Origin of the sequence: Litorimonas cladophorae (assembly GCF_014652455.1) — a bacterium.
Taxonomy (GTDB): Bacteria; Pseudomonadota; Alphaproteobacteria; order Caulobacterales; family Maricaulaceae; genus Litorimonas; species Litorimonas cladophorae.
This window is the reverse complement of record NZ_BMYV01000001.1, coordinates 1153431-1211101: the sequence shown is the minus strand read 5'-3', so window position 1 is coordinate 1211101 and position 57671 is coordinate 1153431. Positions and strand designations below refer to the sequence as shown.

56 protein-coding genes and 2 tRNA genes (1 of these 58 only partly in view) are annotated in these 57671 nt (G+C 51.0%); 34 read left to right on the top strand and 24 right to left on the bottom strand.

Annotated elements, in window-relative coordinates; genetic code table 11:
• Window positions 1-50 precede the first annotated feature (50 nt).
• The 6 genes from IE073_RS05755 (at window position 51) to IE073_RS05730 (ending at window position 6095) form a co-directional block, all read left to right on the top strand.
• Complete coding sequence (locus tag IE073_RS05755) at window positions 51-728, top strand: 4-carboxy-4-hydroxy-2-oxoadipate aldolase/oxaloacetate decarboxylase (RefSeq protein WP_189582522.1); 678 nt, start codon at window positions 51-53, stop codon at window positions 726-728.
• On the top strand, window positions 728-1660 hold the full coding sequence (locus tag IE073_RS05750; RefSeq protein ID WP_189582519.1) for an amidohydrolase family protein: 933 nt from the start codon (window positions 728-730) through the stop codon (window positions 1658-1660). Before IE073_RS05755 ends, IE073_RS05750 begins: the two co-directional genes overlap by 1 nt.
• Window positions 1657-2706, top strand: a complete 1050-nt coding sequence (locus IE073_RS05745) for a 4-oxalomesaconate tautomerase (protein WP_233349838.1) — start codon at window positions 1657-1659, stop codon at window positions 2704-2706. Before IE073_RS05750 ends, IE073_RS05745 begins: the two co-directional genes overlap by 4 nt.
• A complete protein-coding gene (locus IE073_RS05740) occupies window positions 2703-3482 on the top strand; it encodes a DUF1932 domain-containing protein (protein ID WP_189582516.1) in 780 nt (259 codons plus the stop codon). The genes IE073_RS05745 and IE073_RS05740 overlap by 4 nt, the downstream gene beginning before the upstream one ends.
• A gap of 179 nt (window positions 3483-3661) precedes the next feature.
• Complete coding sequence (locus IE073_RS05735) at window positions 3662-4858, top strand: MFS transporter (protein ID WP_233349837.1); 1197 nt, start codon at window positions 3662-3664, stop codon at window positions 4856-4858.
• A gap of 13 nt (window positions 4859-4871) precedes the next feature.
• On the top strand, window positions 4872-6095 hold the full coding sequence (locus IE073_RS05730) for an NAD(P)/FAD-dependent oxidoreductase (RefSeq protein ID WP_189582513.1): 1224 nt from the start codon (window positions 4872-4874) through the stop codon (window positions 6093-6095).
• A 32-nt stretch (window positions 6096-6127) separates the two neighbouring features.
• On the opposite strand, the gene IE073_RS05725 is transcribed toward IE073_RS05730, so the two are convergent.
• Together IE073_RS05725 and IE073_RS05720 are read right to left on the bottom strand one after the other, a co-directional pair.
• Entirely contained in the window at window positions 6128-6886 is a 759-nt protein-coding gene (locus IE073_RS05725; protein ID WP_189582510.1) for a siderophore-interacting protein, read from the bottom strand.
• 465 nt (window positions 6887-7351) lie between these two features.
• A tRNA-Asn gene (locus IE073_RS05720) sits at window positions 7352-7427 on the bottom strand.
• A gap of 272 nt (window positions 7428-7699) precedes the next feature.
• Between IE073_RS05720 and IE073_RS05715 the strand changes: the two genes are divergently transcribed.
• On the top strand, window positions 7700-8044 hold the full coding sequence (locus IE073_RS05715; RefSeq protein WP_189582507.1) for an Mpo1-like protein: 345 nt from the start codon (window positions 7700-7702) through the stop codon (window positions 8042-8044).
• Here IE073_RS05715 and pyrC read toward each other — a convergent pair.
• Genes pyrC through IE073_RS05700 form a run of 3 tightly spaced genes read right to left on the bottom strand, consistent with a single transcriptional unit; the run spans window position 8032 to window position 10531 of the window.
• Window positions 8032-9297: a dihydroorotase gene (pyrC, locus tag IE073_RS05710; protein ID WP_189582504.1), complete on the bottom strand. Its 1266-nt coding sequence runs from the start codon at window positions 9295-9297 to the stop codon at window positions 8032-8034. The genes IE073_RS05715 and pyrC overlap by 13 nt on opposite strands.
• Window positions 9294-10274, bottom strand: coding sequence for an aspartate carbamoyltransferase catalytic subunit (locus tag IE073_RS05705; protein WP_189582501.1), 981 nt, complete (start codon window positions 10272-10274; stop codon window positions 9294-9296). Before IE073_RS05705 ends, pyrC begins: the two co-directional genes overlap by 4 nt.
• 29 nt (window positions 10275-10303) lie before the next feature.
• Window positions 10304-10531, bottom strand: coding sequence for a hypothetical protein (locus IE073_RS05700; protein WP_189582498.1), 228 nt, complete (start codon window positions 10529-10531; stop codon window positions 10304-10306).
• A 448-nt stretch (window positions 10532-10979) separates the two neighbouring features.
• Between IE073_RS05700 and IE073_RS05695 the strand changes: the two genes are divergently transcribed.
• Together IE073_RS05695 and IE073_RS05690 are read left to right on the top strand one after the other, a co-directional pair.
• Entirely contained in the window at window positions 10980-12518 is a 1539-nt protein-coding gene (locus tag IE073_RS05695; protein WP_189582495.1) for an SEL1-like repeat protein, read from the top strand.
• Between the two features lie 21 nt (window positions 12519-12539).
• On the top strand, window positions 12540-13013 hold the full coding sequence (locus tag IE073_RS05690; RefSeq protein ID WP_189582492.1) for a hypothetical protein: 474 nt from the start codon (window positions 12540-12542) through the stop codon (window positions 13011-13013).
• Window positions 13014-13162: 149 nt separating this feature from the next.
• Here IE073_RS05690 and ruvX read toward each other — a convergent pair whose 3' ends face one another.
• The 5 genes from ruvX to IE073_RS05665 form a co-directional block, all read right to left on the bottom strand.
• Window positions 13163-13615: a Holliday junction resolvase RuvX gene (gene ruvX / locus IE073_RS05685; RefSeq protein ID WP_189582489.1), complete on the bottom strand. Its 453-nt coding sequence runs from the start codon at window positions 13613-13615 to the stop codon at window positions 13163-13165.
• Window positions 13616-13624: 9 nt separating this feature from the next.
• Window positions 13625-14206 (bottom strand): hypothetical protein, encoded by a 582-nt coding sequence (locus tag IE073_RS05680; protein WP_189582486.1) that lies wholly within the window; start codon window positions 14204-14206, stop codon window positions 13625-13627.
• A 58-nt stretch (window positions 14207-14264) separates the two neighbouring features.
• A complete protein-coding gene (locus IE073_RS05675) occupies window positions 14265-14864 on the bottom strand; it encodes a 1-acyl-sn-glycerol-3-phosphate acyltransferase (RefSeq protein WP_189582483.1) in 600 nt (199 codons plus the stop codon).
• Between the two features lie 90 nt (window positions 14865-14954).
• Window positions 14955-15545 carry a 1-acyl-sn-glycerol-3-phosphate acyltransferase gene (locus IE073_RS05670; protein ID WP_189582480.1) on the bottom strand — a complete coding sequence of 197 codons (591 nt, stop codon included), beginning with the start codon at window positions 15543-15545 and terminating at the stop codon, window positions 14955-14957.
• A gap of 41 nt (window positions 15546-15586) precedes the next feature.
• On the bottom strand, window positions 15587-16171 hold the full coding sequence (locus IE073_RS05665; RefSeq protein WP_189582477.1) for a 1-acyl-sn-glycerol-3-phosphate acyltransferase: 585 nt from the start codon (window positions 16169-16171) through the stop codon (window positions 15587-15589).
• A gap of 182 nt (window positions 16172-16353) precedes the next feature.
• On the opposite strand from IE073_RS05665, the gene gatC reads away from it, so the two are divergent.
• From gatC to IE073_RS05635, 6 genes are all read left to right on the top strand, one after another.
• Complete coding sequence (gatC, locus tag IE073_RS05660) at window positions 16354-16656, top strand: Asp-tRNA(Asn)/Glu-tRNA(Gln) amidotransferase subunit GatC (RefSeq protein ID WP_189582474.1); 303 nt, start codon at window positions 16354-16356, stop codon at window positions 16654-16656.
• A 10-nt stretch (window positions 16657-16666) separates the two neighbouring features.
• The gene (gatA, locus tag IE073_RS05655; protein WP_189582471.1) at window positions 16667-18133 is read left to right on the top strand and encodes an Asp-tRNA(Asn)/Glu-tRNA(Gln) amidotransferase subunit GatA; all 1467 of its coding nucleotides are present in this window, start codon (window positions 16667-16669) and stop codon (window positions 18131-18133) included.
• Between the two features lie 3 nt (window positions 18134-18136).
• Window positions 18137-19630, top strand: coding sequence for an Asp-tRNA(Asn)/Glu-tRNA(Gln) amidotransferase subunit GatB (gene gatB / locus IE073_RS05650; RefSeq protein WP_189582468.1), 1494 nt, complete (start codon window positions 18137-18139; stop codon window positions 19628-19630).
• 2 nt (window positions 19631-19632) lie between these two features.
• On the top strand, window positions 19633-19863 hold the full coding sequence (locus IE073_RS05645; protein ID WP_189582465.1) for a hypothetical protein: 231 nt from the start codon (window positions 19633-19635) through the stop codon (window positions 19861-19863).
• A 180-nt stretch (window positions 19864-20043) separates the two neighbouring features.
• Window positions 20044-20733 (top strand): nitroreductase, encoded by a 690-nt coding sequence (locus tag IE073_RS05640; protein ID WP_189582462.1) that lies wholly within the window; start codon window positions 20044-20046, stop codon window positions 20731-20733.
• A 319-nt stretch (window positions 20734-21052) separates the two neighbouring features.
• Window positions 21053-21343: a hypothetical protein gene (locus IE073_RS05635; protein WP_189582459.1), complete on the top strand. Its 291-nt coding sequence runs from the start codon at window positions 21053-21055 to the stop codon at window positions 21341-21343.
• 59 nt (window positions 21344-21402) lie between these two features.
• Here IE073_RS05635 and IE073_RS05630 read toward each other — a convergent pair whose 3' ends face one another.
• Window positions 21403-22287 carry a polysaccharide biosynthesis/export family protein gene (locus IE073_RS05630; protein WP_189582456.1) on the bottom strand — a complete coding sequence of 295 codons (885 nt, stop codon included), beginning with the start codon at window positions 22285-22287 and terminating at the stop codon, window positions 21403-21405.
• A gap of 119 nt (window positions 22288-22406) precedes the next feature.
• On the opposite strand from IE073_RS05630, the gene IE073_RS05625 reads away from it, so the two are divergent.
• Both IE073_RS05625 and IE073_RS05620 read left to right on the top strand, forming a co-directional pair.
• Entirely contained in the window at window positions 22407-24470 is a 2064-nt protein-coding gene (locus IE073_RS05625; protein WP_189582453.1) for a GumC family protein, read from the top strand.
• Between the two features lie 63 nt (window positions 24471-24533).
• The gene (locus IE073_RS05620; RefSeq protein ID WP_189582451.1) at window positions 24534-25853 is read left to right on the top strand and encodes an O-antigen ligase family protein; all 1320 of its coding nucleotides are present in this window, start codon (window positions 24534-24536) and stop codon (window positions 25851-25853) included.
• Here IE073_RS05620 and IE073_RS05615 read toward each other — a convergent pair.
• From IE073_RS05615 to IE073_RS05590, 6 genes are read right to left on the bottom strand one after another with little or no spacing between them, the layout of a single operon-like run.
• Window positions 25840-26985 (bottom strand): acyltransferase family protein, encoded by a 1146-nt coding sequence (locus IE073_RS05615; RefSeq protein WP_189582448.1) that lies wholly within the window; start codon window positions 26983-26985, stop codon window positions 25840-25842. The genes IE073_RS05620 and IE073_RS05615 overlap by 14 nt on opposite strands.
• Before the next feature lie 4 nt (window positions 26986-26989).
• Window positions 26990-27913 carry a glycosyltransferase family 2 protein gene (locus IE073_RS05610; protein ID WP_189582445.1) on the bottom strand — a complete coding sequence of 308 codons (924 nt, stop codon included), beginning with the start codon at window positions 27911-27913 and terminating at the stop codon, window positions 26990-26992.
• Window positions 27910-28653: a polysaccharide deacetylase family protein gene (locus IE073_RS05605; RefSeq protein WP_189582442.1), complete on the bottom strand. Its 744-nt coding sequence runs from the start codon at window positions 28651-28653 to the stop codon at window positions 27910-27912. The genes IE073_RS05610 and IE073_RS05605 overlap by 4 nt, the downstream gene beginning before the upstream one ends.
• Window positions 28650-29579 carry a glycosyltransferase family 2 protein gene (locus IE073_RS05600; protein ID WP_189582439.1) on the bottom strand — a complete coding sequence of 310 codons (930 nt, stop codon included), beginning with the start codon at window positions 29577-29579 and terminating at the stop codon, window positions 28650-28652. The genes IE073_RS05605 and IE073_RS05600 overlap by 4 nt, the downstream gene beginning before the upstream one ends.
• Window positions 29576-31045 (bottom strand): lipopolysaccharide biosynthesis protein, encoded by a 1470-nt coding sequence (locus tag IE073_RS05595; RefSeq protein WP_189582436.1) that lies wholly within the window; start codon window positions 31043-31045, stop codon window positions 29576-29578. Before IE073_RS05595 ends, IE073_RS05600 begins: the two co-directional genes overlap by 4 nt.
• Window positions 31046-31050: 5 nt before the next feature.
• Window positions 31051-32670 carry an exopolysaccharide biosynthesis polyprenyl glycosylphosphotransferase gene (locus tag IE073_RS05590; protein ID WP_189582433.1) on the bottom strand — a complete coding sequence of 540 codons (1620 nt, stop codon included), beginning with the start codon at window positions 32668-32670 and terminating at the stop codon, window positions 31051-31053.
• Window positions 32671-32895: 225 nt separating this feature from the next.
• Here IE073_RS05590 and IE073_RS05585 point away from each other — a divergent pair.
• From IE073_RS05585 to IE073_RS05575, 3 genes are all read left to right on the top strand, one after another.
• Window positions 32896-32986: transfer RNA gene (locus IE073_RS05585), tRNA-Ser, on the top strand.
• A gap of 81 nt (window positions 32987-33067) precedes the next feature.
• Window positions 33068-33970: a DMT family transporter gene (locus IE073_RS05580; RefSeq protein WP_189582430.1), complete on the top strand. Its 903-nt coding sequence runs from the start codon at window positions 33068-33070 to the stop codon at window positions 33968-33970.
• Window positions 33971-34050: 80 nt separating this feature from the next.
• Window positions 34051-34674: a bifunctional 4-hydroxy-2-oxoglutarate aldolase/2-dehydro-3-deoxy-phosphogluconate aldolase gene (locus IE073_RS05575; protein ID WP_189582427.1), complete on the top strand. Its 624-nt coding sequence runs from the start codon at window positions 34051-34053 to the stop codon at window positions 34672-34674.
• Between the two features lie 22 nt (window positions 34675-34696).
• Here IE073_RS05575 and IE073_RS05570 read toward each other — a convergent pair whose 3' ends face one another.
• From IE073_RS05570 to IE073_RS05555, 4 genes are all read right to left on the bottom strand, one after another.
• Complete coding sequence (locus IE073_RS05570; protein WP_189582423.1) at window positions 34697-35710, bottom strand: LLM class flavin-dependent oxidoreductase; 1014 nt, start codon at window positions 35708-35710, stop codon at window positions 34697-34699.
• 4 nt (window positions 35711-35714) lie between these two features.
• On the bottom strand, window positions 35715-36719 hold the full coding sequence (locus IE073_RS05565) for an SDR family oxidoreductase (RefSeq protein ID WP_189582420.1): 1005 nt from the start codon (window positions 36717-36719) through the stop codon (window positions 35715-35717).
• Window positions 36720-36804: 85 nt separating this feature from the next.
• Window positions 36805-37584, bottom strand: a complete 780-nt coding sequence (locus IE073_RS05560; protein WP_189582417.1) for a sulfite exporter TauE/SafE family protein — start codon at window positions 37582-37584, stop codon at window positions 36805-36807.
• Window positions 37572-38786, bottom strand: a complete 1215-nt coding sequence (locus IE073_RS05555) for a molybdopterin molybdotransferase MoeA (protein ID WP_189582412.1) — start codon at window positions 38784-38786, stop codon at window positions 37572-37574. Before IE073_RS05555 ends, IE073_RS05560 begins: the two co-directional genes overlap by 13 nt.
• A 41-nt stretch (window positions 38787-38827) precedes the next feature.
• Between IE073_RS05555 and IE073_RS05550 the strand changes: the two genes are divergently transcribed.
• From IE073_RS05550 to IE073_RS05515, 8 genes are all read left to right on the top strand, one after another.
• Window positions 38828-39667, top strand: coding sequence for an XdhC family protein (locus tag IE073_RS05550; RefSeq protein WP_189582409.1), 840 nt, complete (start codon window positions 38828-38830; stop codon window positions 39665-39667).
• Entirely contained in the window at window positions 39664-40263 is a 600-nt protein-coding gene (locus IE073_RS05545) for a nucleotidyltransferase family protein (protein WP_189582405.1), read from the top strand. Before IE073_RS05550 ends, IE073_RS05545 begins: the two co-directional genes overlap by 4 nt.
• Window positions 40256-41263, top strand: coding sequence for a GTP 3',8-cyclase MoaA (gene moaA, locus IE073_RS05540; RefSeq protein ID WP_189582403.1), 1008 nt, complete (start codon window positions 40256-40258; stop codon window positions 41261-41263). Before IE073_RS05545 ends, moaA begins: the two co-directional genes overlap by 8 nt.
• Before the next feature lie 3 nt (window positions 41264-41266).
• On the top strand, window positions 41267-41512 hold the full coding sequence (locus tag IE073_RS05535; protein WP_189582400.1) for a MoaD/ThiS family protein: 246 nt from the start codon (window positions 41267-41269) through the stop codon (window positions 41510-41512).
• Window positions 41509-41958 carry a molybdenum cofactor biosynthesis protein MoaE gene (locus tag IE073_RS05530; RefSeq protein ID WP_189582397.1) on the top strand — a complete coding sequence of 150 codons (450 nt, stop codon included), beginning with the start codon at window positions 41509-41511 and terminating at the stop codon, window positions 41956-41958. The genes IE073_RS05535 and IE073_RS05530 overlap by 4 nt, the downstream gene beginning before the upstream one ends.
• Entirely contained in the window at window positions 41945-42472 is a 528-nt protein-coding gene (gene moaB / locus IE073_RS05525; RefSeq protein ID WP_189582394.1) for a molybdenum cofactor biosynthesis protein B, read from the top strand. The genes IE073_RS05530 and moaB overlap by 14 nt, the downstream gene beginning before the upstream one ends.
• The gene (gene moaC / locus IE073_RS05520) at window positions 42469-42945 is read left to right on the top strand and encodes a cyclic pyranopterin monophosphate synthase MoaC (RefSeq protein ID WP_189582391.1); all 477 of its coding nucleotides are present in this window, start codon (window positions 42469-42471) and stop codon (window positions 42943-42945) included. The genes moaB and moaC overlap by 4 nt, the downstream gene beginning before the upstream one ends.
• 84 nt (window positions 42946-43029) lie before the next feature.
• The gene (locus tag IE073_RS05515) at window positions 43030-43581 is read left to right on the top strand and encodes a hypothetical protein (RefSeq protein WP_189582388.1); all 552 of its coding nucleotides are present in this window, start codon (window positions 43030-43032) and stop codon (window positions 43579-43581) included.
• 214 nt (window positions 43582-43795) lie between these two features.
• Here the strand turns inward: IE073_RS05515 and xylA are convergent, their stop codons facing one another.
• From xylA to IE073_RS05500, 3 genes are read right to left on the bottom strand one after another with little or no spacing between them, the layout of a single operon-like run.
• Window positions 43796-45112, bottom strand: a complete 1317-nt coding sequence (gene xylA, locus IE073_RS05510) for a xylose isomerase (protein WP_189582386.1) — start codon at window positions 45110-45112, stop codon at window positions 43796-43798.
• Complete coding sequence (gene xylB, locus IE073_RS05505) at window positions 45109-46563, bottom strand: xylulokinase (protein WP_189582383.1); 1455 nt, start codon at window positions 46561-46563, stop codon at window positions 45109-45111. Before xylB ends, xylA begins: the two co-directional genes overlap by 4 nt.
• On the bottom strand, window positions 46563-48941 hold the full coding sequence (locus IE073_RS05500) for a glycoside hydrolase family 3 N-terminal domain-containing protein (protein ID WP_189582380.1): 2379 nt from the start codon (window positions 48939-48941) through the stop codon (window positions 46563-46565). Before IE073_RS05500 ends, xylB begins: the two co-directional genes overlap by 1 nt.
• 141 nt (window positions 48942-49082) lie before the next feature.
• On the opposite strand from IE073_RS05500, the gene IE073_RS05495 reads away from it, so the two are divergent.
• The 6 genes from IE073_RS05495 to pgl all read left to right on the top strand — a co-directional run.
• Window positions 49083-50078, top strand: coding sequence for a LacI family DNA-binding transcriptional regulator (locus tag IE073_RS05495; RefSeq protein ID WP_189582377.1), 996 nt, complete (start codon window positions 49083-49085; stop codon window positions 50076-50078).
• Between the two features lie 75 nt (window positions 50079-50153).
• The gene (locus tag IE073_RS05490) at window positions 50154-51578 is read left to right on the top strand and encodes a sugar porter family MFS transporter (protein WP_189582373.1); all 1425 of its coding nucleotides are present in this window, start codon (window positions 50154-50156) and stop codon (window positions 51576-51578) included.
• A gap of 442 nt (window positions 51579-52020) precedes the next feature.
• The gene (locus IE073_RS05485; RefSeq protein ID WP_189582370.1) at window positions 52021-54576 is read left to right on the top strand and encodes a glycoside hydrolase family 3 protein; all 2556 of its coding nucleotides are present in this window, start codon (window positions 52021-52023) and stop codon (window positions 54574-54576) included.
• A gap of 231 nt (window positions 54577-54807) precedes the next feature.
• Window positions 54808-55830: a LacI family DNA-binding transcriptional regulator gene (locus tag IE073_RS05480; RefSeq protein ID WP_189582367.1), complete on the top strand. Its 1023-nt coding sequence runs from the start codon at window positions 54808-54810 to the stop codon at window positions 55828-55830.
• A 143-nt stretch (window positions 55831-55973) separates the two neighbouring features.
• Window positions 55974-57521: a glucose-6-phosphate dehydrogenase gene (gene zwf / locus IE073_RS05475; protein ID WP_189582364.1), complete on the top strand. Its 1548-nt coding sequence runs from the start codon at window positions 55974-55976 to the stop codon at window positions 57519-57521.
• Window positions 57521-57671, top strand: the 5' portion of a protein-coding gene (gene pgl, locus IE073_RS05470) for a 6-phosphogluconolactonase (RefSeq protein WP_189582361.1). It continues 560 nt past the right edge of the window; only the first 151 of its 711 coding nucleotides appear in the window; the start codon lies at window positions 57521-57523; the stop codon falls past the right edge of the window. The genes zwf and pgl overlap by 1 nt, the downstream gene beginning before the upstream one ends.

Here is a 57671-nt window from a genome sequence, read left to right as displayed (position 1 = left end):
GCGGCTTAGACGCGACGATAGTTCAATCAAGGTTCTAGATAGAGGGTTTTATGACAGATCATGTTGTGGTGCAGAATATAGACCGGGTTAGTATTGATATCGTCGATGGCCTTGGGGCGTGCGGCGTTGCGACTGTTTCAGAAGCACAAGGCCGAACAGGCTGTATGAAGCCCTATATGCGCCCAATTTACCCAGGTGCGCGAGTTGCGGGGAATGCGGTGACCGTCTCTATCCCACCGGCTGATAACTGGATGATCCACGTCGTTGTTGAGCAATGCCAGGAGGGGGATTTTCTCGTAATTTCACCCACATCCGAATCTGATGCTGGTTATTTCGGTGATTTGTTTGCAACGGCTTTGAAATTGCGAGGCGTACGGGGCTTGATCATTGAGGGTGGTGTACGTGATTTGGCTGAGCTGCTGGAAATGAATTTTCCCGTCTGGTCAAAATATGTTCACGGTACTGGAACGGTCAAAGAGAGTCTCGGCTCGATTAACGTCCCGATTGTTTGTGCTGGGCAAGCTATCCACCCTGGGGACGTTATTGTTGCAGACGATGATGGCGTTTGTGTCGTCCCACACGGCACGGCCGAAGCCGTTCTTGCGAGCTCTCATGCTCGAGAGGAAAAAGAAGCTCGCAATCGGGCAAAATTCGCGGCTGGGGAGCTTGGTCTGGATGTCTATGGCATGCGTGAAAGATTGAAGGAAAAAGGGCTGAAGTATATCTGATGGCTGCACCGTCGATAAAAACTCAAGCGCAACCTGTCTCCAAAGGGGCAAGGGATGTTCATGAAAACCCTAAGGTCCCGGACTTTCGCGTGCCTACTGGCGCGGTGGATGCACATTGTCACGTTTTTGGCCCATCGGACGTTTTCCCTTACTCCCCGATAAGAAAATATACGCCCTATGACGCGCCAGCGGAAAAGCTCTTTGCGTTACGAGACCACTTAGGGTTTGAGAAAAACGTACTCGTGCAGGCAAGCTGTCACGGCAAGAATAATGATGCGATGGTGGATTGCCTCAATAAAGCTGGTGAAAATGCCAGAGGCGTTGCAATTGTTGATCCATCTATAACGGATGAAGAGCTTCGCGCTTTGGACGCGGCAGGTGTTCGTGGCGTTCGATTTAACTTCCTCAAACGTTTGGTCGATCCCACACCAAAGTCTGAATATTTAGGTATTGCGAAACGTGTCGCCAAAATGGGTTGGCATGTTGTGGTTTACTTTGAAGCCGAAGAGCTGGAGGAGATCGCGCCGTTCTTAGAGTCAATTCCGACTATCGTTGTTATTGATCATATGGGGCGACCCGATGTTTCATTGGGCGCGGATGATCCGCAGTTTGAACGCTTTATTCGGTTGATGGATGAGAACTCAAATTTCTGGGTGAAGGTCTCTTGTCCTGAACGCTTATCTATCTCCGGTCCTCCTTATGAAGATGTCGTGCCGTTCGCGCGAACACTTGTAGAGCGTTTCCCGGATCGTGTTCTATGGGGCACGGATTGGCCGCATCCGAATATGAAAACCCATACGCCCGATGACGGGCAATTGGTTGACCGCATCCCACATATTGCGCGGACGAAAGCGTTGCAGCACAGCCTTCTCGTCGGAAACCCAATGCACCTCTATTGGCCTGGTCATGCTATTCCAAAGTCCGACACATGAGCGGGATACCTTGTATGATGATGCGGGGCGGAACGTCGAAAGGGCCGTTCTTTCTCGCGGGTGATTTACCGGCTGATATTGCTGACAGGAATCAAATGCTCCTAACTATTATGGGGTCACCTGATGCGCGGCAGATTGATGGGATGGGCGGTGCGCATCCGCTAACCAGTAAAGTTGTGATTGTCTCGCCCTCGAAACGCGATGACTCGGATGTGGATTATCTTTTTTTACAAGTTTCGCCAGAGACTGGCGCGATCTCTGATTCCCAAAATTGTGGGAATATGCTGGCGGGTGTTGGGCCTTTCGCGATTGAGCGCGGCCTGGTCGAAGCGGTGGAGGGCGAGACAATTGTTCGTGTCTATATGGTCAATTCCTCTTCTCAAGCAGATTTGGTGGTTCAAACCCCAGAGGGCAAAGTGACCTATGAAGGGGATGCTCATGTTGACGGTGTTCCTGGGACACATGCGCCAATTCTGCAGAATTATTTTGGTACGGCAGGTGCGCAGTGTGGTGCGCTTCTTCCAACAGGCAATGAGATCGATTTGATTGACGGGATAGAATGCACTTTGGTCGATAATGGTATGCCTAGCGTGTTATTGCGAGCGAAGGATTTTGGCCTCAGCGGGTATGAAACGCCAGCGACATTGGAAGCCAACGCAGAATTGAAAACGCGATTAGAGGCTATTCGGCTAAAGGCGGGTGTCCTTATGAATTTAGGGGATGTGTCTGATATGACGATACCTAAGATGTGCCTTATCGCACCACCGCAATATGGAGGCATCGTCACGACACGGACATTCATCCCGCACCGTGTACACCAAGCCGTTGGTGTTTTAGCTGCCGCGTCGGATGCTGCTGGTTGTATGTTTGCTGGGGGCGTTGCCGCGGGCATTGCTGAATTTGAGGAGGTCAATCCTTGTCGCGTGGATGTTGAACATCCGACTGGAGCGTTGACGGTTGAGCTTGCGTGGAAAGGCGACACGGTTGTTCGGACGGCGCTTCTTAGAACGGCGCGCAAACTCATGGATGGGCTGGTATTCCTGTGAAAATTGCGATCATTGGATTTGGTGAAGCCGGCGAAATGTTCGGTGCTCATCTTGCGGCTCATGCTGATGTCCATGCTTTTGATTTAAAGAATGACGCCGCAATCAAAGCAAAAGCGGCCACCGCGAATGTTTCGCTTCATGCGAATCTCGCAAAAGCCATTGACGGTGCGAAGCTTGTTTTGTCTTTGGTGACAGCTGACCAAGCTACTCCCGCTGCCGAGCATGCAGCGCAATATTTGCAGGCTAATCAGTACTTCCTAGAAATGAACTCCGTCGCGCCGGGCACAAAGCTGCGCAACGCAGAAATATGCTCGAACCTTGTTGATATTGCCATTGCTGCGCCGGTTCATCCGTTGAAGGAGAAAGTCCCGTTGTTGCTGTCTCATCCCAATGGAAAGGTGCTAACGGAAAAGTTAAATGCGCTGGGACTTAATGTACGCTGTGTCGGCGATGAGGTTGGACGCGCCGCAGCTATAAAGATGTGTCGTTCCATAATGATAAAAGGCATGGAGGCTCTGACGATTGAGTGTTTTCAAACCGCCAGGTTTTACGATGTGGAAGATGAAATCAAAACATCGCTCCATGGAAGTTTCCCGGGAATGGGGTGGGATAAAGATCGCGTGGAGTATTGGTTCGAGCGCGTCTCGACCCATGGCCTCCGCCGCGCCGAAGAAATGCGCGAAGTCGCAAAAACGGTGAGCGGCGCGAAGGTGGAGTCCAAGATGTCCAGTACAGTGGCGGACACCTTCGAGCAGTTCATGAAAAACAAGGTTTAAGTTCAAACAGGCATCAATAATGAACACAACAGCACATAAATAAAAGTGTTTGAAATATATAAAATCTATCAATTCGGTTTATTGCTGCGAGTTTGCTAGCGAAGTGAAAAGTCTATGCCTTGTCGGATGCTGAAATTTGCGTTTGGCTTAAATATATAGAACTAAAAAAGGGGATTTAGGTGTCTACACAGTCAGTAACTGAAGCCAGACAGGCGACCACGATACATGGGTTGATACTTATTCTCGCGGCGGTCATGCCCGCGATGGCGATTATTTCGCTTGTGCCTGTCATGCCACTTTTGGGCAGAGAGTTCGGTCCTGTTCCCGGCGCTAAAGCCTTGATCCCGATTGCTTTGACTATTCCTGCATTGTGCGTCGCATTATTCTCACCATTGGCAGGTTGGCTGTCAGATCGTGCGGGTCGAAAGAAGCTCTTAGTCTTCGCATTGCTCGGCTATGCTGCCATCGGAATCGTCCCATTTTTCTTAACAGATTTAAAGCAAATCATCGGAGCGCGGATAGGTCTTGGTATTTTTGAAGCTGTCATTATGACAGTCGCAACAGCTCTGATTGGTGACTATTTTAAAGGCGCAGAACGACAAAAATGGATCGGTATACAAGTCGGTTTTGTGAGTGTTAGTGCAATCTTCCTGATAGCAATTGGTGGCGTACTTGGTGAAATGATTGGTTCGCGAGGCCCGTTCTTAATGTATCTTGCTGCGGTTCCGATTGCATTGCTCGCAGGTGCAATTTTATTCGAACCCGCCGTCATAGAAAAGACGTCAGGTCCGAAACTAGCGTTGCCGTGGGCGAAACTATTACCGCTTCTACTTATCACTCTAGGCGTTGGTATCTTCTTCTACACGGCTATTGTTAAATTAGGCGATATCTTAGGCTTATCCGGTGAAGTCAGCCCCGGCGTTATCGGGGGAGTCGGTGCTGCGTTTAATGTCGGCGTCATGCTGGGCACTATAATTTTCTTAAAGCTGAAAAAGTTTTCTTCGGGGCCAAAGCTTCTCGCGATAGGGATGGCGCTATTTGCTGTCGGCTATGGTGGCATGGGGCTCTCCGGGACTTTCTCGATGACAGTGGCATTCGCGATCATTTCCAGCTTGGGAGCAGGCTTGCTGTTGCCAACTATGCTCACTTGGGTGATGAATATTTTGCCGCCAAATGTACGAGGACGCGGAACAGGCCTATGGACGGGCATGTTCTTCTTGGGGCAGTTTGTTGCGCCTCTTGTTGCGGTAGCTATGTACAAACCTGCAGGCGGATTGGGTAACGTGTTGCTCGTCTATGGCGCTGTTGCACTTGTACTTATGATTATTGCTGCAATCAGTGCACGTGGTGCTAAGGTCCTGAAGCAAGAACACTAACTTAGTCGATCCCATGAAAAAAAATGTAATCATTGTCGGCGCATCCCATGCGGCGGCACAAACGAGTGTAAGCCTGCGTCAAGCTGGATGGGAAGGACGGATAACCATTATCGGAGATGAGGCGGTTCTGCCTTATCATCGACCTCCTTTATCTAAAGATTTCCTGTCAGGTCAAAAGGCAGTCGAAGACATTCTTATTCGTCCGGCAGAGAGCTACGCAGCCGCTAATATCCACCTTAAACTGGGCGTTTGCGTAAACGGTATCAATCGTATGGATAAGACCGTCCTGACCGATAACGGAGAAACACTGAGCTATCACAAACTTGTTCTGACGACTGGCGCAAGGATCCGTCGCCTCCCCGTTCCGGGTGAGGACTTGGATAATGTATTTTATCTCCGCGATACATCAGACGTACTTGCGATCAAGCAAAAGGCGGAGACTGCGAAAAAGGCCATCATCATTGGTGGCGGATATATCGGTTTGGAGACGGCGGCCTCCCTGCGTAAGCAAGGACTGGATGTCACCGTTCTTGAGGCCATGCCTCGAATATTGCAGCGCGTTACCGCGCCAGAGCTATCGGTTTTCTATAAACGTGTTCATACCGAAGAGGGCGTAAAGATTGCTGAAAATGTAAGCGCGTCAGAAATCCAAAAAAGCGATGCTGGGCTCACGGTTCTTACATCCTGTGAACAGGCCTTGTCTGCCGATATGGTGATCATCGGGATTGGCGTGATTCCAAATATCGAACTGGCGAAAGAGGCTGACCTGACCGTTGGAAATGGGATCGCAGTTAACGAATTTTGCCAGACATCCGATCCTGACATCTATGCGGCTGGAGACGTCACTTGGCATTACAACGCAATTTATGACAGGCACATAAGATTGGAATCTGTTCCGAATGCGACTGAGCAGGGAAAGGTCGTCGCAAGTCACATTGCAGGCAAACCAAAAGCCTATAATAGTTTACCTTGGTTTTGGTCAGATCAGTTTGACTTGAAACTACAAATCGCGGGCCTGTCGACCGGTTATGATGAGGTCGTGTTACGTGGTGATCTTGAGCATGGTCGAAGCTTTGCAGCATATTATTTTAGAGATGGACGCTTTATTGCAGTCGACGCGGTAAACGCGCCGCGCGATTTCATGTTTGGTAAAATGTCATTGACGAAGGGGGTGAACTTAGATCCGTCGTCTCTTTCGAACACAGAAATTAGTCTAAAAGATTGCGTCTCTAACTAGACCCAAGGTCAATTTAGGCCTCTGAGAGGTGATTAGGTCGTCGTCTCTAAGTCTTCACGTTTTGCTTTTTTATGTTCATCTTCAACCATACCGCGTTTCCAATAACTGGAAATATATAAACGATCTTTTCCAAAGTTTTGTTCTACGCGAAGATATTGACGCAATAATTTCATCGCCTCAAACTCACAAGCCACCCAAGCATATTCCATATCATCAATCGCTAGTATGTCGCGGACGGTTTGGTTCAAAACCTCGGGGTTTGCGCCCAGCTCCGTTTCAACGATCCAGTGGATTTTCATGCCAGTCGGCGCAGTTAGCGTTTGCTCATCAGATTTTTCTCGAATGAGAATGACAACGTGGCCACTGGCATCATTCGGTAAATTTTCCAAGTTGACTGAAATGGCTGGTAATGCCGTCATGTCGCCAACCAATAGGAAAGGGCCTGAGCCTTCTGGGAGAGGCTTGGCAGGGCCAGGGCCGCCGACAAATATCCTATCGCCGGGCACCGCATTCAATGCCCAATCCGTAGCTGGGCCAGACGTGTCTTTTGATCCGTGTAAAGCAAAATCGACGTCGATGCTGGCTTCGGACTGGCTCCGTATGGTGTAGGTCCGCACGAGAGATTTTCCTGTCTCTGGGTCGGATAACCGTAACTTGATGTAGCCGCCGTCGCTATCGGGCGGGAAGCCGACAAAACCTTCGCCTCCCAATGTCACTCTGTGCATATTGGGAGTAAGGCGAACCGTTTCGATAACGTCTAGATTTCGAGGTTCTGGTCTTTGACGCGCCATGTATTGTTCCGTTTAGTGAATCTGAAACCCATTGGTTTCAAGGACGATGACGTCGGTCATGCCAGTTTCTGCGCTGATGATACCAGTCATTAGTCTATTTGGAAAATTGATTGAATGAATTTACATTAATCCGAATTTCGAATGCAACTGATTGTGAAAACACCTGCTGTTGCAGTGAGGCTTTGTCCACGAGCATCATAGCTTGTTGTCTAACCGCTCGACACTTCAGGAGGCCGTATGTCACCAGATGGGAATTGTGAGATCCTTATCTATATGGGGCACTTCTGATAGGACTTCGCGGGTGTACTGCCACCGTCCGCCTCCGTTGGAGAGATGGTGAATCACTTGAGACCTCCACATACACTGATTGTTACACCAAATTTGAGGTTACTTAAGGGTATAGGAAAGCAGAGGGAGGTTATCCCTGACTTATTACACGCTTATGATCCGGTGAGGGGAAGATGGTGGCTCCGCAAGCAGGACTCGAACCTGCGACAAGCTGATTAACAGTCAGCTGCTCTACCAACTGAGCTATTGCGGAATAGACCATTCGAGGTAGGCGCGCCTGATACAAGCGATTTTCGCATTCGGCAAGCGTAGTTTTCACTGTTTTCAAAAAAAAGCAGTGACAATGTTCAGGCCAAAAAAAAGGACGCCGAAGCGCCCGAAAGGTATTAGGTGAATGGTGGGTCCCCTAGAGGAGACACGCCTCCTTATTAACGAACAGGGTAAATAACGGGTTAACGACGCCAATAAAGTTCGATAATCTTAGGGGGAATGGACACAGACGGGGATCATTATTAAGATGATCCAATGAAAACGATCCAAACCTATGCAGAATTCTGGCCTTATTACCTGCGCGAGCATGCCCAAGCGGCGACGCGCGGTTGGCATTATCTGGGGACGGGACTGGCGATCGCCTTGTTAATTTATCTTCTGGCGACGCAAAACTGGCTACTGATTCCCCTAGTCCTAGTTTGCGGATATTTTTTCGCCTGGGTTAGCCACGGCTTGATCGAGAAAAACAAGCCCGCGACATTTACCTATCCACTATGGTCACTTGGGTCGGATTTCAAAATGCTCTTTCATTTTTTGACAGGCACGATGGGCCGCGAATTGGAAAAGGCGGGTGTTTCCGCTGCAACTCAAACGGAATAGACAATCTCGCCGTTTTTGATTGTATGCTGAACGCGGCCAGTTAGGCGGCGACCGTCAAACGGTGTGTTCTTTGACCGACTGCGAAGTTTTTCCGCATCACAAACCCAAGGTTCGTTGGGATCGAAAATCACAAGATCTGCGGCTGCGCCGACGCGAATGCGGCCTGCATCGAGGCCGAGAAGATCAGCGGGGCGGTGGGTGAGCGCGGCGAGGAATGCCAGCAAGTCCAACCCGCCATCGGCAACTTGGCTTAGCCCTGCCGCCAGCAGGAGTTCCAATCCGACTGCGCCAGGGGAGGCTTCGGCGTAGGGCAAGCGCTTTTCTCCGGCTGGACGTGGATCATGATCTGAGACAATAACGTCAATTGTGCCGTCATTGACCGCCGCCAACAGAGCTTGGCGATCGCGTTCTTCCCGCAGCGGCGGCTCTAACTTCGCAAATGTGCGGTAGTCACCAATATCCAACTCGTTCAACGCCAAATGGTTGATCGAGACTGAGGCCGCCACATCTAATTCTTTGGCTTTTGCGCGGCGAAGAACGGGCAGAACATCAGCTGAGGACACCAAATCGAGCAGCACCCGTCCGCCCGTTAATTCGGCGAGCGCGATATCGCGTTCGGCCATAATCCGTTCGGACACGGACGGCGCAGCGGTCAGGCCGAGGCGCGAGGAGAAATCGCTTTCATGGGCGACGGTTCCGCTGGAAAATTCTGGCGTCATACAGTGATTGGAAATTAACGCATTGAAGCTGGCGGAATATGACAGCAATCGCCGCATGATTTGTGCATTGCGAATAGGCTGTTTTCCGCTGGCGAACATGACCGCGCCGGCCTGTTGCATCAGGCCAATTTCGGTCATGGTTTCGCCGTCCAAGCCTTTGGTCAACGCACCGGCGACGAGTATGTCGACGGGCAAAGCCTCACCCCGTCGGATGACGTAATCCACCAATGCCATATCGTCGATTACAGGGTCGGTGCCCGGCATAACGACAAATGTTGTGACACCACCTGCAATAGCCGCATCTGCGGCGGTGGCGAGCGTTTCTCGGTTTTCGCGTCCGGGCTCTCCCGTGGTCACGCGCATATCGATCAGGCCCGGCGCAACGCAGAGGCCTTGGCCTTCGATAACGTTACCATAAACGGCGCAGTCTGGACCGAAGTCTGCGATTTCACCGTTTTCAATACGCAAGTGACCGATCGTGTCGGTACCGCTTTCGGGGTCCAAGATTCGAATATCAGTCAGGGTGATGCTCATAATGCTGACCCTTCGTTCTGCCGTCTGATATCTTGTGCATCAGAGAGCGCGTGTAAAATCGCCATACGCATGGCGACACCTGCGCCGACTTGATTAGTGATGAGGCTGATATCGGGATCATCGGCAACATCGGAACTGATCTCGACGCCGCGGTTCATGGGGCCCGGGTGCATGACCAGCGCGCCAGTTTTGGCGTAGGCGAGCTTGGCACGCGTCAAGCCGTGGAAATGATAATATTCGCGCTTTGACGGAACGAATGATCCTTTCATCCGCTCAAGTTGGAGACGCAACATCATGACCACGTCACAGCCTTGAAGCCCCGTTTCCATATCGTGGAAGACTTCAACGCCCCATCGATCGGCATCGGTTGGAATCAGGGTGGGCGGCCCCACGAGACGCACATTCGCGCCCAAGAGATTCAGAAGTTGCACATTCGACCGCGCCACGCGGCTGTGCAGAATATCGCCGCAAATCGCGATCTGAAGCCCGCCAATATCGCCGTCGAAAGCTTCACGCAGCGTCAGCGCATCAAGCAGCGCTTGGGTTGGATGCTCATGCATGCCGTCACCTGCATTGATCACGGAGCATGAGACTTTTTGGGCGAGCAGGGCGGGGGCACCCGAACTGCCGTGACGGACGACCAAGAGGTCGGGGTTCATCGCATTCAAGGTCGAGGCGGTGTCCAGCAATGTCTCGCCTTTTTTGACCGAGCTGGAGGCGACCTGCATGGAAATCACATCGGCCCCAAGGCGTTTGCCCGCCAGCTCGAATGATTTCTCTGTCCGCGTTGAATTTTCAAAGAACAAATTGATCAGCGTTTTCCCGCGCAGGACTTTGCTGCTGCCGCCTTTTTGATGCTCCAAATTGAGATAATGTGCGCCGAGGTCCAGCAAGCGTTCAATATCAACGCGGTGGAAGTCTGAAATTGATAGGCAATGTTCGCGCGTGAAGGGATAGGCGGCGAAATCATCGGTCATGGGCGTGCGATCCTTTAACTCGCGACGGGTTACCCGTCTGAAAGGATAGCGTCAATGCTCTGACGGACGTGAGTTTCGCAAGCGTCACCGCTTACAGCCGCCGTTGAAACTTTGGTTTCAACATTGGGGTCTGCCGAAATGCGATGTCCAACTAAGTTGGGACGGTCCGCAGAGTTGGCCTCCGCGATGGAGTACCAGATTTGTTGTTTTGTTTTACGCGATAGCCACGCTATCCGTTTGTCAGGCGGATAACGCAAACTCTGCGGCAGTGGTTTTTGAAGAAGCGGCCAGTCATAAACCCCCGAGTTCAGACACTTGGACTGACGGGTCGGCTCTCACTTCAAAAGCCCCGGCACAGTCAAATGTCTCACCATTCAATGCTCAGGCCCACCGTCTCTCGAACCGGCAAGCGAGGCCCCGCCTGTCCCATGTCCGAAAGAACCCCTGTAAATTATCACAGCTTTTCAGGGCGGGGATCAGTTTCTTGCAGGACGATTGATTACAGAGGCTTAGAGGTGTTTTATACGGGGATCATTCCATTTCGGAGCCATAAATGGCCGAATTTAAATGTCTTTGACACACGTAGAGGGCGCCTGTTTTAAAGGCGAAGTGGAGGTTGATAGAACGAGTACCGAGAATAACTTGTTTAAAAACTAACTTTGCAGTAGACATATTTCCACACATTCTCTCGGGGGCAACAGAGTGGTGACAAATCCGATTGTATTTAATCTCGTCTCGCTAATGCGGGCTACGCCTAGATTTGCTATTCGGATTCTCGCTGTAATTTCATGCTTTTTGTGTTCATCTGTAAATCTATATGCCCAGCTTACCGTCGATGATGGTTTGCCGCCAGGATGGGAAAATTGGGAGCGTGAATGTGGCCAGCCAGCCGGGCTTAGTGCCTGTCAAAACTTAGGTAAGGTCTGGGTGTTTGGGGTTGAGAGACCGGTCGATATTACCGAGGGTACGGAAGCGTTCTTCAAAGCGTGTGAAATCTATAAAGATTTAGAATCCTGCGCAATAACGATTGAATACGCGCGCGACCAAGCGCCCAACCCTGAAATCTACGAAAAAACTCTCAATATAGGCTGCAGATTGAGAGAGTTTAGATATTGTATCGAACTTTATGACACTGTCAGGCCCAGCCCAGTGATGTATAAATTATCCTTAGGCGCTGCTTGCAATGCGGGTGATCCCGATGTTTGTGATGTCGCCGCAATGGCATTCAATCCCAGAAAAAAACCTGGACCAAACGACCCTGTTCCAGATGTAAACTTTGCCGTCAAATGGGGTAAAAAGGGCTGTGAGCTTGGAAGTGGTTATGCGTGCAAGAGCGTTGGACAAGCTTATGCGGGATTCCTTTCTAGAGAGCCGTCTTTGCCTAAGAATACCCAAGAGGGGTTGCTATGGTTTCGCAAAGCTTGCCAATTAAAATATGGCAGCGCGTGCATGGAAATTCTCGATTACGCCACAGGATCAGCACAGAACCTCAGCCCGAATGATGATGTTGCTATCAGCATAAATGATATCGAAATGGCTCTTAGATACGGATGCGAAGACCAATTCCCGCAAATGTGTCTAAAGGCGGCAAGTGTTTATCATACGGGTAAATTGAATGTGCCCCCTCGCCCTCAAAAAGCGGTCAAATACGCTATCGCGGCATGCTACACCGAAGATAAATATTATGAGGGTTTCAGGACTCCTGAATTTTATAAAGGGCACATCCGAGAAGCTTGTGACTATGCCGCCGCTCTTACCGCGGATGCATATGAAAGAACGGGTGAGTTGACGTTTGACGATATTTTGACGGCTAAGCGTGGGTGTGAGTTTGGAAGTGCTTTGTCGTGCTACCAGCAGGGACGCTCTGAAATCGTTCACAAACGTTATGAAGCTGGAACAGCCAGCATGCACAAGTCATGTAAGCTCGGCGACAGTAATGCTTGTGATTGGGTTGCAAGTGAAGCTGCACGCGAGCGAAAGGAAAAAGAAGCACGCCTTGCTCGGGCTGCGGCGCAAAAAAAAGCGCGTCAGGAACGGCTCGCAGAGATAGCACAACAGCAAAATTATAGCGCCAGCACCGCAAATAGCTTTTCCTCTTCCTACACACCTCCATCGCGGTCTTATCTCGCACCTAATACCAACAGGAGTTATGCGGCCCAAGAAAGTTCGGCGGCGATTTATAATCGTGTCAGAGTTCGAACACGACAAACCTATTGCAACACAGGCGGCACATATGGCTGTTAATTTCTTTAGAAAGGAAATCTCATGAAAAATTTAGTAGGAGTTAGCGTTGCTATAGCGCTTAACCTGAGCTGCGCGACGCTTGCGTCAGCCAACGAAGATCCAGTCCTTAAATCTCAAATGGACTCATTGCAGAAATGGGGCGCAAGTTGCATGCAGGCCAAAGGCTTGAATGTTGAAGCGGCCTGTAAGTCATCTTTAGATAATACCCTTGTATTGCAGCCAAACATTAATTCACTCGACCATCTGATGATGTCTTTTATGGTCGAAGCACACGCGCGGTCTAATTTGGCTAACGCTTACATCAAAGAGGAAAGGGTCGGGGAGCATTGCGATATGTCCGAAAAGGTTTTGCTTACAGGGTTATATGCCTCAAAAAACAGCGACCATCAGTTCTTTCCGCCCATCAAACAAATCGCTGATCAGCATGTCTCTGATGTCAAAAATTGTCGCAAACTTTTTGGTACGCAACCAGGTACCGTGAAATTAGAGCCTTAAAAAGTTTTCTGAAGCGGGCGATTCCAAGTTCGAATCTTAGTCTTAACGGGACTAAGAAGAAAATACGTGTTCTTGAAAACCTTTATATTTAATTAGATGCTAATGTATTAATTTAGGTCCACTACGGGGATTTATAAATACTATAATCACTAATTCCTCAACCGGTCCAAGACGCCTTGCAGGATATATCCCGCGGCAAGCTTATCGACGTTCTCGGCGCGTTTCTTGCGGCTCATATCGGCTTCGAGCATGCCGCGCGTCACGGCCATCGTCGACATCCGTTCGTCCCAGAACAGGATGGGCAGGTCGCGAATTTTCATGAGGTTATTGGCAAAGTCTTTGACAGATTGAACACGCGGTCCCGCCGTGCCGTTCATATTCATAGGCAAGCCGATAACGAGGCCGACCGCTTCGTTCTTGTCATAAATGTCGAGCAATTCAGCCGCGTCTGGCGTAAATTTCTTGCGATGAATGGTGACCAATGGTGTGGCAATCAACCGTGTTCGATCTGAGATCGCCAGCCCTAAGGTTTTGGTGCCAGGATCAAGGCCGAGCAGGGGGCCCGTAGTCGCGGCAAAGTCTGGAATGGTTTGAATTGGCATATCGCGCCCCTATCGCAGAAAGATCGAGGCGACTAGCACTAGCATGTAAAAGGCCGCCAGCAGACTCAGTAGAACTTTCACCCATCTGGCCGGAAAACGTTTCCATAAAACGGTGATACAAACGACGGCCAGACCGATTTCGATGAGGCTGACCCAGCGCGCATGGTGATCAACGTCCCAATAAGATAGTGGACTGCTAAACCGCCAATCCGTCAGCGGCCAAAAGTGACGATAAGCGTCATCGGCATGGACAGGTAAATCTGTCGCCATATGAATAAGCGCGGCGAGTGCGAAAAAGAGTAAAAGCTTGCCCCATGTCTTTGACCGCGCGGCCAACCCAATCAGCATAAGCGCCGCGTAGATTGGGACTGAATTAAACCAAGCGATCAGGTTCTGCATCGTGTCTTGGAAATACAGCTCTCGCCACATCTCCGCGCCTGATACGCCTTTGACGATTGACTGATACGGCGCCCAAAGAAAAATCGCCAAATCAGGCGTCAGTGACCCAAGAAAAACAAAAAAGTTGCGTTTGCGATCGCCCTTTTTCGAAAGCACAGCCAGGGCAAGTAATGTATGGGTCGGGGTGTTCACCTGTCCGCTCTAGATCTCTGCGATTTACAACGCAAATGGTCAGGCGCTTGATGTGTGACTACTTCTGACGTTCTGGATGCACGCCAATCCAATTTTCATCGACATAGGCTTTAATCGCCTTGGCATCGGCATCGATATTGCCGGTTAATGGAAAGAGTCGATCAAGCACGACATGTTTGTTCGGGCCGTCAAATGCACAAATAAAGACGGGCACATTCGCCGCATAGGCAACGCGTAAGAACCCTGTTTTGTATTTGGAAACTTTCGAACGTGTCCCTTCCGGGGGGAAGCCGATGCAGATTTTATCTGTCTCTTCGATATATTTGGTCAGCTGTTGGACCACGGCTTTGCCGCCGCGTCCGCGATCAACGGGATATCCACCTAGCGCGCGAAACAGCGGCCCCATTGGCCAGAAGAACCACTCTTTCTTGATCAAGAACGTATATTTGAAGCCACTGGCCAGCATGGCGAGTGAGGCGCTGATTGCGTCCCAATTTGATGTGTGCGGAACGCCTATAATCACAAATTTATCGACATCGGGCATTTTGCCCTTCAATTTCCATCCTGTGAGTTTCAAACCTAAGGAGCCAAATCCCCGCGTGAAGGCATTTCCCATGCGGGGGCTGTGCGAGGACATATGTGGATTGTCGTATTTCATGGACCGCGTTCTAACTAGTTTCAATCATTTGAAAAGGTCGTGGATTGAATAATCCAAACTCACATATGATCTATCTCTAGGTAGGGCGACCTAATTTCGTATGCCGACGTAATGGGCATCAATATAGGATTTAATCGCCGCGTTCTCTGTGTCGATATCGCTATGGGGTTCCCAAATTTGATCGAGCACGATGCGTTTGTTCTCAGCATCAATCCCGACGATGAATAAGGGGACGCCGACAGCCTTTGCGATGCGCAAATATCCTGTTTTATAGCTGTCGACCCGTGAGCGCGTGCCTTCGGGCGTGATGCCGAGCCAAATTGAGTCACGCTGGTCAAACCAATCTTTAATTTGGGACATAACATCTGTTTTCGCTTTCCGGTCAATTGGAATTCCGCCCAGAGCTTTCCACAATCGACCTAATGGCCAAATGAACGCTTCCTTTTTCATCATCCATGAAAACTTCAGCCCGACTGAGAGCATTGAGCCCATTGCGAGAAACAGGTCCCAATTGGATGTGTGAGGACCGCCGATGATAATGGCTTTTTTCAGATTGGGGAGCTTGCCGACCAAGGTCCACCCCATCGCTTTCAGGATCACGTCACCGATCCAGCGCGTTACCGCATTTCCCATTCGGGGCGCATTTGGGCCTATAAATTCATTCTCGTACTTCAATGCCATGGTCCCTATTTGGTAGCCGATCGGCAGAGGTAAAATTCGGCCTAGCTGTTTTCAGGTTTTAATCCTGTATAATGACTACGCACGAAATCGCGAACGCGGGCATTATCGACGTCAATATCTCCAGTCAGGTCGATGAATTGGTCGAAAACAAGGGTCTTTGTCTCTGAATTGACGCCGACCACGAAGATCGGGACGCCTGTGGCATAGGCGATGCGCAGATAGCCCTTCTTATACGACTCTACCTTGGTTCGTGTTCCCGCGGGCGTAATCCCGATCCAAGCCTTTTCATTGGCGTCAAACCAATCGGCAATCTGTCCGACCACATCCTTGGCCGCCTTGCGATCAATGGGAATGCCGCCCATCGCTTTGAACGTGCCCGCCATTGGAAAAAAGAATGCTTCTTTTTTCATCATCCATTTATACTCGAGACCCAGTGCAAAGCGCATGCCCATCGCCAAAATCAGGTCCCAGTTGGAGGTGTGCGGCGTGCCCAGCAAGATTACCTTGGGCACATCGGGAACGGTGCCACCCAATTTCATGCCCACGGAGCGCAACATCAGACGTCCAAAGGCGCGGGAAAGCTTATTGCCAAATGCCGGCGCATTCGGTGGGAGCGGTAAAGTCATTGTGGGGCGTCAGCCTAGATTTGCAAAAACTCGATGGCACATCGCCGCTTCGTCTGCCTGCCCGCCCTAAAACGGGCAGAACTGCGATACAAGGCTCTCTGAACCACAATGGGGGTCACAATGTCTTGCGCCTGTTTTTTGCGCCTGCTAACCGCGCACTTCGAGAGTTAAGGACTGACGAAATGGCCCAACCTAAAAACGGCGTCACAGCAGACGACGTCAAGAAAATCGCAAAGCTATCCCGGCTCCATGTAGAGGCTGACCGTCTCCAACCGATTGCCGAAGATTTGAACGGCATTCTGGCTTGGATCGAACAGCTCAGTGAAGTGGACGTCGAGGGCGTAGAGCCCATGACATCCGCCGTGGATATGGCTGCGCCAATGCGCGCCGACAAAGTGACCGACGGCGGCAAACGTGACGATGTATTGAAAAATGCGCCGAAGTCAGACGATGGCTTCTTCGTCGTTCCGCGTAGTGTTGAGTAGGAAGTAGATCATGACTGACCTCACAAAAATGACATTGTCCGGCGCGCTGGACGGCATGGCCAAAGGCGATTTCTCGTCCGAAGAGCTGACAAAAGCCCATGTTGATGCCTGTATGGATGGCGCGGAGTTGAACGCGTTTATTACGACAACTTTTGAATTGGCCATGGATCAGGCGAAAGCCTCTGACGCGCGCCGCGCATCAGGCGAAGTAGGTAAGCTCGAAGGCGCGCCTTTGGGTATCAAAGATTTGTTCTGCACCGAAGGCGTGAAAACCACGGCAGGGTCAAAAATCCTTGGGGATTTCACACCAACTTACGAATCAACTGTTTCGGCCAATATGAAAGCCGACGGCATGGTCATGCTGGGTAAACTAAATCTCGATGAATTCGCGATGGGTAGCTCGAACGAGACCTCGCATTTCGGTCCCGTGATTAACCCTTGGCGCAATGGCGAAGACCTTGTGCCTGGTGGGTCATCTGGTGGCTCGGCTTCGGCTGTGGCGGCGGACTTATGTTTGGGTGCAACTGCGACAGATACGGGCGGTTCGATCCGCCAGCCCGCGTCGTTCACGGGTACAGTCGGGATCAAACCCACATATGGTCGGTGTTCGCGTTGGGGCACTGTCGCCTTTGCAAGTTCGCTCGATCAAGCGGGGCCGATTGCTAAGACGGTTCGCGATAGCGCGATCTTGCTGGAAAGCATGGCGGGATATGATCCCAAAGATTCGACCTCGATCAACGCTGACGTGCCCGATTGGGTTGGTGCCTGTGGTCAGTCCATCAAAGGGATGCGTATTGGTATTCCGAAAGAATATTCTATCGACGGCATGCCCGCCGACATTCAAGCGTTATGGGACAATGGTATTGAGATGATGAAGGCTGCGGGCGCGGAAATCGTCCCGATCAGCTTGCCACACACCAAATATGCGCTGCCAGCCTATTACGTTGTTGCCCCTGCTGAAGCGTCTTCAAACTTGGCGCGTTATGACGGTATGCGTTACGGCCTCCGCGTTGACGGTAAAGACCTGACAGATACCTATGAGCTGACACGCACTGATGGTTTCGGTGATGAAGTCCGCCGTCGTATCATGATCGGAACCTATGTTCTGTCCGCTGGATATTACGACGCCTATTATCTGCGCGCGCAGAAAGTTCGTACGCGGATCGTGCAAGATTTTGAAAACGCCTGGGAAAGCTGTGACGCGATCCTAACGCCGACTGCGCCAAGCGCAGCCTTTGCAGTGGGCCGCAAAGTTAGCGATCCGGTGCAAATGTATCTGAACGATATTTTCACGGTCACGACGAACTTGGCTGGCTTGCCGGGGGTTTCTGTCCCTGCGGGCCTCGACCAAAACGGCTTGCCGCTGGGATTGCAGATTATCGGCCGCGCGATGGATGAGGCGACCGTGTTTAAGGCTGCAAGCGCGTTGGAAGACGCGGCTGGGTTTACAGCTAAACCAGAAAAATGGTGGGTATAGATCATGTTCATAGCACCACGCATTGCGGATAAAAAAGACTGGATCACCACGGATACGGGTGATTGGGAAATCATCATTGGGCTTGAGGTCCATGCGCAGGTCGCGTCCGAGTCCAAACTCTTCTCTGGCTCAGCCACGGATTACGGCTCTGCACCGAATACGCAGGTGTCGCTCGTCGACGCGGGTATGCCAGGTATGTTGCCTGTCGTGAACGAGTTCTGCATCGAGCAAGCCGTGAAGACGGGTTTTGGCTTGAACGCCAAGATCAATCTGTTCTCGCGCTTTGACCGCAAAAACTATTTCTATGTCGACCTGCCGCAAGGTTATCAAATTTCACAATTCGAGCATCCAATTGTAGGCGAGGGCGAGATCGAAATCCTGCCGATTGACGGCGACGGTAATGTCGGCGAGCCGGTAAATGTGGGTATCGAGCGCCTCCATTTGGAGCAAGATGCAGGTAAATCCGTGCATGATCTGTCGCCAGATGAAACTTATGTCGATTTGAACCGCTGCGGTGTGGCGCTCATGGAAATCGTATCTAAACCTGACATGCGCTCGCCAGAAGAAGCCTCGGCCTATGTCGAGAAGCTACGCGGTATCGTGCGCGCGCTAGGCACATGTGACGGCGATATGGAGAAGGGCAACCTTCGCGCCGATGTGAACGTGTCCGTACGTCGTCCCGGCGGAGAGCTCGGCACGCGTTGCGAGATTAAGAACGTCAACTCTATGCGGTTCATCCGTCAGGCCATCAATTTTGAAGCCCGTCGTCATATCGACATTTTGGAAGCAGGCGGCGAGATCGATCAGGAAACACGCCTGTTCGATAGCGTCAAAGGCGAAACACGGACCATGCGCTCCAAAGAAGACGCGCATGATTACCGTTATTTCCCGGACCCCGATTTGCTGCCGATTAAGCTTGAGCAATCTTTCGTTGACCGCATCAAAGCTGAGCTGCCAGAAATGCCTGACGTCCGCAAAGCGCGCTTTATGTCCGATTATGGTTTGCCAGAATATGATGCGCGCATCTTGACGGCGGATAAGACAAAGGCTGACTTCTACGAAATCGTCACCAAGGGGCGGGATTCCAAAATCGCGTCGAACTGGACGATGGGCGAGCTATTCGGTGCGCTAAATAAAGCTGGGCTTGAGCTGGAAGACAGCCCTGTTTCGGCTGATGCGCTGGGCGGCCTGATTGACCGTATCCTCGACGACACAATCTCGGGCAAAATTGCCAAAGACGTGTTTGAGAAAATGTTCGCGGGCGAAGGGACAGCTGACGAGATCATCGAACGCGATGGCCTGAAACAGGTCACGGACATGGGCGCGATTGAAGCGATGGTTGATAAGGTCATTGCTGATAATTCGGGCCAAGCGGCCGCGGCAAAAGAAAACCCGAAACTCCTTGGCTTCTTCGTTGGACAAGTCATGAAAGCTAGCCAAGGCAAAGCCAATCCGCAGGCCGTGAATAAAATCTTGCGGGAGAAGCTGGGATTGTAATTATGACCGAACAAACACGCGAACAAAAAGAAGCTTCGATAAAAATGGTGTCGCTCGTGATGCGCGGCGGAATTCTTATGCTTCTGGTTTTGGCGGTTATGTTTTACAGTGAGATCATCCCATCCGAGATGGGCGAATTGATCGCCCTTGTCATGGTTGGCGTGGCCATTGCCGATTTTTTTGTCCTCAAATTCCTATTAGCAAAGATGCGAGCGGATTTAGACAAGATATGAAAACTCAACCTGGCTCTGACTTTAGACGTCATTTTTAGGTGTATCAATGATCGCGATTGGCCTTCCATTTCTCTTGAATAATGCAGGAAAGCCAATTGGGTTTTCATAATTGAGGGGTGCAGCGGTCGGTATTGCCGATTATGTCTTTTTGATCTGGTCAAAGAGTAGAGGGATAAATCAATGAGCCTAAATACCGATAAGAGCGCGTCTGTATCAGATGCGTTGGACACGCGGATCACATGCCGACAGTTCCTCGACACACCCGTCCCAGAAGATGTGTTGCAAGGATTGTTGACCAAAGCGTTACGCAGTCCGTCTGGCGGCAATCTACAGCCATGGAAAATCCACGTGATGACGGGTGAAACGTTGGCCAACTTCAAGAAGGACGCTGTCGAGATCACATTGGCGGGTAAAACCGAAGAGCCGACGCATCCCGCCTATCCGCAACCCCTTTGGGAGCCGCAGCGCTCTTGGCGGTATAAGCTTGGCGAGGATATGTACGCCAAACTCGGCATTCCACGTGAAAATAAAATGGGGCGTTTGGTTTGGTTCGCGCAAAACGCTAAGTTTTTTGAAGCCCCTGTTGGCATCATCATTACGGGCGACAAGCGCCTTGGCGCGCCGCAACATATGGATATCGGCATTTTCATCCAATCTTTGATGCTCCTCGCGCGGGAAGCAGGCCTGCATACTGCCCCGCAAGGCTGGTGGCGGAACTGGACATCAGTCTGTCACAAATATTTGGACATTCCAGAGGAGGAGGAAGTCATGGTTGGCATGGCGATTGGCTTTGGCGACGCCTCTGCCAACGTCAATAATCTCTATGCTGATCGCGCGTCTTTGGATGAGGTCGCTAAATTTTATGGCTAAATTTCTCGTTTTTTCGTGAAATAAATTTCGCGAGCTCAGGTGTTACTTCGGCGTGAATCTCAAATGGGGTTCGCGCCTTTTGTTTGTCTAGACTTCGTTTTAATTTGATTTTTACCAAGTTAAACTTCTAAATTAACTTGTATTGATCAAGTTTAACTCAAGTAAAGGTGTTTTAACCACGTTTTTCTTTAACTCTATATTTATCTTGAACTGACCAAATTGGCTCATGCCGAAGAGAGGCGCGCCCAACGCGTCCAAGCCAAGGCAACCCCGGGAATGGCCCGAAGGGTAAGGTGAATGAAAATGGGAGGAGACCGTAATGGCCTTTACTGAAATGGAAGTCCGCGAAGCGGAAAACGCAATTGTAACCGCTGCTGGCGCAGATGATATGTTTCGCTTGGGACTGATTTACTCGACGGACATGGAAGATCGTGGCCCGAACTTCGTCGAAGCGCATAAATGGTTCAGCCTAGCTGCAATGATGGGTAGCCAGCCTGCGAAATCTTATCGCGAAGAGTTGAAGATGGAAATGTCCGCCATGGACCTTACGCTCGCTCAACGCGCCGCACGGGGTTGGTTGGCTGAAAACCGAAAATTGCTGGCCGCTTAAACGACCTGCTTAAACGACCCATTTAAATCGACGACGGGTCTGAAAAGACCCCTCGTGGTTTAGGGCGAGACGACAGTTGTTCCGCCGGCATTGCTGCCGAACTGATACGATAAGTTGAAATCGACGGGCAGGGCGCGTCTGAAACCGTCCATAAATGTCCCGACTTCCCCGAGCGTATTTTGTGGAACATAGATGATATCGCCACGGCGCAGCTGGATATTATCGTTATATTCTCGGATGTTGAGCATCCCGCCGCGAATATTGACGCTCCGCATCATCATGCCGCCATTTGGGGCGCGCCGTAAAATCGCGATCTCGCGAGACTTGGCTGTCGGGCGAAGGCCCCCCGCCATCAAAATACCTTCTAAGGCGCCGATTCGCCCAGGGATCGTATATGTGCCTGGCTGTCCGACTTGGCCGCCGACGTAAATTTGTTCGGGGGCATAGGCCCGGGGGATAACCGTAAGACGTGGATCGCGAAGCTGGGTGCCAAGCTCCTGCATGAGAAGCGCTTGCACTTGCTGAAATGTGCGCCCTGCGGCCATGATCGGTTTTGCCATAGGCATGACTAGCCGACCATCGGGCCCAACTGTTAGGGTGCGCGATAATTCTGGCGCGGATGCAACGGCAACTTCGACCTGATCACCTGGCACCAACGAATATTCAGGCTCATACTCGACCCACTGCTGGAACATCCCTGCGGGCGGTCGTTGTTGGTAAGAAATGTGTTTCTGACCGCGTAATTTGTGCCAAATATTTTTATATTTCTTCGGTCCAACCTGCAAAGGACGTCCATAACGGTCGACCAAAACGCCATTTGGAGGCTGTTGTGGGGTTGCCACAGGTGTTTGACCATAACGGGACTGTGCCTCCGCAGGTGCGCTAAGCATCGCCAGAGCCGCGCAAGAGGCAGCCAATAGGGCGGTTTTTTTGATATTGTGCATTTAACACAGCCTTTTTCGGGGCAAAGTGACTTTTTTCAAGTGTTAACAAGAATGGATAAGGAATTCTTAAAATTTAGGATGACATGGTTAACGCGAACCGATTTTTAGGGGATTCGCACATGGCCAGACGTGGTCGTAAAAATTTTGAACCAGTTAGTGCCAGCCAAGGTGGTGGGCATGTTGATCCTCGTGTGGGGGACTTGACCGTTGGCGACTACGCCAATGGCGTACCTAACATCCGCCTGAGCGAGATGTTTAAATCCATGGCTCGTCAGTTGATCTGGCTCATTCCTCTGGGTCTATTAGGCTGTGCGCTCGCATTTTATCTCACCAAAGATCTAAAACGGGTCTACACGGGTGATGGTCGCATTATGGTCCAGCTTGGCGAAGAATATGTCTATAATCCCGTCGGCGGTGCGGCCAATGGCAATGGGCTGATGACGACCATCGATACCATCACGCTGACCGAAGCTGCATTGATGAAGAATGGGACCGTAATCGAAAGCGTTTTAGGTCAGATGACGCCGGACCGACAATCGCAAGATCGTTTCAATAAAGAAGCCTTCGCCAAAATCCGCAACGCAGGATCAGAACGCGCCCGTCAGGATGCCGTTATGGAACTCCGTAGATCGGTAGAGGAGAGCTATGTTGTAATGCCGCGGCCGAAATCGTCTATTATCGATGTGGTGTTCAAACATGAAGACCCCGATGTTGCGGTGCAAACAACCAACGCCTTCATTGACGAATATCTATCGTTTCGTCGTCAGGTTTTTGTAGAAGGCTCCAGCGAACTGATCACAGAGCGGCGCGAGGCCACAGAGGCGCAGCTTAACGCAAATGAACGCGCGATAGCCCGCTTCTTAGCCCGAAATAACGTCGCTGATTTTGAATCCGAGCAGACAGGTTTGCGCAAGCGGACAGAAGATCTGAAGGCGAGCTTGAACACGACGCGGGCTTCAGTCGCGGAAACGGAAGCGGCGCTGGCCCAAGTCGAAGATCGGATGCGCGCCACATCGCCGACAATTGACCTGTATGTGGACGACCGGACCGCGCAACGTATCTCGCAAGCTGAGCTGGAATTACGTCAATTAATGGCGAAATATCTGCCTACCTCCGATCCAGTGCGCCAAAAGCAAACTGAATTGAACGAGTTGCGCGCCCTTCAAAGCTCTTACGGCGGTAAAGCCTCTGGCGGACGTCGCGTAGGCCCCAACCCTGAACACCAAGCTTTGGCGACACAGCGCAATACATTGGCGGCAACGGCTGATTCCTTGCGTGAACGCGAATTCGCGTTGCAAGGACAGCTAAATTCAGCCGATAGCAAAATTCGCAAGCTGACGTCTTTAACGCCAGAATATCAAAACCTTTTGCGCGAACGTGAAACGCTTAATACACGTCTCACGTCCTATAACGCAAAAGAACAAGAAGCGTTGATTGATGCCGCACAAGCCGAAACTCAGGCCGAGAATGTCATCGTTATTTCCCGCGCCGAGTATGCGAACAAAGGCCGTAACACCCGTTTGGTGATGTGGGCACTTGGGACCTTAGGCTTTGGTATCGTTCTGGGATTCTTCGCTCTCATCCGTGTCTTCCTTGATCCTCGCCTATATGTGGAGGCGGGAGCTTCCCGTCGATCCAATCATATGCCGATGCAGGAGCAAGATATTCCCGTTATGGCGCCAGAGTTCGATCCGATCCCTGAGCCAATTCCGACATATGAACCCATCGCGCCAGCTTACGACAATCCCTATGATCAATCTGCGGCAACACCGCTCCCAGCTGAGAATTATGGCGTTTCGCCGGATGCATATCCATCCGTTGCGCAAAGCGGCTATCCTGCGGGACAATATACTGCGCAGGCATCTTCCACAGCCGTTCACGGGTACTCACCCGCAACAGGTTATGATCCGTCGGCTTACGTTCAGTTTGATTCGTCGGGTGAGGTGCATTCTATGCAACATTCTGCGGCCCCTCTTAACCAGCAGCCGACGGCAGGTCATCCTTTGGCGACGCAACCCACTGTGGGGCAGGCCGATTTAGATCATCCGCCAATGGCCTTTCAGTCAAATGCCGCATTGGATATCTCAAGTAACCCATATTTGAACGGAGATGTCCAAGCCGGGTCAATCGAAGGCGCGACGCAATATGATGAATACGGGCGGCCGATCTCTCCTCTGGGGTGATAGGTTTTGTCCATTGAAAAACAGGGTTAACGCGTTCTTAATCGAATAACGCCATCTCACATTATGGTCGTCACCGATTTTACACAGACACAGTTACGGCAGCGCAATTTCGCGATTGCGCAAGCAGGCCGATTGCTAGAATCCGTTCTTTGGGTTTTGATTCTGACTTTCTATTCTGGGGCCGTGATTGGATTGACCTTTGCGGATGCTGCGGCGTTGGATGCAGGGGAAAGCCCCTTTGCGCGAAGCCTTTGGTTTTTCACCTATGCGCTAGTTTTGTTTCTAGGCGTTTTTCGCCTCCCACATATTATTCGACTGGCGTCATTTAACCCCCTTATTATTATTTGCGTTCTCTGGTGCGGGCTCAGCATCTTGTGGTCAATCGACCCGGGCGTCAGTCTGCGACGGGCAATTGCACTTACCATGACGACCTTTGCAGGTCTGGCATTTGCGGCGCGGTACGACTGGAATGAAATGGTCCAGCACATCGCGTTCTGTGCGTTGCTGCTCTGCATCATCACAATTTTACTTGTCGGCCTCAATCCGATGCGCGGTATTATGCAGGAAATTCACCCCGGGGCATGGCGCGGTCCTTGGGTCGAAAAAAACCAACTTGGCGGCATAATGACCAAATGTTTTGCGGTTGCCCTTTGCGCATTTGCGATGCGGCCGAAACGGGCGTGGTTGTGGATTCCCGTGGGCGTTCTTTGTTTTGGGCTGGTGTTGCTTTCAACGTCTAAAACGTCTTTGCTCGCAAGTGTTGCTTGCTTCGGGTTTTTCGTTGCGCTTCGCATTTTCCGACGTTTTCCATTTTTGCGCATCATCGTGATGTTCGGATTTTTGGCGATTGTGACGGTTATCGTATCTGTCCTGCTGATTGACCCTGCGTGGGCGTTGGGCCTTATCGGGAAAGATCCAAGCTTAACGGGGCGAACGGATATTTGGGCCCTATTGATGGAAGCTGTGAGCCAAAAATTCTGGCTAGGATATGGCTATGGCGTCTATTGGTTAGACCCCTTGGGGCCGAGCTACCAGATCAGAGAAATTTTGGAATGGTCTGTTCCGACTGCGCATAATGGATGGTTTGACGCGTGGTTGTCGGCGGGCTTTGTCATTATTTTCTTATTTAGTATCTTGCTCATCATTACGGTCATGATGGCATTGTCCCGCATTAAACATGGCGGGGTCGAGACTTACTGGGTCGTGTTGTCCATGTTCTTTTTCATCACATTCTCGCTCTCAGAGTCGACGATCCTTCAGCAGAATGACCTGTCTTGGTTTCTTTTCGTTGCGACAGCTTCGAAATTGTGGGCACGAGAAAAGCCTTATTGGCGGCCGGGTTCGACACCCTTTGTCGCGCGCATGGGAATTAAGCGAGGCTAGTTGCCCTTTTCTCGGGCTTTCCATGAGAGCCCAGACGCTTACGCAAAGCCAAAAACGGCGTTTCTACAAGATAGAATGAGATACACGACAGCAGAAGTGTCGCGCCCAATATGATCGGAATTTGCAGCCAAATAGGTTCAACAAATTTATGCGTCAAATCCGCAACTGGGAAATGCCAAAGATAAAGCGCGTAAGACAATACGCCGAGCCAAGCTAATGGCTTCCATTCCAACAATCCGAGCGCAAACCTGATCTTTTGGAAGTAATAGAGATTTAGCATCAACACAAAGAGTGCGGCGCCTTGAATGGAATAGCGAATTGTCATGCGGAAGGTTTCATCCCGCAGGACGAAGGTCAGGCCGATGGCCAGCGCGGCCCCTATCAACGGCACCCAGCCCACAAATTTAGACAGAAAAACCTGCCAGTATTCTCGATCCAAGAGGCAGGATAACAGGCACCCCCAGACAATACTGTCAATGCGCGCGTCCGTCATCATATAGGTGTATGTTTCCGCGGGTACATTCGGCAGCACGATTGGCACCAAGGCCCGCCAAATTGGCACGAGGATCAGAACGGCCAAAAGGATAAGCAGCAAACGCCGCGAGAAAGCGCCCGCCAAGACGAGTGTCAGCGGGAAAATAAGATAGAAATGCTCCTCAACGGCCAGGGACCATAGGGGACGCCACGCCATATTCGCATCAACGACACCTGCATCGACCCCGACCTGAAATAGGTTGGACGTATAGAACACACCTGAAAAGAACTCGAGCCAGCTCGGTCCACCGGCGTCCAAAAGACGAAAGATCAACGTACTTCCGAACAGCATAAACAATAGGGCGGGGTAGAGCCGCACAAACCGTCGAAGATAAAAAGCCTTGAGATCAATCCGTCCTTTTAGCTTGGCTTCAGCCAATAAAAGACGCGTAATTAAAAACCCTGAAATGAAGAAGAATGCGGTAACCCCAAAGCCGCCAGGAACGATATGACTCAATCCCATATGCGCGATTATGACGATACCAACGGCAAGGGCGCGAAGCCCGTCCAATGCTGGGATATATCCATAGCCAGCCGATGGCGTTAATGCACCGTGGTTGAGGGAAGGCGCTGGGCTTTCCGATGTTTCCGTGGTCATTTTTTTAAACCCCGTAGAGCTTCGGGGACAGGCGCTGCGCCCAAAACACCTTCCCAACACCTTGCGCCAAGCGGCCAAAATGTTGGACAGATTTAGGACGGCTCATAAGTTTGGAAATGGTCCAAAGCGTGAAGTAAATGCCTGTCTGAACAACGCCAACAGCCATCCATTTGAACACCTCTGGTACGCCTTTGAACCCCTTCTCGGCCGCATGTTTCGTTGGGCCTTGACCCCATGCAAAATTCCGACGCCACACATAGCTCAGCGTTGCGCGTTGGGCAGGCACATGTTCAAAAGTGATGGCATCTTCGATCCACGCGACCTTAGCGCCTTGTTGCATCAGATGATTAAATAAGGCGTCATCTTCTCCACCGCTCGTGTTTAGGGTCGGGTCAAATACTGGCTCAGGCAACGTTTCTTTGCCGCGGTCCAAGTAGCAATTTCCCGTGGCGATACCTTCGTTGATCAATCCTGTTTCATAATCGCGAACACGACAAAACAGGGGCTGCATATAGTCAAAGAGGGCGTTTCCTGCTTCGGGCATGACTGCAAATGCGGGGCCGAAGGCGAGCGTCGCATCGAATTTTTGTGCGCCCGTAAACAAGATTTTCGCCCAATCGCGGTCTGCTTCCATGTCGTCGTCGATGAACAAGATATATCGGCCGTTCGCGGCCTCTAAGGCTCCATTTCGGGCATTGGAAACGCCGGGCTCGGGTACATGCAGATGAATGATTTTTGAGACCGAGGTCTCCATAAATGCGACGATTACATCATTTGCGCTGGCCAAGGGGTCGTTATCGGCGATGACAATTTCCAAGTCGAATCCATCAACTTGGGATCCGTCTATACTCGTGAGCAAGCGTTTGAGCGCCGCAGGTCGTTTATAGGTCGGAATAACGATCGAAATAACGTTGTCTTGCCAGCTCATGAGATAGTCTCCCGCTGTTGCAGTTTTTGAAATGCCTGATCAACGGTCAGAACCAAAGCGCCGCTTGCCTTAACGGCGGAAACAACCCGCGCGAAATTTTCTGGTGTACATCCGTACTGGCTGGGCATGTCTCGCACGTCATGGGTGAAGAGATGCAGCCATTGCGGCGTTTCCGTTAGTTCAGAAATCTGCGCGATAGCAGCTTCAATCGTATCATCCGAATAAAGCCGCATCGCATTTAAAAGATTGGCGTCTTGAGACGGGTTATTCGGTGAAATAACGCCGCGTAGAGTCGCGAAACGCGTGCGTAAGGCCTGTTTTAATGCGGGCGAAACTTCTCCGAAAGGGTAAGCGAAATGGCGGCTTGGCGGCAGACCCAAATTTTTCAGCGTTTTCTGGTTCTTTTTTATATCCGCCAGAAAGGTCTTTAGGCTGACATCTATTGTGTTGAGATGAGAATACGTATGATCTGCAATTTCATGGCCGCTGGAATGAACGGCGACCACGTCTTCCAAACTCATATGCAAACCTAAATGGTTTGTTGTGTCGCAGAGCCCACATGCCACGTAGATAGTTGCACGCCAGTCTTCTGCTTCCAACATGGGCAGAGCCGTTTGGATGGCCGATCGGGGACAGTCGTCAAAACTGAACGTTACGATCGATTGATGAGGTGGCGGCAAAACGGCCTTCTCAACAAACCGAGCCATACGGCGGCTCAACAAATTGCGCAGGGATTTCATGATAAAGCCTCCGCGTAATGCGAAGCGCGCCACAGCTTCAGCGCAAGTAAGCGTAACCGCATCGGCAAGACACGAATTTTCACGCAAAGTTTCAAGACTGGACGCATCAGCGACTGCCCGGGAAGGCGCCCCAATTTTTTTGAAATTTTATAAAGTGACAATTGGGGGGCGAGGTCAGGGTGTGCGTCAATAAACCGACGATAATTGGCTCCAGATGTTGCAAAGCGACGCAGCATCGTATCTGTTGTTTCAAGCCCCAAGTGAATAGCGGGGTTGTCTGCGTGGACCAGCTTGAAATGTTTGGAGACGCGTGCCGCCCATTCACTGTCTTCCCATCCCCATCCAGAAAAACCTCCATCAAAAGGTTGTTGGGCTAAGACATTTCGGCGGACGCATAGGTTTGAGGAGGCCACATATTGCGGCCCTGCGGCTTGTCTCTGCGCAAGACTGAGGCAGTCGGAGACTTCAGAAAGCGCCCGGTGAATATCGCGGTCAGGGTTTTCAGCTTTCGGTTCAACTTGAAATCCCCCGAAAATAACGTCTGCATCTGCCGTATTCATGAGCGTCAAATAGGATTGCAAAAATTCAGATTTAGCAGGCAGCATATCGGCATCTAAAAACAAGACCCAATCCGCCCGTGCGTTGTCACAGAGTGCGTTTCGCGCGGCTGATCGCCCTTGGTTTTCTGAATTCGTGATCAAACGGGCTGCGCCTTGGCAGTCATTGACGACGGCCGACATAGCGTCGGTTAGTTCCGCATCTCCTGTCCCATCGTCATAAATCAAGATTTCTACCGGATGCGTTGTCGTCTCCTGATCCAATGCGCGCAACAAAGCGGACGCATCGTCTTTGAAAAACGGGATGAGCACCGAGAGGGTGGGGCGCGTCGCGTTATAGCTTGTACTGATTATGTTAAGAATTGTCATTCCGCCGGCTCCGGAAGAGGCGACTTGATCAGTCGTTGACGCAAACCTCGAATAAAGCTCCTGCAGTCGGCAGCATTAATGAGCCAACAAGAAAGCAGATAGACAATAATGCCGACCATGGCCTTGATCGAAAGCGTAATGAAGCCAGGATTCATGGCCTCCAAAGGTAACAGGGAAACCGCGCTCGCCATAGCAAGGCTACATACCCCAATTTCAAGCGCCGCACGGATCGGCAGGGGAAGAGGATAATCGCGGCGTGCCAAAATAGTCGCAATAACAATTGCAAGGACATAGGACGAAATGGTCGCCCAAACCGCGCCCATTAACCCATGCGTCGGGATAAGGATTAAATTGAGCGCAATGTTTAAGATGACAGGCAAAACAAGCGCCCAGACATATTTCTGCGTTTGGCCAGACAGCATAAAGGCGCGGTGGACGTAATAGGTCATGAAACCATTGATCAGGCCGGCGATTGCAATCCATGGCATGACTGAGATTGCGCCATCGCGCACCCCTTCACCCAATATAAAGCCAGCGTCTTTCGACACGAGGGCGATACCTGTCGCTGCGGGGACGGTGATCCATAACAATGTCGCCCCATATGATTTCAATACGTCGCGGGAGCCTGCTGTGCCCTGTTGCTCCATCACGGTAATTGCGACGGGCGTCACGGCCATGGAGACCCAAACGAATAGAATCTCAAGGCTGCGGTTAGCGAGATTATAACCCGCATTATACTCACCCGCTGACGCCGTGCCCATAATGGCGGAAATGATATACACGTCCGCTGAATTCAAAGCATATGACATGAGCAAGCCAAGACAAAGTGGAGCACCATATATGAAATATGTCTTCACCTTTTCACGTTGGAACTGCCCGCCTTTCATGTTTCGCCACATGAAGAGTAAGTCGATGCCACCGACGATGATCAGGCCGCAGATCACGCCAATAAAGGGCGCAGATGCGCGCAATGGGGTGACCAGAATGAACAGAATGCCCAGAGAAAAACTGATCAATGTTTGTGTTGAATAGGCAAGAGAGTATCGTTTTATCCGATGGGCGGCCTTGTGGGCCTCCATCCCAAGATTGAATAAAACTTGAAGACAGGTCGAACCTAAGGCGAATGTCAGAACAAAGACAAGGTCATGACTTAAGGGACTGAGCGCCAAAGTAAGCATGATAGCGACAAATCCGAATGCGCCAATAAAAGCCCCCAGACGGTAGAGCGTTACCAGATGCGACGCGACGTCATTTTCACGTTCTGCGCGGGCTTGAAAGCGGGCCATGGCCGCCTCCATCCACGTGAACAAGGCCATGTGCACGAATTGCATCGTGATCATCGCAATCGCGTAAATGCCAAACTCTGTTGGTTCGAGCAGGCGAGTCAGGATCACAATCGTCCCGAACGCCGTTAGAACGTTTGCCAGATTGACCGGCAAGTAGGCGAGTATGGAGCGACCTAGCATTAAATTTAACGCGCGTTGCTTCGGTCGCCCAACAGGACGGGGAGAGTTTTAAGCATGATGAGAATGTCCCAAAGCACGTTTGACTGTTCAATATACTCGACATCTAATCGAACGCGTTCCGCGACGTCATCGGCTGTATGCAATGGACCGCGAGACCCATTGATCTGAGCCCAGCCCGTCATTCCGGGTTTGACCTTATGACGATGCGCATATTCGGCAACGAGCTCGATACTGGCTTTGCCTTCGGTTTTCATTCCAACGGCATGCGGACGCGGTCCCACAAGTGACATCTCACCTTTCAAAACGTTCAGAAGCTGCGGCAATTCATCCAAGGACGTTTTGCGAATAAAGCGCCCGATTTTCGTAACCCGCGCATCACCGACAGTTGTTTGCTGCTCAGCCTTCAAATCCGCTTTATCATTTCGCATAGATCTGAATTTATACACGTCGAAGACGCGGTTGTTGAAACCGTGTCGCGGCTGTTTGAATAATGCAGGTCCGGGACTATCAAGACGGATTAACAGCGCGATCAGAGCCAAAACGGGTGCGCCCAAAATCAGCGCGACTGATGATATTCCAATATCTAGTAGACGTTTAACCGCTGTGTGTCGACCTGACTTTGGGTTACCCGTAACATCGCGCAGGCTGATTTCTGCGATCTCGGAAACGCGTTGCTGAACATGGTTCAAAGTTTCAAATTCGTCGACAACAAAAGCAATCCGGTTAGGCAGAAGGCGCACGCGATTGACGAAATCTTCTTTCCGCTTGTTTGCCATAGACGGCAAAGTCACGACGATGCGATTGACATAGGGCAAGGCATCCCAGGCCAATAGATCGTCAACCGTGCCGACGACGGGCACACCGTGAATATTATGCGGGGCACGCGCCATCCGGTCATCAAAAATGCCGAGGATATTCAATTCTTTCGATTTGGCGTTTTCCTCGATGATTCGACGTGCGCTTTCTGTGGCGCCCAACATGACAATTGTCGGAGCTAAAGCGCCGCGAGAGTGTAAACGTCGAATTTGGGTGTGGTAAAAGCCGTGGAGAACGGTGAGCAGGGCGATAGCGCCCAGCCCAGCTTTTGCCAAAGCATCGGGCAGGAAAGTTTCTGGGCGCACAATCAAAGCAATTGTCAACCAAACCCCTAAGGCGGCGAAACTGGCAATAGCCACAGTCTTTAAGTGGGATGATAACGTTGTCGCGGCATTGAAACGGTAGGCGTTGGACACAAATAATGCGACGATGAAAATAATAGACCCGAGGACGGAGGCAGCAACAGGTGCCGCAATACCGCGATCATTAACGCCAATATAGCCGTTCCAAATTCCGATCGCGATAATTGCGCAGACGAGCATTATATCTAAACCGCGAAGTCCAAAGCGAACGGCGTTCATATTTATCTGTTGCTTGGGCACCGATACGTCCGCCGTTGTCAGGCGTTTACGACGTCGATCAATCATCGGCTTTTTCGCGGGTTCAGGGCGAATTTTATTGGCAAAAGCTTCCAAACGGGAATCCGAGGACCCTCGCTTTTCGTCACCGCGCCGAACAGAGCTATGTTTAGGCGTCACATCTTCCGAACGAGACAGCAAGGCCGCGCTCTTTTTGTTCTGTATTGGCATTCCACTCACCTGTTTTTTTCAGAGTTGTACCCTGACGATGCAAATATCCCGTAAACGACATGGATATTTATCAGTGATGCATCTCTTAAGCCGAGGGACCGGGAGTGTCCTTTCGTGACCCATATTGGCGGGTGTTATGGTTAACAAAAAAGAAACACTGCGATGAACTGTATTGGGCTTGATTAGGGCTTGCGGGCGCGGAGAGGAATCGCTAGTCCCGCCGACGGAGACGTGGCCGAGTGGTCGAAGGCGCTCCCCTGCTAAGGGAGTATGGGTCATAAGCCCATCGAGGGTTCGAATCCCTTCGTCTCCGCCACTACCTTCTGGCGCATACCGACCAATATATTACATTCAAAATTCCCCACTTGAGGGCGGAAAACTAGGTTAGAAGCCCACTATGGGAATCAAAGACTTTTCATTGCTATTCACGGTATGTTTCGTGTGGGGGCTCAATATTGTCATCACGCGCTGGGTCGTGTTCGATGCGGCTGTTCCGCCCATATTCTTTGCCGCGATAAGATTTTTGGGTGTTGCAGTTTTGTTGATCCCGTTTTTACGCCCCATTCCAGAAGATATTAAAACCTTGTTCTTAATATCCTTTTTCATTGGAGCCGGGCATTTTGCGTTGCTCTTTGTGGGTCTTGCGAATGCAGAAGCCTCAGCCGCCTCAGTCGTTAGCCAATTGGCTGTGCCGTTCTCGACCTTAATGAGTATGGCCTTTCTAGGTGAAACGATTGGCTGGCGTCGCGGAATCGGGATCATGCTCGCCTTCGCGGGAGTTTTGCTCATAGCTGTTGACCCTGCGAGCTTCACCGTCTCATTCGGGCTCCTGTACATAGCGGGTGCGGCCTTTATTGGCTCTGTTGGTGGTATCTTGATGAAGAGAATGAAACCAGTTTCGGCGATGCAAATGCAGGTTTGGATTGCTCTATTCTCATTCGCCCCGCTCTTTGTCGTTTCTGCCTTTTTAGAGCAGGGGCAGTGGACGACCTATGTCGCGGGCGGGTGGCTTGTCTGGGTTGCGACCGCATTTGCCGTCGTTGGCGTGTCGATCTTTGGCCATGGCGCCTTTTACCACCTCATCAAGAAATATGATATCTCGTTGCTTTCACCCTTAACGCTCATGACTCCGATTTGGGGCGTCGTTCTAAGTATTGTCCTGTTGAACGACGCAATTACGCCGCAACTTATCTTGGGGGCAGTGGTGTCGCTGGGCGGCGTGTTGGTGATCGCGCTTCGACCGAATAGGACAATGCCGGAGGCCAGCATGGGTGAGAAAATCGGAAGCGGGGGCTCGTAAACCTGTCGGATAAAATCCAATGCAGATATTGTTGCCTGTGACAAAATAGCTTAGGGCGCTTCTGACTTGAAGGAGCCCACATGTCTGATCTGTTGAACCAATGCCCTGTAATCCCTGTCGTGGCAATTGAAGACCCCGATAATGCTGTAGAGCTGTGCCACGCGCTTAATCGCGGCGGGATCAATGCGATTGAAGTTACCCTTCGTACAGAAAAAGCGATTGCGGCCATCAAAGAGATTAAGAAGCATTGCCCTAAGATGATCCTGGGCGTTGGGACAATCTTATTACCGGATGACGTTTTAGCCTCTGAGGACGCCGGAGCGGACTTTTTAGTATCACCTGGATTATCGCCTAACCTGAAAACAGCGTTGCAAAAAACAAACCTATTGGCCTTGCCAGGCACCGCATCTCCCTCGGAAGCACTAAGCGCCTATGAGGCCGGATTTCAAAAGGTGAAGCTTTTTCCCGCAGAAGCGGTTGGCGGCGCACAGCTTTTGAAATCTATCCAAGCCCCTATGCCGAAGGTCATGTTCATGCCGACAGGCGGCGTACGGACATCGAACATGCGTTCTTATCTCGACCTTCCCAATGTCTATGCTGTCGGTGGAACATGGATCGCGACGATGGACGACATCAAGAACCGGGATTGGGCATCTGTTGAGAAAAAAGCCGCTGAAGCGGTTCAAATCGCCTCAGCCAAATAACTTTTACCAACTTTTAGTGAGTTTAGGACGCGAGCTTTAACGACTGAAGTCGTTCCTTCGCGTCCATCGTTACTTCTAAGGACCGCAGTCGGGCGTCCTGATCATAAAAGTTTTTGGCGATTATGATCTCGTCCGGTCTTACATGTTCGCAGAAGAACGAAAGTTTTTCCGCGACAGTATCCGCTGTTCCGACCGCACTGATTTGCAACATCATATCGACCTGTGCCGCGACGTGGGCAGGAACTTGATAACCTTCGACAGGGCGTTTTGTCAGGCCGCGCCGGTTCGTTAAAATGCCGACAAAGGCCTGGATGAGAGTCGAGAAATGGAATTGTGCTTCTTCCTCGGTGTCGGCGGCAAAGACATTACAGGCCATCATGAAGTAGGGCTTGTCTAGATGGCGCGATGGCTTGAAATCTCGACGGTAGATAGCTGCGGCTTGCAGTAAATGGCTTGGCGCAAAATGCGACGCAAAGGCGTAGGGGAGCCCTAACTTCGCCGCTAATTGCGCACCGAACAGGCTAGAACCGAGTATCCAAACAGGAACCTCTGTCCCTTCACCAGGTATAGCACGCACGCCCAAAGCTTGGCCGTGTTCGGGCGTCGAAAGAAAATGGATGAGTTCTTCCACATCTTTCGGGAAGCTATTTGCGGCTTGCTCATAGTCTTTTCGCATTGCTCGAATAACGCCGATGTCGCCCCCAGGCGCTCGGCCTAGTCCAAGATCGATGCGTCCAGGGTGGAGAGTGGCCAAGGTTCCGAATTGCTCTGCAATAAGCAGTGGCGCGTGGTTGGGCAACATGACACCGCCAGAGCCAAGACGGATTTTTTTCGTATGCGCCGCAATATGCGCGATTAGAACCGATGTCGCAGAACTAGCGACACCCGGGATGTTATGATGTTCCGCATACCAAACGCGATTATAGGCGAGCGCCTCGGCCTTTTGGGCAAGCTTGACACTACCCGCAAAACTTTCCGCAGCCGTTTGACCTTCTAAGACTTGCGCCAGATCGAGAATGGAAAATGGAATGCTCACTCTTTTAATCCAGCACCGCTTTTATGCTTGGGCCATATGGCGACTTACCGAGGACGGCGATTTGCGTTTGTGCCGAGACTTTGTTGATCATTTCTTGCGGACGCGCAACGGGATGTAAGGCCACGCGAAGTGGTCGTGAGCCTTTAGGCATGGCAATGGTTCGGGCGATCGCGCGCGGAATATCCATCGGATCGGACTCTCCGCCACCACTCCCAACTTTACCCATACCCGCTGTGAACTGCGGGTAAGCGGCCAGCATGTCGTCTGATAGCCGTGATTTGAGTGCCGCTGTGGGCTTGGCTTGGTTTTCCCAAATTTTCGTCGGGTATCCACCCGGTTGGATGATGGTCACTTCGATGCCATGAGGTTGAACCTCATAAGCGAGCTGTTCGCTCATGGCTTCAAGCGCAAATTTTGTCGGAGAATATTGACCAAACCCAGGAATGATGACGCGACCGAGTTGAGAGGTCACATTGAAAATCTGACCACCTCCCGCTGCGCGCATGGCGGGTAAAACGGCGCGCATCATGCGTTGTGGGCCGAAAACATTTGTATCGAAGATAAGCTGAGTTGCTTGCATGTCTTGCGCTTCGATAGGACCGGATAAGGCCATGCCCGCATTATTGATCAAAACATCTAGCTTTCCGCCAGCGGCCTTCAGCGCCTTTTTCACACCCGATTTTACTTGCCGGTCTTGCGTCACGTCAATTTCAATGACCGTGATATCCAGACCTTCGGCATTGGCGAGCTCTTTGAGTTCTGTCGCTTCAGGTCGAGGGAGATTGCGCATGGTCGCGAAGACTTTCGCGCCTAAACGTGCATAATGCTCAGCGCCTAATCGGCCAAATCCCGACGAAGTGCCTGTGATTAGAATGGACGTGCCTGTCAGATCGAGAGGTGTTTCGCTGGTGTCATCTGCCGCCAGAGACGGGGTTGCGGCATAGGTTGCGGCCAAAACACCTGCGCCGATCATCAGATGACGTCTGTTGAGGTTTGTTTCGTTTGGCATGTCTATCTCCTTGTGCTGACGCGCTTATATCAGGGTTCTTGCTAGTGTCCGCATACGAAATCGTGATGTACGTCCATGCCATGTTTTAGGTGATTAGCTGAATCCACTTTAGCAAAAGCCTCAGAGCGACGACAAGAATAAGCATAGCCGTGAGTTTTTTTACGACAGACTGCGAGAGTTTGAAAACGCCAAACCGATTGCCGATGAACCCGCCGATCAAAACTGCCGGCAGCACGGGCCAATAGGATAGGGCCGCGCCTAAATGTTCAGAAGACGCGAGTTTTGTGAACTGACCCGCAAAGCCCGAAATCGAGTTGACTAAAATGAAAACACTGCAGGTGGCTGCAATGGTTTTCGCATTTCCCCAACGTTTAAAATAAAGAACAGGGGCTAAAAATATACCGCCGCCGATGCCGACTAGCCCAGAATAAAAACCAATTGCTGCTCCAATGACCGCGCTTTGCCAAATTGGAATCGCGTGATCTGCATCGAAGGTGTCTTCAAAATTTATTTTTGAAAACAACAATCGCGCGCCCGCCAAAAGTAGCGCGACCCACAATAGACCGATGAATGTAGTTTCAGAAATGTTGAGGCGTCCACCGATCCATGCGGCGGGTATAGACAATACGACGAGGGGCCAGAGTTTCTGCCAGCGGATAAACCCTTGTTTTGCGTATCGCAGGGCGTTGCCCGATACCACGAGGATATTACAAGTCAGGGCGACCAAAGGCACGATGCGATAGTCTGCGCCGCTGGCGACCAAGAGCGCGGTATAGGTCGAGCCGCCGCCGAAACCGACGCTGGCATACAGAAGCGCGGTAAGGCCGAAAAGCAACGTGAGGAAGGCGAGCTTCACCAGAAGCATCCTCGGCCGTGAAGGTTCAAGGCTTGGATTTTTTGACCTACCTTATAGGGCCCGCCCATGGCAGGGATCCGCAGAAGGCTGTTCGAAGTCGCTTGGGGAAGAAGGCGATAACTGTCCTGCACTGGATAGGGAGCCGCCATCATCACGCCGTCCCTATTGGATATAGTCGCCCTGAGATAGGTCTCGCGAGGTCCATTCTCATCTAACGCTTCCGCTAAAACTACTGTCGTGAACACATTGGGTAGACCCAAAAGTGGACGTAAGAAAACGTGGGCGCCGACGAATGTTGAAGCGGGGTTTCCGGGAAGCCCCAGTATAATTTGTGAAGCCTTCCGCATCATCCAGCATGGCTTGCCCGGTTTCATCGCGACACTTTCAAAAAGACTGTCATACCCCGCCGCGCGGAAGGCGGGACGTAAAAGGTCGTGATCGCCAACGGAGGCTCCGCCAATCGGGATAACGATATCAAACCCTTGAAGTTGTTTCAGTTTTTCCCGAATTTCAGCCTCATCATCGCGAACAATCCCTAGATCTGTTACATCTGCGCCCCAAGCTTCTAGTGCAGCCTTCAAGCCAACGGCGTTAGCTGAAAAAATTTCCCCATGTAAAATATCAGACCCCAATGCGCGTAATTCATTGCCCGAGCTCATCAGAGCTACCTTGGGTTTGCGCTTCACATCAACGGTCGCGTGATTGGCGGCCGCACAGAGTGTCAGATGCGCGGGATTTAGCCTTTCGCCCTTGGAAACCAAGAGCTTTCCTTTCGGAAAGTCAGACGCGCGAGGTCGAATGAACGCATCAGCTCGCGGGGCGCGTCGTACAGTTACCCAACTATCCTTCAGAACAGCCTGTTCTTTACGTAAAATTCGATCTGTCCCATTTGGTGCGATGGCGCCAGTAGAGATTTTCACCGCTTCGCCCGCTTCCACATCAGAACCAAAGGGGATTCCTGCTGACGCCTCGCCGATCAGTCTTAAGGTCTCGCCAAGTTTACAGGCTTGGACAGCATAACCGTCCATGCTTGAACTTTTAAAAGGCGGCATGTCCAAACCGGCGAAAATATCCTTTGCCGTCACACGGCCAAACGCGTCATTTACCGATACCGTCTCTGCCCCAAAATCGGGTCGGTGCTGATCTATCAGCAAGAGGGCATCAGAAACGGAAATCATTTTAAAGTCTGTAGCCTGCAGACGCCGTCGCATAAAGCATTGCCTTAACGGCAGGTCTGAATAGGTTTGATCTCGTGAAACAAACCTATGACCATCCCTATCGCGTTTTGCAGTTTTGCGCGTCAAATTCTGATGCTGCACTTGTAATTGTCACGCAGGTTACAGGCGGAACTTTGCGTTCTTCAGGTGCAATGATGGCCGTGACGGCCCATGACGTCGCGGGTTATATATCCAATGGGTGTGTCGACGCCGATATCATCACTCGGGCAAGAGCAGGTCAGTCGGGGTCGCTCGTCTACGGTACAGGATCTCCATTCCGTGATATTATTTTACCGTGTGGAGGCTCGATCCATGTTGAGTTGGTTCAAAGGCCAGATCGAAAGGCGGTGTTAAGTGCACTAACCGACCTGCAGGCGCGGCGCGCTGCAAATTTAATAATAAACGATATGTCGGTTCGCCTGGTGCCGACGCTTTGTATTCGTATCGCGGGGAGAGGAGCTGCCTTTATAGCGCTTGCAGAGTTGGCGACGGCTGCTGGATTTGAAGTTTGTTTGCAGTCTCCAGATGCTAATATACATCCTGACGCTCAGCATCTGATTGACCCGTCTGCAGGAACTTCATCCGTCGACGATCCATGGACCGCGGTGGTATTGCTTTTCCATGATCATGATTGGGAACCTGAAATTTTGAGAGAAGCTTTGGCTAGTCCCGCTTTTTATATCGGGGCGATGGGGAGCGCCAAAACTCACGCAGCGCGTCGCGACAGGCTTTCGGAACTCGGTGTCCCTAATGTTGAAATTGATCGCATCCGAGGCCCCATAGGTTTGGTTCCAGCGCAGCGTGATGCGCGTTGTCTCGCCGTATCTATCTTGGCTGAAATCATTCAAGCCGCGCCAGTCGAGGGCGTGCTGTGAAGCCATCAGACATAGCCTGCATCATTCTCGCAAGTGGCGTCTCTGAAAGGTTTGGCGAAGCCGACAAATTAAGCGCTAGGCTTGGCGAAAATACGGTTTTAGAAACGGTCATCAAGACCGTTGAGAGCATTCATTTTGGCCAAGTTTATGTCGTCTCACCGATTCAAAAAGAGGGGAGTTTCACTTGGGTGGAAAATAATAACCCCGCTAAAGGGCAAGGGCATTCTTTAAGGTTAGGGCTTCGAATGGCGCGCGACGCGGGATGGAAAAATAGTGTAATTGCTCTGGGCGATATGCCATTGGTTCAATCTGTAAACTTTGTAAACCTGATAACTAAAAACAATAAAAAACAGATGGTTGTAAGCGAATTTGAAAGTGTGCGTATGCCGCCAGTCTATTTAGGAGCAACCGTGATAGACAAGATTTTAGCTCAGCAATCCCCAATTGGCGCGCGTGAAATTTTCGATATGCTACAGCCGCTAACTGTTCCCATTAGTGCAGATTCCGCTCTCGACGTGGACACGCTTGAAGATTTGGATAGGGTGCGGAATATTCTAGCAGCGCGAAAATTAGAAGGGACGGACTTGCATGACTAAGACGCTGAATCCCTCCGCTCCTCTAATTGATCCATTTGGTCGGGCGATCACATATTTACGTCTGTCCGTGACAGACCGATGTGACCTGCGCTGTACGTATTGCATGGCTGAAAATATGACGTTTCTGCCCAAATCAGATTTGTTAGATGCGGTCGAATTAGACACAGTTGCAAGTGCCTTCATCGCACGAGGCGTTCGCAAGATTCGTATCACGGGTGGAGAGCCGCTTGTCCGTCGAAACACCATTGATATCATGCACCGTATATCACGTCATTTGGGTGATGGGCTGGACGAGTTGACGCTTACGACTAATGGTACGCAGTTGGAGAAATACGCCGAAGCCCTTGTCAAAGTTGGCGTCCGCCGCATCAACATTTCATTGGATACGCTAGACCCTATATCATTTTCGCGGATCACCCGAGGCGGTCGATTGCAACAAGTTCTGGATGGTATCGCAGCGGCGCAATCTCACGGGTTAAAGATTAAACTCAACGTCGTTGTCTTAAAGCATGAGAACCTAGAGCAGCTGCCCTCCATAATCGAGTGGGCTCACCGTCGAGATATTGAAGTGACCCTCATTGAGGCCATGCCGATGGGTGAAATCGAAGAAGACAGGTTTGATCAATATACCCCGTTATCGGACGTCCAAAAAAACCTTGCAAAAAACTGGACCCTATCTCGCGATAGTTACCGAACGGGCGGTCCGTCAGACTATTGGCGTGTCGAAGAGACGGGGGGGCGATTGGGCTTCATTACGCCAATGTCCAATAACTTTTGCGGAGGCTGTAATCGGGTTCGATTAACTTGCACGGGCCGATTGTTTCTCTGTCTGGGGCAGAGCGATGATGCAGACTTGCGCGCCGTCTTACGCGGTGGCGGCGATATCCATGCGGCCCTTGATGAGGCCATTGCTCGAAAACCAAAATCCCACGATTTTTTGATCGACGCGCCGGGTCAAAGACCCGCTGTCCCGCGCCATATGTCGATGACAGGCGGGTAGGTAATGGCTGTGATCTTATTTTTTGGCCGATTTTCGGATCTCGCGGAACGCATAGAGGTCGAGCTTCCTCCGTCTGTGACAGATAAAGCCACTTTGACAGCGTACTTATCTGAGACTGTCGAGGGTTTCGCGGCGATTGCTGCGCTTCCAGATACCCGGATATCCGTCAATATGATGGTTTCGATGAATGAGGCTGCGGTCGGGAATGGCGACGAGATTGCTTACATGTCGGCATTATCAGGCGGATGATACGCGTTTCCGACATAAGGTTTGATCCGGCGGCCGAATTGGCAGCGTTTCAAACGGCCGCCTCTGACGCCGGGGCTGTCGTTTCCTTCACAGGCCGTGTTCGAGACGACGGAGCGACAGAAGCGCTCATTCTCAGTCATTATGCTGGATTTACGGAGGCTCAGATCGAAACCTTCGTTGCGGAAGCCCGAAAGCGATGGGGGTTACAAGCCTGCACGATACTTCATCGGGTGGGGGAGATGGTAGTCGGTGAACCGATTGTATTCGTCGCGACGGCCTCGGCTCATCGTCGGGATGCCTTTGAGGCCTGCGACTTTCTTATGGATAAGCTGAAATCAGAGGCGCCCTTTTGGAAGCAAGAAAACAAGGCTGGTAAGCGCGTATGGATTGAACCTCGTGAGCAGGATAAGGTTGGTCTGAAAAGGTGGGACGATGCCCGGAGTTGACGACACCCTGATGTTTAGAAGCCTCGGTATCGCGGTGCTTACGATATCCGATACACGGACTTCTGAGGATGACCGTAGTGGACAGGTCTTAGTGGATCGCATTGTAGAAGCCGGGCACACCCTCTCGATGCAGGCGATTGTGCGGGATGACATCTCGGCGATTTCAGACACCGTTCTGCGGTGGGTCAGCCAGCCAAAAATTGACGTTGTTGTGACGACGGGTGGAACGGGCCTGACAGGCAGAGACGTGACGATCGAGGCAATTGCACCTCTATTTGATAAGACTTTAGAGGGGTTCTCCGCCTTGTTTCACCGCATGAGTTTCGAGAGTGTTGGTCTCTCTACGATGCAATCACGCGCCTGTGCAGGGCTCATAGGGACAACATTTGTCTTTTGCTTACCAGGCTCAACTGGGGCTGTGACTGAAACTTGGGATCACATCATTCGCGATGCCTTAGATAGTCGCTACCGCCCATGTTCCCTTGTAGATTTAATACCGAGGCTTTCCGAATGACCGCACTGACCCATATTGGTGATGATGGCCGTGCAGCGATGGTCGACGTTTCGAATAAGGCGACGACAGCTCGGCGCGCTTTGGCGGTCGGGCATGTGCACATGTCAGACCAAACATTTGAACTTCTTCAATCGGGTGAAAACCCAAAAGGCAGCGTTGAGAATGTCGCCGAACTAGCGGGAATAATGGGCGCTAAACGAACGTCGGATCTCATCCCATTGTGCCACCCACTGCCGCTTTCTAAGGTAAAGATAACAATTGAATTGGAGCCTACGCTTCCTGGATTACGGGTAAGTGCGGAAACGAAAACAATGGGTGTCACCGGGGTGGAAATGGAGGCGTTGACCGCTGTGTCTGTCGCATGTTTGACGATTTATGATATGTTGAAGGCGAGTGACAAATTGATGGTGATTGAAGGCATACGTCTCTTGGAAAAAGATGGCGGTAAAAGCGGTGCGTGGCGAGCCCCTTAAAAAATCTCGTAGGTTTCGCGCTGGACAGTCATCTTGACCTTTATGCAAATGATTGGCATTAACAATTAAAATTGAGGTAAAACTATGTCACCTAAATTACGAAAATACCTGGTGCTGGCTCATTTATGGGCGGCCGGATTGATGGCTCCCGCTTTTGCGCTTCATGCGATTTCGGGCGGCTTATATTTGATGAATATTAAGGGGCAGGTTGCGACGGAACGCGTTCCGCTGCCAGCAAACTCGACTCTCGATTTCTCAAGCGCCACATTGGAAGGTGATGTCCGCCAACTTTTGGCTGATGCTAAGATCGATCATGATTTTCAATATGTACGAAATCGCGGAACGCTTATTCAGTTGCGTCCTACCTCGCGTACTTATTTGGAATTCAAGCAGACAGACGCTGGTTTGACGGCCACTCGGGTGAAGCCTGACGCTGTGAAGTCCATGATGGAATTGCACATGGGACACGGGCCAACCCTATTTAAAACCTATCAAAAGTTGGTGGCCTTATTACTTCTGCTGGTTGTTTTCGGTGGTGTATTAGTCGGCCTGTTAGCAAGGCCCTATCGCCGACAGACAATCACAGCTGTCGTTATTGGGGTAGTGGCATTCATCCTAATCGGGTTCGTAATCTAGTCTCGAAAGATCTGTCGCTTCGGATTTCTTGAGTAAGCAATGTGTTCAAGTATCTCCGCACACCGAAAACTTCCGCATAGGTGAGACCAAATTTTAAGTCTCACATACTTTAAAGCGGGCGGCTTTGTGAAAAGCCGCCCGCTTTTTTTGTGTTTTAAAGTCAGGCTCTCAATGGCAGCCTTATTACGGTTTGGCAGTTGGATGGGCCTAACGCCTATTTGACCGCGTTAGTGATGTAGTTTTCCAGCATCTCTTGCTTTCCAGACCTCACCGCAGGAGAAATATTTTGGTTCAGAGCCGCGTCCGCCATTTCGGTTAAAGACAAGTTACCCGAAAGCATTTGTTTGCCGAGGCCTTCTCCCCAGCCCGCATAGCGCGCGCTTTTGAAGTCTTCCAAGGTGTCTTTCTCAATCATCTCTGCCGCATTGATCAAACCGCGGGCGAGAAGGTCCATTCCCCCGATATGACCGTGAAAAAGATCCTCAGCGTCAGATGATTGACGTCGGACTTTAGCATCAAAGTTGGAGCCGCCCTTTTTGAAACCACCACCCTTTAGGATATAGTATAGAGCGAGCGTAGTCTCGCGTAGGTCGTTAGGGAATTGATCCGTGTCCCAACCATTTTGTGGATCACCTCGGTTGAAATCAATAGACCCGAAAATACCGAAAGCATTGGCCATTTCAATTTCATGCTCGAAGCTATTTCCAGCCAAAGTCGCGTGGTTAGGTTCGATATTGACGCCGACCTCGTTTTCTAAACCATATTGTTTGAGGAAACCGTATACCGTTCCGACGTCTCGATCATATTGATGTTTCGTCGGTTCATGAGGCTTCGGCTCAATCCAGATATCGCCTTTGAATCCGATCTTATGTTTATGCTCAACAACCATGTTCATGAAGCGGCCTAATTGCTCCATCTCGTGCCCGACACGGGTGTTTAAAATAGTGTCATAGCCTTCACGACCTCCCCATAGAACATACCCTGAACCGCCCAGGCGATGGGTGGCTTCTAGGCAGTGTTTGACCTGAAGAGCTGCAAATGCTGTTACATCTGGGTTCGGGTTGGTCGCGCCGCCAGCCATATATCGCGGATGCGAGAATAGGTTCGCTGTTCCCCAAAGAAGTTGAGTTGAACCCGCATCCATCTTGGCTTCAATCTGATCGACGATAGCTGCGAAATTTTCCACATGCTCCCGCGGTGTCTCGGCGGCTGCCATGACGTCCGTGTCGTGGAAACAGAAAAAGGGCTGACCTAAGCGATCAAAGAAATCAAAAGCCGCGTCTAATTTTTGTGTCGCTGCGGTTTGATCCATCGCACCTTTCAACCAAGGGCGACCAAATGTCCCCGCGCCAAAAATGTCATGACCGTCCCAGCAGAAATTGTGCCAATAACAGGACGCAACCCGAAGGTGCTCTTCGATTGTTTTTCCTAGAACGACCTTTTTCGGGTCGTAATATTTAAAAGCCAGGGCGTTGGAGCTCTCGGGGCCCTCATATTTTATTTTTTCAATGTGATCGAAATAGCCGCTCATGACATCATGTCCTTTGTTTGCGTGTATAGGGTTTTAAACTTTTCTCGCCTTGGGCCCAGCTGGGACTGCCATTCTGGGTTAGGGACGATTGTTTGTTCAATTGCGGGGGGCATGCAGACACTCTTAGCGGATTCTCCGGTGAGACCCAATCTGGCTAATCGCGCCGCGCCAAACGCGGGGCCGACAGATGCACCATCTCGAATGTGAAGCGGCAGGTCAAAAACGGAGGCAAGAATTTCCGCCCAATATGTTGAGCGCGCGCCACCGCCGATTATAGAGAGTTCGGTCGGTGCGTCACCCGCTGCTTTGATCGCGTCAAAGCCGTCGGCCAAAGCAAAGCTAACCCCTTCAATAGCGGCAGCCCCTAAATCCGCGGGCGCGTGTTCAAAGGTTAGACCAAAAAATGCGCCAGTCGCTGATGGGTTGTTATGCGGCGTTCTTTCTCCTGACAGATAAGGCAAAAATGTCGGACCCGTTGCAATTGGGCGCTGGGCATCCAGCACAGTGAAAAGTTCGCTCGGCTCAGTAAAGCCTGTCATTTTCGACACAAAATCAACGGCACTCGCGGCGGATAATATCACGGCCATGCGATGCCAAAGGCCGGGAAGAGCGTGGCAAAAAGCATGCACTGCGGCAGAAGGATTTGGCAGGTAGCCGTCATCAGCGGAAAACACGACACCAGATGTCCCCAATGATATAAATCCATCCTTGGGATTAATTGTACCTGCACCGACGGCACCGGCAGCATTGTCCCCACCACCTGCGGCTACGGGCACCTTTTCCATTCCCCATTGATCGGCGATCTCTGCGCGTAGCGTGCCAGCGATGTCCGAACCCTCAAAGAGATCAGGCATATTTTCACGGGACAGACCGCATTGACTCAGGACGTCATCAGACCAGTCGCGTTTCGCGACATCCATCCAAAGTGTTCCAGCGCTGTCCGACATATCGGAGGCATGCACGCCACACATTTTGAGCCGAATATAATCTTTGGGCAAGAGCACCTTAGCGGTGCGTTTGAAAAGGTCTGGCTCGTTATCACGCATCCACGCCAACTTGGGCGCAGTAAATCCAGGCATGGCAAGATTACCCGTAATGGTAGTCAGATCCGGAATAGTCTCCATCATCTCCCTGCATTGACTTGCGCTGCGTCCATCGTTCCAAAGAATGGCAGGCCTGAGCACTTTATCAGACCCGTCTAAGCAAACCGCCCCGTGCATCTGTCCCGAAAGGCCAATCGATTTTACAGCGGCACGTCCTTTGGCCGATAGCGTTAAGATAGCCTCGTTGACGGCGATCCACCACTGCAGGTCTGGGTTTTGCTCAGCGTGGAGCGGAGCAGGGCGATGAACATCCATCTGCGAAGAAGACGCCTGTTCGACGATGACTTGCTTGTCGTCGACGAGAACCGCTTTTACGCTAGAGGTTCCGATATCTAAGCCGAGATACATTATTCGACGATCAATTCGACGGATTTTGTATTGGTGGAGCTGTTGCCGACCATTATGTCAAAGGCACCCGGTTCAACGACACGCTCCATATTGATATCATAAAACCGCAGAGCTTCGGGACCTATCTCAAACGTGACAGTTTTTGTCTCACCTGCGGCAAGGGACACGCGTTTGAAGCCTTTCAACTCTTTGACTGGACGGGTCACGGAGCTGAACTTGTCTCGAATATACATCTGAACGACTTCATCACCGGCTACGTCACCTGTGTTGGACACATTGACGGATACAGTTGCATTGCCGTCGATGCCGATTGTCGTCGTGTTCAAGCTGGGTTCGCTGACATCGAAAGTCGTATAGCTCAACCCATGACCGAATGCGTATAGAGGGCCCGCGTCGCCAAAGGCGTAACCCCGTCGAGCCGTCGGTTTGTGATTATAAAAGGCAGGGATTTGGCCAACTGTATGCGGGACGCTGACAGGCATTTTTCCAGATGGGTTGACATCCCCAAACAGAATGTCGGCAACGGCCGTTCCCGTTTCTTGGCCCAAAATCCAGCCGTAAAGTATGGCGTCCAGATCGGCTTCGACGTTGGTTAGGGCAAGCGGGCGTCCTGAAATAACGACGCCAACCGTTGGTTTGTTGAGTGCGCCAATAGCATCGACAAGTTGTTTTTGTTCGCCGATCAATGTGATATCATTTCGGTCCCCTTGATGTGTTTCAGACCAGGCTTCACGGGAGGTCGACTCATCTCCACCGATTGCCAAAATGATCAGATCGGCGGTTTTTGCGATCTCGACGGCTTTCTGAATATCGCGGAGGTTTTGTTCAGGGGAAGTGAGGTTGACCTCATCATCCCACCAAGACCGATTATCTGTGAGCGTAACGCCTTGCGCATGAACGACAGACGCATTTTGTCCGACTTCTGTTTTGATGCCGTCCAAAATGGAAACGGTCTGCTTCGGCTCGTCTGAATACCCGCCAAGGACTGTGATCGCCGCATTGGGACCGATTACGGCGATCCGCTTGTACTTCGACTTTGAGAGCGGAAGGATTCCGTCATTCTTCAAAAGTACAGGGGCTTTCTGGGCCGCTTCCAGAGCGACGGCGCGCGCTTCGGCATTTCCAGTTATTTCTGTTGCGTAATCTGCATCTGCGTAAGGCGTTTCGAATACACGTCCGCGTTCCTTCATTTCCAAGACCCGTCCGACAGCTTGGTCAACATAAGAAATGTCGTATTCGCCTGAAGTGATGCGGTCTTTTAATGCATAAAAAGCGACGCCGTCAGGGAGTTCTAGATCGACGCCGGAACGCAAGCTCAAGGCACCAGCTTCGCCGATATTTTCAACAATCCCATGACGTTTTTCTAATTCGTTAATTGCAAAATAATCCGCAACCACGGCGCCGTCGAAGTTCCATTCATCCCGAAGAACATCGTTTAAGAGCCAGCTATTGGCATGAGACGGGATGCCGTTGATTTCATTATAAGAGGCCATAACACTCGCGGCGTTTGCTTCTTTCACGGCAGCTTCGAACGGTGGGAAAAAGACTTCGTATAGATTTCTTTCCGACAGATGGGCGGGGCCGACGTTCATCCCAGCTTCGGGTTGGCCATGACCCGTCATATGTTTGAGTGTGGTCAAAACTTTGTCATCTGCAATTGGGAAGCCGCTGCCTTGGAAGCCTTTTACGGCGGCTACCCCCATACGACTGACGAGGTACGGGTCTTCGCCGAAAGTTTCTTCGATACGGCCCCATCTTGGATCCAAGGCCACATCTACAACAGGTGAGAGGACATGATGAATGCCCCGCGCGCGAATTTCTCGGGCTGTAATTGCATAGATGCGTTCTGTGAGTTCAACGTCAAACGTTGACGCTATGGCGATGGATTGCGGAAAACTGGTCGCTTGATAGGCCTGATATCCATGGAGGCCTTCTTCATGGAATAGCGTGGGAATGCCGAGGCGGGTATTTTCGATATGCCAGCGTTGAATGTCATTGACGAGGGCTACAGTATCGGCGGGATTACGTCCTGTGAGCGAACGAATCACAGTCGAATCGTTTACATCCTTGCGTTCGATTTCGGCTTCCATTCCCTGCGTATCTTGTGGGCGGGCATAGCAGCCAACGCCATTAGGGTGGATTTTGGCCACCTCCTCAGGTTGGAAGTTTCCCTCACTGTCGAGGAAGTCACCTTTTTTGAGCCAAACGCAAGAGATTTGAGCGAGCTTCTCATCCAAGGTCATCGATTGAATAAGACCTTCAACACGGGGGCTAAATGTTTGGCGGCCATCAACAACTGATGCTTCAGATTGAGGGGATGTGCAGCCTGAGGCCACTAGAAGTGCCGAAATCGAAGCGCAGAATAAAAATTTTCTCATAGTAGCATCCCATCACAAATCTTAGGTTTGAGTTTGAAGGGTATCTGACAATACATGACAACGTTGTCAAATCTAATTTTATGTTCTAGGTTTAAAACGGTCTGGTTCGCAGGTAATTAGGATTGAACGAGAGGGGGCACCTTGCCAACAATTATCGATGTTGCTCGGGAAGCTGGCGTTTCCTTCAAGACCGTAAGTCGGGTTTTCACGGGCGAGGCGCATGTGCGTGCGGAGACTCGGGATAAGGTTCGAGCCGCCGCCGCGAGAATTGGGTATGAGGTTAATCCCGCTGCGCGTGCATTACGGTCAAAAGCCCCGCGACGCGTGGCGCTCTTACTGAACAACCCTAGTCTTTCTTACTCGCAAAGTACTCAAATTGGCGCGTTATTGGCGACGCAAAAATTAGGCTCGCAACTCGTTATTGTCGAAAGCTTGGCCGCCCTTCAGGAATTTTCGGGTCTAAAGGGTGTGGTCGCATGCCCGCCACTGTCCAATGATCTGGCGGTCACAACTTATTTGCACGCGTCGGGCTTGCCATTTGTTCGTGTTGGGGCCGAGCGTATTAGTGATCTCGGAGATAAAATCGGAATTGATGACAGGTGTGCAGCGCGAGACATGACCGAATACCTCATTGAACTGGGGCACAAACGCATAGCGTTCATCAACGGTGACCCTCAATTTGATGTGTCACGACGGCGTCGGGCTGGGTTTGAAGACGCTATGTCGCATGCAGGGTTCTCGAAATATGCTCAGATCGTTAGCGGTTCATTTTCATATGAATCAGGTTTGAAGGCCGCTGAGGACCTATTGTCATCAGAAACGATTCCGACCGCTATTTTTGCGGCAAATGATGAAATGGCCTCCGCTTGTTTAGCGGTCGCTTATAAGCGGAATTTACGCGTACCTGATCAACTTACTGTCGTTGGATTCGATGACTCGCCAGTGTCTCGCGCAATTTACCCCGCGCTGACGACGATAAGGCAAGGGTTGAAGGAGCTAGTACGGGACGCCTTCATGCTTTTATCTGACAGGCTAAGCGGCGACGATGTCCCTTTTCACGATATTGTCCACCAACATGAGTTGATAATTCGCGATTCCGCGGGGCCGCCGCCAAAGGAAATGGTGAGAAACGATTGACACCGCTGTCATAATGTCAACAAATGCCCCTAGAAGACCCGCTTGACGGGCGAGAAAATTAAAAGGGGAACGGCCATGGCCGAAATTACTGCAGAGCAAAGTAAGGCGAATTCAAGCTTCATTTTGCTAATTACAATTGTTGCGACACTAGGTGGCTTTTTGTTTGGCTATGACTCTGGTGTGATCAACGGCACCGTTGATGGCCTTCAGCAAGCCTTCAATTCTGACAGCGTGGGTACAGGATTTTCCGTCTCCTCCATGTTGCTTGGGTCAGCCGTAGGCGCATTTTTCGCAGGTTGGTTGGCCGACAAATTTGGTCGCCGTAATATGCTTATGGTCGCCGCAGTGTTGTTCATTATTTCAGCATGGGGATCTGGTATTGCGGGCTCTCCTGCCGCGTTTGTGTTTTACCGGATAATTGGTGGTTTGGCTGTTGGGGCCGCCTCGGTCATGGCGCCTGCCTATATTTCAGAAATTGCTCCTGCAGAAACGCGCGGACGATTGACGTCTATTCAGCAAGTCGCGATTATCTTCGGCCTGTTCCTGTCATTCCTCTCTAATTACTTCCTTGCGAAACTCGCAGGCGGATCGACAGAGATTTTCTGGGGTGGACATGAAACATGGCGCTGGATGTTTTGGATCGAGCTGATCCCAGCTTTCTTGTTTTTAGGATTGCTGTTCTTGATTCCGAAATCTCCTCGCTTCTCTATGTTTAAAGACGATGAGGCTGGAGCCAAAAAGACGCTTTTACGCCTGTTTGGCGATCCGAAAGCCTCGCAGAAGGTTGAAGAAATACGTCAGTCGCTTGTGCAGGATCACAAACCGCGCCTCAGCGATACGCTTGCGACAGCCAAAGATAAGGGCTTTGTTTTCCGGACAATTGTCTGGGTGGGTATCGGCTTGGCCGCATTCCAGCAACTTGTCGGAATTAACGTCGTCTTTTATTACGGTGCGGTTCTTTGGCAAGCCGTCGGATTTACCGAAAGCGATGCGCTTTTGATCAACGTGCTCTCTGGTGGATTGTCGATTGCGGCTGTTCTTGTAACGCTCATGACGATTGATCGCATTGGTCGGAAGCCTTTTTTGGTTTGGGGCTCCACAGGCATGGCAATTACGCTTGCTGTTGTCGCCTTCGCTTTCTCGCGTGGCACACTAGATGCCGAAGGAACTCTTCAATTGCCTGGAAATATGGGTCTCGTCGCACTTATCGCCGCAAATGCCTATGTCGTTTGTTTCAACATGAGTTGGGGCCCAGTCATGTGGGTGATGCTGGGAGAGATGTTCCCGAACCAAATTCGCGGCTCAGGTCTAGCTATCGCAGGTCTGGCGCAATGGCTGACGAACTTCGCGATTACCTTTACCTTCCCAATTTTCTTGGCGGGCATTGGTCTGGCAGCAGCTTACAGCATCTACGCTGTCTTCGCCTTGATTTCGGTCTTCTTTGTCCTCTGGTTGGTCAAAGAAACCAAGGGCAAAGAGCTGGAAGACATGGTGGGCTAAGGCTCATCTGACTTAAGAATTGAAAAGGCCAGGGATTTAAGATCTGGCCTTTTATCTTTGTGGCGTCTTCGGACTGCGGCAGAGACGAAAATGATTGGGCGCGAAGATCGGCGGCAGTCACGCTTATTCGGCACATTCTCAGCGTTTTGCGTTTTTGAACGATTAAACTGGTCAACAATGGATTTTAGTCTTATGAGGAACCTATGGTAACTATAGCTAAACAGCTACTACTCGCGTTTGTGCTGCTCTTATTGGCCCTTCTAGGCCTTTAGACGCTTCACTCGTTCGTAAAGTAAATCGGTCCCAGTTTGTCGGGACTGTGAGCAACCTATTGCCTTTGACAAAGTAAGAAGCTTCCGCTCCAATTTGTCTTGAACTCATGTTATCCCAATGTCTGTGATAATCGGTTTAGGCGTATTTTCCAATCTCCAAGGGATATATCATGATCCGACCTCTCGTTCTAAAATCCGTTTCAATCATAGCGGTGGCAGCCCTATTGTCAGCATGCGCAAATTCAACAGATGAGGCGGGGGCGAACACCTCAACAGCGGAAGTCCGCGCGCCGGGCACAGTTGATCCCTCAATCTGGCCGAAAGTCGAAAGTCCTGTCGGTCTGGACGAAGCGATGGAATCCCGCATTACTGACATCATGGCGCAGATGACGTTGGCGCAGAAGGTTGGACAAATTATTCAGGCTGACATCGGGTCAATTACACCAGAAGATTTGAAAACATATCCTTTGGGGTCGATCCTAAATGGCGGCAATTCCGCACCAAATGGCGATAACCGATCACCAGCGTCCGCGTGGGTAGAGCTCGCTGATGAGTTTTATGAGGCTTCTAAGGAAGCATATGGGGAAAGCTTTTTCATCCCGATGATCTGGGGCACTGACGCTGTTCATGGGCATAACAATGTGCCGGGCGCTACCGTTTTCCCGCATAACATCGGCTTGGGCGCAACGCGCAATCCCGCGCTTCTAGGTAAAATTGGCGCCATCACGGCCCAAGAAATTCGAGTCGGCGCGCAAGAATGGACATTTGCGCCGACCCTTGCCGTTGTACGAGATGACCGTTGGGGGCGGACCTATGAGGGATATTCTGAAAACCCGGAAGTGACGGCATCCTACGCTGGCGAACTGATCCGAGGCATTCAAGGCGATGTTGGCTCCAGCGATTGGCTAACGGGGGATCACGTTATCGCCACAGCGAAACATTTTCTGGCCGACGGCGGGACAAACCAAGGTCGGGACCAAGGTGACTCTATCGAGACAGAAGAAGAAATTCGTGACATTCATGGGGCAGGTTACCCACCCGCGTTAGAGGCTGGCGTTCAATCTGTTATGGCGAGCTTTTCGTCTTGGCAGGGCGAAAAACTGACAGGCCACAAAGGGCTCCTGACTGATGTGTTAAAAGGACAAATGGGATTTGACGGTTTCATCGTCGGAGACTGGAATGCCCACGGTCAGTTGGATAGCTGTACCAACACAGACTGTCCGGAAGCCCTCCATGCGGGTCTCGATATGTTCATGGCCCCTGATAGCTGGAGAGGTTTGTATGAAACAACTTTGAAGCAAGCTGAAGGTGGTGAGATTGACCTCGCGCGTTTGGACGATGCAGTGCGCCGTATTCTACGCGTTAAATTGCGTGCGGGCCTTTTTGAGGCCGGGAAACCTTCAACACGTGGCGTCGCAGGGCAATATGACCTGCTACAAGACCCTGAATCCAAAGCTGTGGCGCGCCAGGCGGTGCGCGAGTCATTGGTTCTACTTAAAAACGACGGCGTGCTTCCCTTATCCAATGATGCGACAATCGTCGTGGCTGGCGATGGTGTTGATAACATCGGAAAACAATCGGGGGGCTGGACTCTATCTTGGCAGGGAACGGGCAATGAAAACAGTGATTTTCCGGGTGGTTCTTCGTTTTTAGATGGTATTGAGCGTCATCTATCAAATGGTTCGGGTAAAGTCATTCAGACCGACGAGAGTGGAAGTTACACAGGTAACCCGACGGTCGCTGTCGTCGTTTTCGGCGAGGACCCTTACGCGGAATTCAAGGGTGATATAGATACGCTGGCCTATAAGCCCGGCGATGATAGTGATCTTGATTTACTGAAAAAATTTCAAGCTGACGGTATCCCAACGGTCGCTATTTTTCTCTCGGGGCGTCCTATGTGGATGAACCGCGAACTCAACGCCTCAAATGCATTCGTGGCGGCTTGGTTGCCAGGGTCCGAAGGCGGTTACGCCATGGATGTCCTCTTTGGGCAAACTGATGACGGCGCTGCGGTCGATTTTAAAGGTACTTTGTCTTACTCTTGGCCCCGAACGGCGATTCAAACTCCGTTGAACTATGATGATGAAAACTACGACCCACTCTTCGCTTATGGGTATGGTTTGTCCTATGCGAACGCAAAAGTGGTTGGAACCTTACCTGAGGATGCAGGGGTTGAGCTCTCTCAGAAGAACGAAAGTAGTTTCTTCAAGGCCGGCAAAGCTGTATTCCCTTGGGAGATGGTTGTTGGAGACGCGTCGGGTAAAACAACCGTAAAAACCTCGAAAGCGGAAAGCCCAGCAGGAAACGTCAAAATTTTCTCAGCCGATGATGGTGTTCAGGAAAATATCCGTACGCTCGAATTTACGGGCCCAGGACGGTTTGAAGTTCGGGGGACGCCGATTGATCTCCGACGTCAAAACACAGGCGATATGGCCATATACCTGCGTATTAGACCTGAAACGACAACCGGAAATAACTCGGTTCGCCTGGGGCTTGATTGTGGCGGCACGAATTGCAGCGTTGACAACAGGCTCTCTACTATTTTGCAAAACACAAAAGTCGGAGAATGGGCAGAGGTCTCCGTCAAACTGTCCTGCATGGGTGATCCGTCCGGTATGGAGTATGTCTCTGCACCGGTGTTGATGGAGTCTGACGGATCCGCGAAATTCAGTATTTCTGACGTTCGTCTGGTCGCCAATGAGGGACAAGCCGTCTGTCTGAATTAGGCCGAAATTGAAATTGCGAAATTTAAGCCCGCTTAGTTTATCGCTTAGCGGGCTTTTTAGTTGGAGGCTTCGGCTTTTAGGGTTCGGAAATTTAATGCCCAAGGGGCGGGGCGGAAAAGGGTTTCTTGCGAACAGAGCGCAAACCCTCCATAACATAAAAAGCTCATGCGGTTTAGATTTTTGTCTGATTCCTATCGCGTGTGAGCCGTTGAGATAGGGGAGCCTTCGGGTATGAAAGCTACAATTACCGATGTCGCCAAGAAAGCTGGTGTCTCAATGAAAACGGTATCGCGGGTTTTGAATAACGAACCTAATGTTGCTGAAAAAACCCGTGCGCATGTAAAGGCAATCGCCGCTGAACTCAGATACACTCCCAATCTGGCGGCGCGAGGCCTTGCGACATCGAAATCCTACCTAATTGCTCTGATTTATGACAATCCGTCGATAAACTACATCTCGCATATTCAGCGAGGCGCGATTGATGCTTGCCGAGAAGCTGGATATCACCTCGTCGTGGAGCCCCTTTATTTGGAGAAAGTGAAGTCTCGCGCTGAAAAGGCGGATGCCATGCGCATGGTTTTGGAGAAATTACCAGTCGACGGCGTAATATTGACACCGCCCCTTTGCGATAGTCAGGGCGTACTCCAAACCTTGTCAGAGCTTCGTATTAAATGCGTGAGGGTGGCCCCAAGAAACAGAGGCCAGCAGCCGTTCGTTGGGATGGACGATGATACTGCGGCCTATCAGATGACCCAGTATTTGTTAGAGCAAGGCCATAAACGAATTGGCTTTATCAAAGGTCATGTGGGTCATGCCGCTACAGATATGCGTTATGACGGATATTGTCGCGCAATCGAAAGCGGAGGTTTAAGCGTTTCTGAGCAACTCGTGTTCCAAGGAGATTTCTCTTTTGAGTCGGGGGTCGTGCAGGCTAAAAAACTATTGGAACTCCCTGTGTCTGAGCGCCCAACGGCTATTTTTGCATCAAATGATGATATGGCGGCCGCGGTCATATCAGTCGCTTCCCAGATGGGCTTAGACGTGCCCGCAGATCTTTCTGTTTGTGGCTTTGATGACACTCCGCTCGCGCGGAATTTATCCCCTGCGTTGACGACGGTGCGACAGCCAATTTATAAGATGGGGTTCAAGGCAGCCCAGCAGCTTATTGACCCAGATGGTGATCAACAGAAAATCGGTCAAATTCTTGATTTTGAAATTATGTTGCGGGATACAGTGTCTAACCTGAAAAATTAGCCCAAATCTGCTGCTCGAATTCACATTTCCTGCGTCAAGTTAAGACGAAATGAGTTTGACAGCGCTGTCACCTTTGGACATATTCTAAGAACACTGGAATTTGACCCAGAAACCTAGACATCCTTTATTCTCATTGAGGTTATATGGCCGACGACCAAATACCAATTTCAGCTGATCCGAATGCTGAAGGCGAGGCGGTGGAGAACGATCCGCTGGTAGAAGCTGGCTCGGGCTTTGTTCCCGTTGAACCGTTCGAAATTGTTGTTTTTGGCGGTACGGGTGACCTTGCACGACGGAAACTTATCCCGTCGCTGTATCACCGATTCTGTGATGGCCAGATCCCGCCGCAATCCCGCATTATCGGGGCCTCACGGTCCGAGCTGGATCGTGACGGTTACTTAAAACTCATAAGAGATTCCTACATCGAGTTCGCTGGCCAAAAAGGTTTCTCTGAAACCAAATGGAAAAGCTTCTGCAAACTTATCGATTACGCTACCGTAGACGTAACGAAAGACAACGACTGGGGTGGTTTAGGCGAAAAGCTCGATAAATCTGAGAGCCTCATTCGCGTGTTTTATTTAGCCATGCCGCCTGCCTTGTTTTCGGACATCTGCAATGGTCTACAGAAAGCAGGGCTCGCGCATAAACAGAGCCGCGTGGTGTTGGAGAAGCCTCTTGGGCGAGACTTCAAATCAGCTGATGCTATTAATGAGGCCGTTGGCCGCGTTTTTTCTGAAAAACGCATTTACAGAATTGATCATTTTCTTGGCAAAGAAACAGTCCAAAACTTGCTGGTCTTGAGATTCGGAAATGTCCTTCTCGAACCGCTTTGGAACCGAGATTCCATTGAGCATATTGAAATCACAGTTGCGGAAGACATAGGCGCGGGCGGACGTGGCGCATATTATGATAAATCTGGTGCACTGCGTGATATGGTTCAGAACCATTTACTCCAACTCCTATGTCTTACAATGATGGAGCCTCCCGGATCTACCGATGCAGATGACTTGCGTCTTGAAAAGATTAAGGTATTGCGGGCTCTTGCTCCTATCACGCCTGCTAATGTCAAACAAAAGACGGTTCGCGGACAATATGTCAAAGGCAAAGTTGATGGCGCGTCGGTGCCAGATTATCTGACCGACGTAGAGATCGAAGAAAGCACGGCAGAAACCTATGTTGCCATAAATGCGGAAGTAAATAATTGGCGTTGGGCCGGGGTTCCTATCTATATCAGAACCGGGAAACGGATGAAGTCCAGGCGGTCTGAAATCATCGTCCAGTTCAAGCCTGTCCCGCATTCTGTGTTTGGGCCAGATATTAAAGTGAACCCCAACAAACTCGTCATTCGATTGCAGCCCGACGAGGCCGTGAATTTGTGGATGGAGATTAAAGAACCTGGCGCAGGTGGGCTCAGGCTTAAAACCCTACCACTGAACCTGTCTTACGCTGACAATTTCACGGTTCGATACCCAGACGCCTATGAGCGTCTGTTGATGGATGTCGTGCGGGGGCGGTTATCGCTCTTTATGCGCCGCGATGAAGTTGAAGCCGCGTGGCGATGGTGTGACGGCATCCTGGAGGCGTGGGATGAGGTCGATCAGAGCGTGGCATATTACCCCGCAGGGTCCGATGGTCCAGAAGAAGCCAAACGCATGTTGGCGCGACAAGATGATGTTTGGTCTGAAAACTAATGCATGAGTTGCCAAATATTTCCGATATAGGCGAACCAGTTATTGGCGCCGCAGCGGCGATCGAGTCTGTTTTACGGCAGGCCCTAAAAACGCGCGGGCAGGCGAGCTTGATGGTAAGCGGCGGTAGTTCGCCAAAACCCGTTTACGCGC

Coding starts and splice junctions, on each gene's coding strand:
- moaA (WP_189582403.1), top strand. CDS start 40,256: ATGACTAAGACGCTGAATCCCTCCGCTCCTCTAATTGATCCATTTGGT.
- IE073_RS05755 (WP_189582522.1), top strand. CDS start 51: ATGACAGATCATGTTGTGGTGCAGAATATAGACCGGGTTAGTATTGAT.
- IE073_RS05705 (WP_189582501.1), bottom strand. CDS start 10,274: ATGACCGATGATTTCGCCGCCTATCCCTTCACGCGCGAACATTGCCTA.
- zwf (WP_189582364.1), top strand. CDS start 55,974: ATGGCCGACGACCAAATACCAATTTCAGCTGATCCGAATGCTGAAGGC.
- gatC (WP_189582474.1), top strand. CDS start 16,354: ATGGCCCAACCTAAAAACGGCGTCACAGCAGACGACGTCAAGAAAATC.
- IE073_RS05580 (WP_189582430.1), top strand. CDS start 33,068: ATGGGAATCAAAGACTTTTCATTGCTATTCACGGTATGTTTCGTGTGG.
- IE073_RS05610 (WP_189582445.1), bottom strand. CDS start 27,913: ATGAGCTGGCAAGACAACGTTATTTCGATCGTTATTCCGACCTATAAA.
- IE073_RS05480 (WP_189582367.1), top strand. CDS start 54,808: ATGAAAGCTACAATTACCGATGTCGCCAAGAAAGCTGGTGTCTCAATG.
- IE073_RS05490 (WP_189582373.1), top strand. CDS start 50,154: ATGGCCGAAATTACTGCAGAGCAAAGTAAGGCGAATTCAAGCTTCATT.
- IE073_RS05665 (WP_189582477.1), bottom strand. CDS start 16,171: ATGACTTTACCGCTCCCACCGAATGCGCCGGCATTTGGCAATAAGCTT.
- IE073_RS05605 (WP_189582442.1), bottom strand. CDS start 28,653: ATGAAATCCCTGCGCAATTTGTTGAGCCGCCGTATGGCTCGGTTTGTT.
- moaC (WP_189582391.1), top strand. CDS start 42,469: ATGACCGCACTGACCCATATTGGTGATGATGGCCGTGCAGCGATGGTC.
- IE073_RS05750 (WP_189582519.1), top strand. CDS start 728: ATGGCTGCACCGTCGATAAAAACTCAAGCGCAACCTGTCTCCAAAGGG.
- IE073_RS05630 (WP_189582456.1), bottom strand. CDS start 22,287: ATGCACAATATCAAAAAAACCGCCCTATTGGCTGCCTCTTGCGCGGCT.
- ruvX (WP_189582489.1), bottom strand. CDS start 13,615: ATGCCAATTCAAACCATTCCAGACTTTGCCGCGACTACGGGCCCCCTG.
- IE073_RS05535 (WP_189582400.1), top strand. CDS start 41,267: ATGGCTGTGATCTTATTTTTTGGCCGATTTTCGGATCTCGCGGAACGC.
- IE073_RS05745 (WP_233349838.1), top strand. CDS start 1,657: ATGAGCGGGATACCTTGTATGATGATGCGGGGCGGAACGTCGAAAGGG.
- gatB (WP_189582468.1), top strand. CDS start 18,137: ATGTTCATAGCACCACGCATTGCGGATAAAAAAGACTGGATCACCACG.
- IE073_RS05560 (WP_189582417.1), bottom strand. CDS start 37,584: ATGCTTCTGGTGAAGCTCGCCTTCCTCACGTTGCTTTTCGGCCTTACC.
- IE073_RS05600 (WP_189582439.1), bottom strand. CDS start 29,579: ATGACAATTCTTAACATAATCAGTACAAGCTATAACGCGACGCGCCCC.
- IE073_RS05620 (WP_189582451.1), top strand. CDS start 24,534: ATGGTCGTCACCGATTTTACACAGACACAGTTACGGCAGCGCAATTTC.
- IE073_RS05635 (WP_189582459.1), top strand. CDS start 21,053: ATGGCCTTTACTGAAATGGAAGTCCGCGAAGCGGAAAACGCAATTGTA.
- IE073_RS05730 (WP_189582513.1), top strand. CDS start 4,872: ATGAAAAAAAATGTAATCATTGTCGGCGCATCCCATGCGGCGGCACAA.
- IE073_RS05515 (WP_189582388.1), top strand. CDS start 43,030: ATGTCACCTAAATTACGAAAATACCTGGTGCTGGCTCATTTATGGGCG.
- pyrC (WP_189582504.1), bottom strand. CDS start 9,297: ATGAGCATCACCCTGACTGATATTCGAATCTTGGACCCCGAAAGCGGT.
- IE073_RS05530 (WP_189582397.1), top strand. CDS start 41,509: ATGATACGCGTTTCCGACATAAGGTTTGATCCGGCGGCCGAATTGGCA.
- IE073_RS05500 (WP_189582380.1), bottom strand. CDS start 48,941: ATGAGAAAATTTTTATTCTGCGCTTCGATTTCGGCACTTCTAGTGGCC.
- IE073_RS05640 (WP_189582462.1), top strand. CDS start 20,044: ATGAGCCTAAATACCGATAAGAGCGCGTCTGTATCAGATGCGTTGGAC.
- IE073_RS05625 (WP_189582453.1), top strand. CDS start 22,407: ATGGCCAGACGTGGTCGTAAAAATTTTGAACCAGTTAGTGCCAGCCAA.
- IE073_RS05725 (WP_189582510.1), bottom strand. CDS start 6,886: ATGGCGCGTCAAAGACCAGAACCTCGAAATCTAGACGTTATCGAAACG.
- IE073_RS05590 (WP_189582433.1), bottom strand. CDS start 32,670: ATGCCAATACAGAACAAAAAGAGCGCGGCCTTGCTGTCTCGTTCGGAA.
- IE073_RS05555 (WP_189582412.1), bottom strand. CDS start 38,786: ATGCGACGGCGTCTGCAGGCTACAGACTTTAAAATGATTTCCGTTTCT.
- IE073_RS05575 (WP_189582427.1), top strand. CDS start 34,051: ATGTCTGATCTGTTGAACCAATGCCCTGTAATCCCTGTCGTGGCAATT.
- IE073_RS05670 (WP_189582480.1), bottom strand. CDS start 15,545: ATGGCATTGAAGTACGAGAATGAATTTATAGGCCCAAATGCGCCCCGA.
- IE073_RS05715 (WP_189582507.1), top strand. CDS start 7,700: ATGAAAACGATCCAAACCTATGCAGAATTCTGGCCTTATTACCTGCGC.
- xylB (WP_189582383.1), bottom strand. CDS start 46,563: ATGTATCTCGGCTTAGATATCGGAACCTCTAGCGTAAAAGCGGTTCTC.
- moaB (WP_189582394.1), top strand. CDS start 41,945: ATGCCCGGAGTTGACGACACCCTGATGTTTAGAAGCCTCGGTATCGCG.
- IE073_RS05645 (WP_189582465.1), top strand. CDS start 19,633: ATGACCGAACAAACACGCGAACAAAAAGAAGCTTCGATAAAAATGGTG.
- IE073_RS05595 (WP_189582436.1), bottom strand. CDS start 31,045: ATGCTAGGTCGCTCCATACTCGCCTACTTGCCGGTCAATCTGGCAAAC.
- IE073_RS05615 (WP_189582448.1), bottom strand. CDS start 26,985: ATGACCACGGAAACATCGGAAAGCCCAGCGCCTTCCCTCAACCACGGT.
- IE073_RS05690 (WP_189582492.1), top strand. CDS start 12,540: ATGAAAAATTTAGTAGGAGTTAGCGTTGCTATAGCGCTTAACCTGAGC.
- gatA (WP_189582471.1), top strand. CDS start 16,667: ATGACTGACCTCACAAAAATGACATTGTCCGGCGCGCTGGACGGCATG.
- IE073_RS05485 (WP_189582370.1), top strand. CDS start 52,021: ATGATCCGACCTCTCGTTCTAAAATCCGTTTCAATCATAGCGGTGGCA.
- xylA (WP_189582386.1), bottom strand. CDS start 45,112: ATGAGCGGCTATTTCGATCACATTGAAAAAATAAAATATGAGGGCCCC.
- IE073_RS05675 (WP_189582483.1), bottom strand. CDS start 14,864: ATGAAATACGACAATCCACATATGTCCTCGCACAGCCCCCGCATGGGA.
- IE073_RS05565 (WP_189582420.1), bottom strand. CDS start 36,719: ATGCCAAACGAAACAAACCTCAACAGACGTCATCTGATGATCGGCGCA.